A 57,671-nucleotide genomic window follows, 5' to 3' on the forward strand; every position below is an offset into this window, starting at 1 on the left:
ACCATGCGGGCGACATCAAGCCGGACATGCTGGTTATCCTTAACGATAACGAAATGTCCATCTCCGAGAACGTCGGCGCGCTGAACAACCATCTGGCGCAGCTGCTCTCCGGCAAGCTTTACTCCTCGCTGCGTGAAGGCGGCAAGAAAGTCTTCTCCGGCGTCCCGCCGATTAAAGAGCTGCTCAAGCGTACCGAAGAACACATCAAAGGCATGGTCGTGCCGGGTACCCTGTTCGAAGAGCTGGGCTTTAACTATATTGGCCCGGTTGACGGCCATGACGTGCTGGGCCTGGTGACCACGCTCAAGAACATGCGCGACCTGAAGGGCCCGCAGTTCCTGCACATCATGACCAAAAAAGGACGTGGCTACGAACCGGCGGAAAAAGATCCGATCACCTTCCACGCGGTGCCGAAATTTGACCCGTCCAGCGGCTGTCTGCCAAAAAGCAGCGGCGGCATGCCGAGCTATTCTAAAATCTTCGGCGACTGGCTGTGCGAAACCGCCGCCAAAGACAACAAGCTGATGGCGATCACCCCGGCCATGCGTGAAGGCTCCGGCATGGTGGAGTTCTCCAGAAAATACCCTGACCAGTATTTCGACGTGGCCATTGCCGAGCAGCACGCGGTAACGTTTGCAGCGGGCCTGGCCATTGGCGGCTACAAGCCGGTTGTCGCGATCTATTCCACCTTCCTGCAGCGCGCCTACGATCAGGTGATCCACGACGTGGCGATCCAGAAGCTGCCGGTACTGTTTGCTATCGATCGTGCGGGCATCGTCGGTGCCGACGGCCAGACGCACCAGGGCGCATTTGACCTGTCGTTCCTGCGCTGCATTCCGGATATGGTTGTCATGACGCCAAGCGACGAGAACGAATGTCGTCAGATGCTGTTTACCGGCTACCACTATCAGAACGGCCCAAGCGCGGTTCGCTACCCGCGCGGCAATGCGGTTGGCGTTGAGCTGAAGCCGCTGGAAAAGCTGGCGATCGGTAAAGGTCTGGTGAAGCGTCGCGGCGAAAAAGTGGCGATTCTGAACTTCGGCACCCTGATGCCAGAGGCGGCCAAAGTGGCTGAAACGCTGAACGCCACCCTGGTGGATATGCGCTTTGTGAAGCCGCTCGACGATGCTCTGATCCTGAGCATGGCTGAGACGCATGACGTGCTGGTCACGCTGGAAGAAAACGCCATTATGGGCGGCGCGGGCAGCGGCGTGAACGAAGTGCTGATGGCAAATCGTAAAGCCGTGCCGGTGCTAAACCTCGGCCTGCCGGACCATTTCATTCCGCAAGGTACTCAGGACGAAGCCCGCGCGGCGATTGGCCTGGACGCCGCCGGGATCGAAGCCAAAATCCGCAGCTGGCTGGACTGACCCCCTCCCCCTGTTCTGCTCCTGCTATGCTTAAACGTATTGTTTAAACTGCAGGAGCGGAACCGTGCAATACACAACATTAGGAAAAACGGACCTTAAGGTTTCCCGACTTTGTCTGGGATGCATGACCTTTGGCGAACCCGATCGCGGAAATCACGCCTGGACGCTGCCGGAAGAGAGCAGCCGTCCGATTATCAAACGCGCCATCGAGGGCGGCATTAACTTCTTTGACACCGCCAACAGCTACTCCGACGGCAGCAGCGAGGAGATTGTCGGCCGCGCCCTGCGCGATTTTGCCCGTCGCGATGACATCGTCGTCGCCACCAAGGTGTACTACCCGTCAGGCGACCTGGATCAGGGGCTTTCTCGCGCGCAGATCCTGCGATCCATTGATGACAGCCTCAGACGCCTGAACATGGATTACGTCGATCTGCTGCAAATTCACCGCTGGGATTACAACACCCCGATCGAGGAGACGCTCGAAGCGCTGAACGACGTGGTCAAAGCCGGGAAAGCACGCTACATCGGCGCGTCGTCTATGCACGCGTCGCAGTTTGCCCAGGCGCTTGATCTCCAGGCGCAACACGGCTGGGCGCGCTTTGTCACCATGCAGGATCACTACAACTTGATCTACCGTGAAGAAGAACGTGAGATGTTGCCCCTGTGCCATCAGGAAGGCATCGCGGTCATCCCGTGGAGCCCGCTGGCGCGCGGTCGCCTGACCCGTCCGTGGGGAGAAACCACGGCTCGCCTGGTATCGGATGAAGTGGGGAAAAATCTCTACGAAGGAACCGAAGGCAGCGATGCACTGATTGCCGAACGCTTAGCCGGGATCGCCGACGATACCGGCGCAACCCGCGCCCAGGTGGCGCTAGCGTGGCTGCTGGGCAAGCGCGGCGTCGCGGCACCGATTATCGGCACATCCCGGGCGGAGCAGCTTGACGAACTGCTGAATGCGGTGGATATCACGCTGACGCCGGAGCAGGTTGCCGAGCTGGAAACACCATATCAGCCGCATCCGGTGGTAGGGTTTAAATAAGCCCATCTTTTGTAGGCCGGGTAAGGCGAAGCCGCCACCCGGCAGTACAGTGCGCACAAACTCACGCGAAGTGATCGTACCCTTTCCAGTCGAGCGTCACCGGCGCACCGTCCTTCACAAACTTCAGCCCTTCGCTCTCCGGCATGATCTGACCGATGCAGGTAAACTTCGCGCCAAGATGCGCTAATGCCACGTCCAGCGTTCCACGGTTGAGTTCAGGCACCGTGAAGCACAGTTCGTAGTCTTCACCACCGGAAAGCGCCCAGCGCAGCGCCTGGTCAGGTTCCACATGGCGAAGCAGCTGTTCTGACAGCGGGAACAGATCCAGGTCAACGCGCGCGCCCACGCCGCTGGCCTTCAGGATATGCCCGAGATCCGAGATCAGCCCGTCAGAGAGATCGATAGCCGAGCTTGCCCGTTCGCGCAGCGCCTGACCGTGCAGAATGCGCGGCGTCGGGCGCAGATGGCGTTTCACCAGATACGCCGCATCGTCAGCGTTTTCAACCGCTAAACGGTGCTGAAGGATAGCCAGCCCTGCCGCGCTGTCGCCCGGCGTACCGGTGACGTATATCCAGTCGCCCGGTTTTGCGCCCGATCGCTTCAGCGCGCGGCCAAGCGGCACGTAGCCGTGGATCGCCAGCGTCATCGACAGCGGCCCGGCAGTGGTATCACCGCCAATCAGCTGCATATCGTAATAATTCAGCTGTTCAAACAGCGCGTCGCTAAAGGCTTCCAGCCAGGCTTCATCCACCTCTGGCAGCGTCAGGGCCAGCGTCAGCCAGGCGGGATCGGCGCCCATTGCGGCCAGATCGCTGACGTTAACCGCGAGAGCTTTATACGCCAGATCGGCAGGATCGATATCCGGTAAGAAATGACGCCCGCACACTAAGGTGTCGGTGCTGATTGCCAGCGTCTGTTTTTCGGGAATATTGAGAAGTGCACAGTCATCGCCAATGCCGGTTTCAACATCAAGACGAGAGGTTCTGACACGGTCGAAATAACGGGCAATCAGGGAGAATTCGCCGCATGCCATACGTTATGCCTCAGCAAATAAAAGAAAAAACCGGAGCCGCACTGCCCGTCGGGCAATGCAGGACTCCGGTTTGCGGATCACTTTTTGTGGGGACGGATCGCAGGTGCTGCTTTATCAAGTACGCCGTTTACGAACTTGTGGCTGTCTTCAGCGCCGAAGGTTTTTGCCAGCTCGATCGCTTCATTGATGGCCACTTTGTACGGCACATCATCACGTTTAGACAGCTCAAACAGCGCGATACGCAACACTGCTTTTTCCACCTGGCCCAGCTCTTCGAGCAGGCGGGACAGGTAAGGTTTCATCAGACCATCGAGATACGCGCTATTAGTCGCCACTCCCGACAGCAGTTCACGGAAGTACAGAACGTCAACGTCTTTCACGTCCTGTTCTGACAGGAACTGGTATTCAACATCAGCGATGTCGTTCTGGGACAACTGCCAGGAGTAAAGTGCCTGGACGGCACATTCACGGGCGCGGCGACGAGCAGCAGGTTTCACGGAATTCCCCTTACAAAAAAATCAGGCCTTGATGGCTTTCAATACATTGATCATTTCAAGCGCGGTCAGTGCAGCTTCTGCACCTTTGTTACCGGCTTTGGTGCCAGCACGTTCGATGGCTTGTTCAATACTTTCGGTAGTCAGCACGCCGAACGCGACAGGAATTTCAGCATCCTGCGCAACGTGTGCCAGACCGTTGCTTGCACCGCCCGCAACGTATTCGAAGTGCGCAGTGCCGCCACGAATAACGGTACCCAGTGCAATCACCGCGTCGTATTTACCGGTTTTCGCCAGCGCGCCCGCAGCCAGTGGCAGTTCGTAAGCGCCTGGAACCCAAACAACGGTAATGTTGTCATCTTTAACCTGGCCGATGCGTTTCAGGGCGTCAATCGCGCCTTCCAGCAGGCTGTCGTTGATGAAGTTGTTGAAACGCGCAATGGTGATGGCGACGCGAGCGTCCGGGGTAGCTACAGCAGCTTCAATAATGTTCATACTCTTCCTTTACGGGTTCATGTGGCCCCGCAGGGGGGCGGATTTTATCATAATACTTTGCGTACTGCTTCCCTATTTCGGGAGCAATTACGCTGTCGTTAAGTGGAGGCAGACATCCGGACCCACCGGACGAATCTCGCTGAATGTGAGTTGCGGTGCGTCGGCCAGCTTTTCAAGTCCGGGCAGCACAAACAGCCCGCGCGCGTCGTGACCTAACAGTTTAGGCGCAACGTATACCAGCAGTTCATCCACCAGCCCGGCCTGCAACAGCGCACCGGCGAGCGTTGGACCCGCTTCCACCCAGATACTGTTTACCTGCTGCTTGCCGAGCAGCATCATCAGCACCACGAGATCCAGATGCCCGTTATGCTCCGGCACCATGATGCTCCGCACGCCTTCCGGCCATTCGCGGGTATCTTCTGCGGTGCGGGCAATCCAGGTTTCCCCCGGCTGCTGGACGATGCGGTGCGCTGGCGTCACGCGGTTCTGGCTGTCAATGACAATACGCAGCGGCTGACGCAGGTTCTCCTGCGGGTAAAGCGCCTGGGTCTCGGCATTCAGCTCGTCCCAGCGCACGGTCATGGCCGGATCGTCAGCCAAAACAGTTTCACTGCTGGTGAGAATAGCATGGCTTTGCGCGCGCAGACGTTGCACATCGCGCCTTGCCTGCGGCGACGTGATCCACTGGCTTTCGCCGTTTGCCATCGCCGTGCGGCCGTCCAGCGAGGCGCCCAGCTTGAGCTGGATATACGGGAACCCCGTGCGCATGCGCTTCAGGAAGCCTTTGTTGATTGCTTCGGCATCCTGCATCATCAGCCCGTGGCTGACGTCAATGCCTTCCTGCTGCAGGCGATACAGGCCGCGTCCGGCCACCTGCGGATTTGGATCCTGCATGGATGCGACCACGCGTGAAACTCCTGCCGCGATCAGCGCCTCACAGCACGGCGGCGTACGCCCGTGGTGGCTGCAGGGCTCCAGCGTGACGTAGGCGGTAGCGCCGCGCGCCTTCTCACCGGCCATGCGCAAGGCATGAACCTCAGCATGCGGCTCGCCAGCACGGTAGTGGAAACCCTCCCCCACGATTTCGCCATCTTTGACGATAACGCATCCCACGTTCGGGTTGGGATGGGTGGTAAAACGCCCGCGCTGCGCCAGCTTCATGGCTCGCGCCATGTAAATCTCATCCTGCATGAGCTTAATCCTGTAAGCGGGCGATCTCTTCGCCAAACTCTTTGATGTCTTCGAAGCTGCGGTAGACGGAGGCGAAGCGGATATAGGCAACCTTATCGAGCTTTTTCAGCTGCTCCATCACCAGGTTGCCGATCATTTTGCTTGGCACTTCACGTTCACCCAAACCACGAAGGTAAGATTTTATGTGGTTTAACGCCATTTCAACGTCATCCGCGCTAACGGGACGTTTTTCGAGAGCCTTCAGCATCCCGCTGCGCAGTTTCTCTTCGTTAAACGGCTCGCGCACATCGTTACTTTTTACCACGCGCGGCATTACCAGCTCTGCAACCTCAAAGGTCGTGAAACGCTCGTTGCACACCAGACACTGTCGACGACGGCGTACGGAAGACCCTTCGCCCACGAGACGAGAGTCGATGACTTTGGTATCCACAGCGGAGCAGAATGGGCAATGCATACGGTATCCCTGTTATCCGGTTAACTGATTTTCATTTTACCCTGATCTGGCCTGACAACAAAGGAAGAGCTTTTTGAGACAAAGGATCTATGTCTGACGCGCTGATACTGGCTACCATAAATGCGATCCGTTATTTCAAGGAATTAAACGCAATGACAAGACGTTACCTTAAAATTTTGCTGGTGGGGAGCCTCTTCACCCTTAGCGCCTGTGCACAGCAAACCGAAGTCCGCCAGATGAAACAGAGCGTCAATACGCTCAATACGGCGCTGGACAAGCTGAACAAAGAAACGGTGAAGATCACCCAGCAAAACGCGCTAAACGCCAAATCCAGCAGCGGGGTTTACCTGCTGCCGGGCGCGAATACGCCTGCGCGCCTCAACAGCCAGATTGGCACGCTAAAAATGTCTCTGGTGAATGTTGCGGCGAATGCAGATGGTACTCGCGCAACATTACGCATTCAGGGTGAATCCAACGATCCGCTCCCGGCCTTCAGCGGCACCGTCGAGTGGGGCCAGATCCAGGGCACCACTGAGAATTACCAGGAGGTGAACGTGAAGAATCAACTCTTCACCGCCCCGGCCAGTGTTTTAGCACCAAGCGATGTGGATATTCCTCTTCAGTTAAGCGGCCTTACGCCGGAACAGTTAGGCTTTATCCGCATTCACGACATTCAACCTGCCGCGCACTAATCCCCTCCTTTTTAGCGGAGTGAAATGTCACTCCGCTAACATTTACATTTCGTATGGATTGGCAACATAAATGATTGCCGCTACAATCCCGGCCGTTTAAAGTACGCAAACGTGAACGCAATCGATTACGCGTATGAGAGATATGTGAAACAACACATATTTTTGTGAGCAGGGATTCCTATAATAGGCACCGCAGAAACACGAAATATTTAGAAACGCAATTCGCGCATTTTTCACTCCCGGAAGGGAATTTCAATCAGTGGCATGATTATGAAAAAAACATTACTCGCAGCTGGCGCCGTGCTGGCACTGTCTTCCTCATTCACTGTTAACGCAGCGGAAAACGACAAACCACAATACCTCTCCGACTGGTGGCACCAGAGCGTTAACGTGGTCGGCAGCTACCACACGCGCTTCGGACCGCAGATCCGCAACGATACCTACCTGGAATACGAAGCGTTCGCCAAGAAAGACTGGTTTGATTTCTACGGCTATATGGATGCGCCGGTCTTCTTCGGCGGTAACACAGATGCGAAAGGTATCTGGAACCACGGTTCCCCGCTGTTCATGGAAATTGAACCGCGCTTCTCTATTGATAAACTGACCGGTACCAGCCTGGCGTTTGGTCCGTTCAAAGAGTGGTACTTCGCGAACAACTACATCTACGACATGGGCCGCAACAAGTCCGGTCGTCAGAGCACCTGGTATATGGGTCTGGGTACGGACATCGACACTGGCCTGCCAATGAGCCTGTCTATGAACGTCTACGCGAAATATCAGTGGCAGAACTACGGTGCCGCGAACGAAAACGAGTGGGATGGCTACCGTTTCAAGGTGAAATACTTTGTGCCAATTACCCAGCTGTGGGGTGGTAACCTAAGCTATATCGGCTTCACCAACTTTGACTGGGGTTCAGACCTGGGCGACAACGACTTCCGTGACCTGAACGGTAGAAAAGCGCGTACCAACAACTCCATCGCCTCCAGCCATATTCTGGCGCTGAACTACGATCACTGGCACTACTCTGTTGTGGCGCGTTACTGGCACAACGGCGGCCAGTGGAACGACGACGCCAGCCTGAACTTCGGCAACGGCGACTTCAGCGTCCGTTCTACCGGCTGGGGTGGTTACCTGGTCGTGGGTTATAACTTCTAACCTTGTGGTTGGTGCCGGGTGGCGGCTACGCCTTACCCGGCCTACAAAATACGATCCGAATGTAGGCCGGGTAAGGCGTAGCCGCCACCCGGCTTTTTACTGCCTCACCTTACGCAAAAAATCGGCCAGTGACCTGTCCGCACTCTCGCTGAACCTTCTCTCCGTCTGCACAATATTGAGGCACCGGTCGAGCCGGAAACAGCGATAGTCATCGCGCCGCTCACACCACGCCGCCAGCAGCCAGCGCTCTCCCCAGAAGAACAGCCCCAGCGGCTGAACCTCACGTTTAGAAAGCTGTCCGGCTTCGTCACGGTAATGTAGCGCCAGCACGCGCTGGGCAGAGATCGCCTGATGGATCCTGTCAAAATCGCAGCGGGAGTGGCTTTGCATGCCAAAATCCGGGGCGTAGATCCGCGTCTGCTCCGCCTTTCGACGACTCTCGTCGGGAAGAATAGCCAGCACCTTCTCCTGGGCCGATTCAAGCTCGCGCGACAGCGATTCCCCACCCCAGGTTTTAAGCAGGCGGATCGCGACGATCAGCGCCTCTGACTCCTTATTTGTCAGCATCAGCGGCGGCAGGTCAAAGCCCGACATCAGCCGGTATCCGCTTCCCGCCTCACCTTCCACCGGCACGCCGGAAAGCGACAGGTCGCGGATATCGCGGTAGACCGTGCGCTCGGACACGCCAAGCCGCTCCGCCAGATGCGCTGCCGTTGTCAGACGCCTGCCCCGCAGGATCTGCACAATCTGAAACAAACGGTCAGCGCGTCGGGTCATCTCTTATTCCGCTCTCAGGCAGGTTGATGGAGGCCGACGCGGTTGCCCTCGCTGTCGGTAAACAATGCGATAGTGCCAATGCCATGCGGCAGTTCCAGCGGGCCAAACACGCACTCGCCGCCCGCAGAGGCAATGCGATCGAGCGTGGCCGCCAGATTGTCAGTATGCAGGTAAATAATAGCGCCCTGCAAAGACGGTGTAACGCCGTCAAATTTTGCCAGTGCGCCGCCGGTGGCGGGATCCTCATGCGGGAAAACCGCCAGCTCCGCGCAGTCCATTTTCTCGCGACGCAGCGCGAGCTGCATCACCGGTTCATAAAATTTAACGGCGCGATCCATATCCGATACCGGGATTTCAAACCAGTTAATGACGCTTTTCATACATCCTCCTGCCTGTTGTTTGGGTTCAGAAGGAGTCTACGCCAGGGCTCCTGACAGCATACTGTCAGGAGTGTTTGTCAGGAGCAGATAAAAAAAATCCCGGTCAACCGACCGGGATTTCGATAACGCTAAACATCGCCTTACGGCAGAATGGACGGCTGATCCGCCCCTTCTTTCTCGACTTTCTGCTGGAGCAGGTGCTCGCGCTTCATGCCGAGTTTCAGCGCCAGCGCGGACGCAACGTAGATAGACGACGCCGTACCGATGGTGACACCAATCAACATGGTCAGCGAGAAGCCTTCCAGTACCGGACCACCGAAGAGGAACAGCATCAGGATCACCATCAGGGTAGTCCCGGATGTGATCAAGGTACGGTGCAGCGTCTGGGTCAACGACACGTTAAAGATTTCGTACGGCGTACCGCGACGGATCTTACGGAAGTTTTCACGAATACGGTCAGATACCACGATGCTGTCGTTCAGTGAGTAACCGATAACGGACATCAGGGATGCCACAATCGTCAGGTCAATCTCAATGTGGAACAGCGACAGTATGCCCATGGTGATGACCACGTCGTGCGCCAGGGCGATAACCACACCGGCCGCCAGTCGCCACTCAAAGCGGAAACCGACGTACACCAGGATGGAAATCAGCGCCACCAGCAGCGCCATCGCGCCGGTCTGCGCCAGGTCAGCACCCACGCTCGGGCCGACGAACTCGATACGCTTAACCGCCGCGTTCTGGCTGGTTGTTTCGTTAATCACGCTCACAACCTTGCTGCCCAGCTCCTGGCTGCCGTTGGCATCGTGCACCGGCGGCATACGCACCATGATGTCGCGGCTGCTGCCGAAATTCTGCAGCAGCGGCTCTTCAAAGCCCGCTTTCTGCAGAGACAGACGCATCTGGTCCATATCGACCGGTTTTTCCAGGGAGATCTCGATGACCGTACCACCGGTGAAATCGAGACCCCAGTTAAAGCCCTTCACGCCCATAATGACGATGGACAGAATCAGCAGAAAACCTGAAATGCCGAAGGCCCAGTAGTCCCAGCGCATAAAGTCCCAGACTTTACGGCCGTGGTTCAATTGTTCAACAGTATATTCCTGTGCCACAACGCACTCCTCAGATAGACAGCTTTTTGACGCGCTTGCCGCCGTACAGCAGGTTCACGATGGCACGGGTGCCGACAATAGCGGTAAACATTGACGTTGCGACACCGATACCGGTTGTAATCGCAAAGCCTTTGATCGCGCCAGTACCCACTGCATACAGGATAAGAACCTTAATCAGTGTTGTTACGTTCGCATCGAAGATAGAGCTGAACGCGCCTTTATAGCCTTCGTCAATCGCCTGCTGAACAGAGCGACCGTTGCTCAACTCTTCTTTAATACGTTCGTTAATCAGTACGTTGGCGTCGACCGCCACCGCAAGGGTCAGAACGATACCCGCAATACCCGGCATGGTCAGCGTCGCCCCCGGCAGCAGGGACATGATGCCGATAATCAGCACCAGGTTGGCGATCAGCGCGGAGGTCGCAATCAGACCAAACTTCTTATAGAAGAAGATCATGAAGAGGATAGAGACCACCAGACCGGCCAGACACGCTTCCAGACCCTGCTGGATGTTCTGCATACCCAGCGTTGGACCAATGGTGCGTTCTTCAACAATCTGAATCGGCGCAATCAGCGCACCGGCACGCAGCAGCAGAGAGAGCTGGCGCGCTTCGTTCGGGTTGCTAATACCGGTAATACGGAAGCTGTTACCCAGACGAGACTGGATGTTGGCGATGTTAATCACCTCTTCCTCTTTCACCAGCACCGCACGACCGTTTGCATCTTTCTTACCGCTGTCTTTGTACTCCACGAACAGGGTCGCCATCGGCTTGCCGATGTTGTCCTTGGTGAAGTTAGACATGATGTTACCACCCGCGCTATCGAGCGAGATGTTAACCTGCGGCTGGTTGTATTCGTCCTGGCTCGACGTGGAGTCGGTGATGTGGTCACCGGTCAGAATCACGCGTTTGTACAGCACCACTGGCTGACCTTCGCGGGTCTGTTTCACTTCGGAGTCACCCGGAATACGACCTGCTGCGGCAGCGGACTGATCGACGTTGGAATTGACCAGACGGAATTCCAGCGTGGCGGTGGCACCCAGAATCTCTTTCGCACGCGCGGTATCCTGGATACCCGGCAGTTCAACCACGATACGGTCAGCACCCTGACGCTGTACCAGTGGCTCAGCCACACCCAGCTGGTTTACACGGTTACGCAGAATGTTGATGTTCTGCTGAACGGCATATTCACGCGCTTCTTTCAGGCGCGCATCGGTCATCACCGCGCGCAGCTGGTTGCTGCCCTGCGAAGTGATCACCAGGTCACGGTGACGTTGGGTCAGGTAATCTACAGCCTGATCGCGCGCCGCGCTGTCGCGGAACGTGATGCTCATGCCGTAGTTATCTTCTTTACGCACGGTGGTGTAAGCGATGCCTTTTTCACGCAGATCGCTGCGCAGGCTGTCGATATTCTGTTCCTGCAGCTTGCCGAGCGCGGTATCCATATCCACTTCCATCAGGAAGTGAACGCCACCACGCAGGTCAAGACCGAGCTTCATTGGCTCTGCGTTCATCGCAGCCAGCCAGCGCGGGGTTGCAGGGGCAAGGTTAAGCGCCACGACGTATTTATCACCCAGCACGCCCATCAGCGCTTCACGTGCGCGAAGCTGCGTGTCGGTGGTGTCGAAGCGAGCAAGAATTGCACCCTCTTCCAGAGCCACAGACTTAGCGGTAATTTTTTCTTCTTGTAACGTTTTCTGGACCTGGATCAGCGTTTGCTCACTGGCGGCGACACCGCGCGCGCCAGTGATTTGAACGGCCGGATCCTCACCATACAGGTTGGGAAGTGCGTACAGCAGGCCGACGAGAATCACGACGACCAGCATGATGTACTTCCACAAAGGATAACGGTTTAACACGGCAGTTCCCTTTGGGAAAAGTTGGGATTACAGCGCCTTCATGGTGCCTTTCGGCAGAACGGCAGCTACGAAGTCACGTTTGATAACCACTTCAGTGGTGTCGTTCAGGGCGATCGCAATGTAGCCGTTTTCAGCCACTTTGGTTACGCGACCCACCAGACCACCGTTAGTCAGCACTTCATCGCCTTTCGCAATGGAGTTCATCAGGTTTTTGTGCTCTTTGGTGCGCTTCTGCTGTGGACGCAGGATCATGAAGTAGAAGATCAGACCGAACACAACCAGCATCAGAATCAGAGACATCGGGCTGCCCTGCGCTGGAGCACCTGTTGCCGCTACCGCATCAGAAATAAAAAAGCTCATTCAAATTCCCTCATTATTAAAATTAATCAACGTTCAACGGTGGGACTTCCCGCCCCTGACGTTGGTAGAAATCGGTCACGAAGCTCTCTAATTTACCCTCTTCGATAGCCTTACGTAAACCAGCCATTAAGCGCTGATAATAACGAAGATTATGAATGGTATTGAGACGCGCGCCCAAAATCTCGTTGCAACGATCGAGATGATGCAGATACGCGCGAGAATAATTGCGACAGGTATAGCAATCGCACTCGGAATCGAGCGGGCTGGTGTCACTCTTATGCTTCGCGTTACGGATTTTCACCACGCCATCGGTAACGAACAAATGGCCGTTACGCGCGTTGCGGGTTGGCATGACGCAGTCGAACATATCAATGCCGCGGCGTACGCCTTCAACCAGATCTTCTGGTTTACCCACGCCCATCAGGTATCGTGGTTTATCCGCCGGGATTTGCGGGCAGACGTGCTCCAGAATGCGGTGCATGTCTTCCTTCGGCTCACCCACAGCCAAACCGCCGACAGCGTAGCCATCAAAACCTATCTCTACCAGACCTTTAACGGAGATATCGCGTAAATCTTCGTAAACGCTGCCCTGGATAATGCCGAAGAGCGCATTTTTGTTCTGCAGGGAGTCAAAACGGTCGCGGCTACGCTTCGCCCAGCGCAGAGACATCTCCATGGAGCGTTTTGCGTAATCCCAGTCGGCCGGATACGGCGTACATTCGTCGAAGATCATCACGATGTCAGAGCCGAGATCGTACTGAATCTCCATCGATTTTTCAGGATCGAGGAAAATCGGATCGCCGTTGATCGGGTTACGGAAGTGTACGCCCTGCTCGGTGATCTTACGGATATCGCCCAGGCTGAAGACCTGGAAGCCGCCGGAGTCGGTCAGGATCGGGCCTTTCCATTGCATGAAGTCATGCAGGTCGCCGTGGAGCTTCATGATCTCCTGGCCCGGACGCAGCCACAGGTGGAAGGTGTTGCCGAGGATAATCTGTGCGCCCGTGGCTTCCACTTCTTCCGGCGTCATCCCTTTTACGGTGCCGTAGGTGCCCACAGGCATAAACGCGGGGGTTTCCACCACGCCGCGATCAAACACCAGGCGACCGCGACGCGCGCGACCGTCGGTGGTATCGAGTTCAAATTTCATTTTTTCTCCGACGTCAGAAAAACAGTCCAACGTTGTAACACGGTGCCGCGGACTTATTCCCCGACACGCTCATTCAAAGCCAGCGGATTGTACGTGATAAACATCGCGTCCCCGTAGCTAAAAAAGCGATATTTTTGTTCTACCGCAGACTTGTAGGCCGCCATGGTGTGCTGATAACCGGCAAATGCCGAGACCAGCATAATCAGCGTCGATTCAGGCAGATGGAAGTTGGTCACCAGCGCGTCAATGACTTTGTACTGATAGCCTGGGTAGATAAAGATCTGCGTATCGCCAAAGAACGGCTCGATAAGCCCGTTCTTCGCCGCCTGCGCGGCGCTCTCGAGTGAACGCACCGAGGTCGTACCGACCGCCACCACGCGGCTTCCGCGCGCTTTCGCCGCCAGCACCGCGTCCACGACGTCCTGAGGCACTTCCGCATACTCGGAGTGCATGATGTGATCTTCAATGCTGTCGACGCGCACAGGCTGGAAGGTGCCCGCACCGACGTGCAGCGTCACGAACGCCATCTCCACGCCCTTCGCGCGCAGTTTTTCCAGCAGCGGCTCATCAAAGTGCAGGCCCGCCGTTGGGGCCGCGACCGCGCCAGGCTTCTGGCTGTAGACGGTCTGGTACAGCTCGCGGTCGGCCTCTTCGTCCGGACGCTCAATATACGGCGGCAGCGGCATGTGGCCGATGGCGTTCAGGATATCGAGCACCGTGCGTTCGTCGTTGAATTCCACTTCGAACAGCGCGTCGTGGCGCGCGGTCATGGTCGCCTTAATGCTCTCATCATCGCCCAGCAGCAGCTCAGCGCCCGGCTTCGGTGCCTTAGACGCGCGAATATGTGCCAGAATACGCTTATCATCGAGCATACGTTCGACCAGCACTTCAATCTTGCCGCCGCTGGCCTTGCGGCCAAACAGGCGCGCCGGGATAACGCGGGTATTGTTAAAGACCAGCAGATCGCCGGGGTTGAGCTTGTCGAGCAAATCGGTGAAAGTACCGTGCGTCAGCTCGCCCGTCGGCCCATCCAGTGACAGTAAGCGACAGCTGCTGCGCTCAGGCATGGGATAGTGAGCAATCAGGGATTCAGGTAGTTCAAAGGAGAAATCGGCGACGCGCATGACGTATACTCGTGACTTAAAAACAGGCGGCATAGTCTAGTGCTCACACCCTTTTGCTGCAACAACTAGCCGCCCCCGGACAAATAAAACGCATGAATTTTCTCGCTCACCTGCATCTCGCTCACCTCGCGGACAGCTCACTCTCCGGCAATTTGCTGGCCGATTTCGTTCGCGGCAATCCCGCTGAAGAGTACGCCCCTGAGGTCGTCGACGGGATTTTTATGCACCGCCGCATCGACGTGCTGACGGATAAGCTGCCGGAAGTGACGGAAGCCAAAGCGTGGTTTCGCCCGGAAACGCGCCGCGTTGCGCCGATCACGCTCGACGTAATGTGGGATCACTTTCTGTCGCGCCACTGGGAACAGCTGTCGCCGGAGCTATCCCTGCCCGAATTTGTGCGCTATGCCCACCAGCAGGTGTCGATCATTCTGCCCGACTCGCCGCCGCGCTTTGTGAATCTGAATAACTATCTGTGGTCGGAACGCTGGCTGGAGCGCTATCGCGAGATGGACTTCATCCAGAACGTGCTGAACGGGATGGCAAGCCGTCGACCACGGCTTGAGGCGCTGCGCGACTCCTGGTATGACCTGGACGAACATTACGATGCGCTGGAAACCCGCTTCTGGCAGTTCTATCCCCGCATGATGGCGCAGGCGAAAAACAAACAGCTCTGACTGAATGCACCTTGATAGGCGAAAGCTTGTTGAACGATTGTCAGCGCCTCTTTGTCTTCTCAACGAACACTCTCTATACTGGGCGGCGTTGCGTTCCAAATAACCTTAGTATCTACAGGAGAATCATATGGTTCTGGTAACTCGTCCGGCTCCGGATTTTACGGCTGCAGCAGTTCTGGGCAACGGTGAAATCGTTGAAAACTTCAACTTCAAACAGCACACCAACGGTAAAGCGACCGTTCTGTTCTTCTGGCCAATGGACTTCACTTTCGTTTGCCCGTCTGAGCTGATCGCGTTCGACAAACGTTATGAAGAATTCCAGAAGCGTGGCGTGGAAGTGGTTGGCGTCTCCTTCGACTCTGAGTTTGTACACAACGCATGGCGTAACACCCCTGTCGACAAAGGCGGCATCGGTGCGGTGAAATACGCAATGGTTGCGGACATCAAACGCGAAATCCAGCAGGCTTACGGTATCGAACATCCGGACGCTGGCGTTGCGCTGCGCGGTTCCTTCCTGATCGACGCAAACGGCATCGTTCGTCACCAGGTTGTGAACGATCTGCCGCTGGGTCGTAACATCGACGAAATGCTGCGCATGGTTGACGCGCTGCAGTTCCACGAAGAGCACGGCGAAGTGTGCCCGGCTCAGTGGGAAAAAGGTAAAGAAGGTATGGCCGCTTCCCCAGACGGCGTGGCTAAATACCTGTCTGAGAACGTATCCAGCCTGTAATCGGCACGGTTTACGAAGAAGGCCCGCACGTGCGGGCCTTTTTTTATGCCTAACGCTGCGTCTCACGCCAGATGCGCCAGGCCATGCCCGCCAGCAGAATTACGCCCGCAATCAGCACGCCCCACACCAGCAGGGCGTTCATCCAGCTCGCCCGATCGGCCGCAGAGGTGGCGGTCAGACGCGCCTCGCCGCCTAGCGCGACATCATCCACAACGTCGGCCTGCGGCAGATTCGCCATATCATAGGTTTTGCGCAGGTCGGCGGGGATCAGCATGTCAGGCTCCACCTTTGCAGGTTTTGCCGCCCCGTTTCCCCACGCCAGCACGTAGGGCGCTTTCCCCTGCGCGTTGAACACCAGGTCGTAGCGGTCGCGATATCCCGTAACGCTCGGCAGGTATTCTGGCAGCCGCGCGTTCAGCGTCGTGATTTTCACGGCCTGCACCAGGCCCCCGCTCAGCGAAACCGGTGGCGACGTTTTTCCGTCAAGACGGTAAAGAACCTCTTTTTTCAGGGGGTGCCACGCGTCCTTTTCCGAGGCCCGCCACGCGATCTCAACCGGAAGAACGCCCTCGCCGTTCAGCGAGATACTGACCGCATGCAGCGGCTGCGGACGCGCCCAGCGCCACTGCGCTTCGCTTGCCGACAGCGGCTCCCCTTCCCCCTCGAGGTTGATCTCTTCCGGGTCCGCCTGCGCAGCTGCGCTGATGGCGTTCACGCCGGTCAGGGTTATCCCCTGGCTCTGCGCATTCAGCACCACCATGAGATAGCGATTCGCGTCGGGAGATAAAACCGTCTCGGTGTCGATCCGATCGAGCTTAAGGCGATCCTGACCGCTGGCGACGTCCAGGAGCGGCATCTCCTCGCCCAGGGTATACCAGCGCTTAAGATCTTCGCTGTAATAGACCGACGCCGTTCCCTGCCATGACGACTGAGGGGTATTCCAGAGCAGCTGCAGCTGGGATATGGTCAGCTCACCCGACGCCTGCTCCGGCAAGGTCAGCAGATAATGTTGCCCGGCTGCCGCGGCTTTTTGCCCCTCCAGCACGATCTCCACGCCGTTTCGGGAACGAAGCAGGATCTTATCGCTATCTCCGGCGTCGGAGTCAGGCGCAAGCGGCGAGGCGTCCAGCGGAAAGAGGCGCAGCGCCGTGGATTGCACTGACGCCTGCGGGCGCGTCGCGGCGATCAGGCTAAAGGGGACCGGCTCGCCCGACTGGTTAAAGACGCGAACGTCATGCAGATCCGGTGACGTGCTTTGCGCATAGACGGCGAGCGGCAGCATCACCCGATACCACTGGGAAGGAGCAGACGTATCCAGTGAACGCCCAAAGGCATAGTCCCGGGGCGAATCCGCGGGTGCCTCGTCACAGAGCGCCGGGCCGGAAAGCGCCAGCAGCGCGGTACACGCTACCGCTTTCATCCATTTCATTTTTCATCTCCTGTTTTGGGCGGCAGCGGTGAGAAATAGCCCACGATCAGAACCAGTATCGCCACACCGATAAACGCCACCGCGCGCGCCAGACCGCCTCCGCCCGCGCTGTCCACCAGCATCAGTTTAACCATCACCACGCCGAGCAGCGCGGCACCGCAGAGCCACTCCTGCCGGGAGGCCCGCCGGGTGGCATGGATCATCACCACCAGCGCACTCAGCATCCAGAACAGGGCAAAGCTGGTCTGCACGAGACGCGAATCCCACAGCGATGCCATATTCCAGGCCACGTCGCCGTACCAGGCCAGGGCGCGCATCAGCGCACCGTTCAGCCACCAGAAGCCAAACGCCATAAGCGCGACGGCTGGCCACGGGCGCGCCTGCGCAAGCCACGTCGGGTAGTAGCGATCCACCGCCCGATAAAAGACCACCAGCCCCAGCAGCGCGAACGCGGCGCCTTCCTCCAGCGGGTTCACCAGCGGCAGCCAGGTCTGGCGATAGATCACGCCGTCCTGGAAATTGGTCACCACCAGCAATACCAGCAGCGCCACGACCACGGGAATCGGTGCCAGGCAGGCGTAGAGCGCAGGCCACTCCCGGAACGGCCATCCGCGACGGCGTACCGCAGCAGAAAGCGCCGTAATTATCCCGCCGCCTGCGGCCATTGCTAATCCGCTGCCCCACGCCTCCATGCCCCACGGCAGCGACCGGGCAAACCAGTAAAGCTCGGCGGCCAGCGCCAGTAAAATCATCCAGAACAGCGACAGATGCAGCCCCATCGCGATGCGCGGCAGGAGTCTTTCACCGTCGCGCCGCAGCAGCATCAGCGCGGCGGGAAGCGCAACGCACCAGGCCAGGTTTGACCAGCCGGCGGCAACGATCTGCTGATGCCAGATCTGATACCCCACCATCAGCAGCATAACCGGCCACAGCAGCCATTTGCTGGCATCCAGCTCTCGCCACGCCAGACGCGCGGCCACCTGCCGCCAGCCCCAAACCGACGCCGCCGTCAGCGCCAGCACGCCCGCCAGAATCGGTAATTGTTTCGTCAGTGCCAGCTGCGACGCGCCGAGCAGTGCCACGAGCCAGAACAGCAGACCGCCCGCCAGCAGCACCCGGCTGACCGGCAGGAAGAGAGCCCGCCACAGCCAGGCCGCGGCCAGCCAGCAAAGGCTGAGGATGGCGAAGATCAGCAGCAGGCTCAGCGACGTCACGCCGCTCGTTTGCGCCCACAGCGCGCTGCCGAGCGCCAGCACCAGCAGCGCCGTCCCGCTATAGCTCATGCGGCGCTGGTGCTGCTGCACGCTGAGCCAGAGGATACCCAGCCCTTCCAGCGCCCACGCCATCGCCGTCCAGCGCGCCGACAGCGCCAGCGGAATGGCGAGGGTCGCGAACCCGCCGCCGATGGCCAGCGCCGCCAGGACCAGCGGTCGCCCGATGGAGGGGTAGCGCCGCAGCGCAAGGAACGCGAGGGTGAGATAAAATGCCCCATATCCCAGCGCGCTCAGCGCGGGGCCATATTCCCAGTGCCGGGTCATGCCGTACTGCATCCCGAAGCCGATCAGCGGCGGGGCAAACAGCAGCACGCCGTCAATAATCTGCTTCCCTTTCTCCTGCGCCCGCAGCGACAGCGCCACGCTCAGGACGCCGAATATCAGCGTATTGGCAATCAGGAACAGCTGGCAGACCCAATAGTCTTCCGGCTGGTAGTCATTCAGCCCCCACAGGCCGCCCACGCCGAACGTAAACAGCAGCCCGAGGAGATTCAGCTCGCGCCAGTGCTGCCAGATGCTAATAGCGAGAATGCCGATGGACAGCAGGAGATAGAAAGAGAACAGCGCCACAAAGCTGCCGCTCCCGGTAGACAAGAGCAGCGGCGCAAGATACCCGCCGAGGCTCGCCAGCATGGCAAGGCTTAGCGCCTTCTGCAGCACCGCCAGCCCGACGCTCGCCGCGCAAATGACCACCAGCAGCGCAAAGGCCAGCGTCATCGGCAGCATCTGCCAGAGCCGGAAGGCGCCAAACACCGTCAGGTAGAGCACGCCGGTCGCCCCGCCCTGGAGGATCAGGGCATAGACGCGCTGCCTGTCCCGCAGCCGCCACCCGACAGCCAGTAGAACGATGGCAAACAGCGCCGCTGCCACGAGGCGCAGCTCAAGCGGGAACAGGGAATGTTCAACGGTATAGCGCAGCAGGAAAGAGAGGCCGAGGAAGAGCAGCAGGATCCCCAGCTTCGCCAGCGGGTTACCCTGCATGAACCAGCGCGACAGCGACGTCAGGATGCCGCCAAAGGCAGAAGGCTGTTTTGCCGCAGGCACCGGGGCCGGGGCCGGTTCTGCCACGGCAGCGGGAGTATCGGGACGCCAGGGGTCGACAGGCGCGGGCGCATCCTCGACCACCGGCGCGGTCACGCTATCCGGCGCGGCGGTCTGCACCGGTTCCGGCGGATTATCAGCCACGCCGCGCTGCTCAAGCGCCTCAATGCGCTGGCGCAGCCGGGCAATCTCCTGCCGCGCTGCCGTGCTTCGGTTAAAGCCGATAACCGCCAGCACGGGCGCAACCCCCAGCGCAAAAACCAGGAATAAACAGCCAAGGATGTAAAGCTCGTCCATGTTTCCACCTTCACCGTAAACGATCCGTTAAGATTGACACAAATCGTTGCATTTGCGCCATCTTAAAAGGTGGAAACATTCGCGGGCGCGTTAGCTACCGAGCCAGATCGTCGCGGATATCGCCGGCAGCGCCAGCACGCCGTCCTGTATCGTCGCCTTGCCCTCTTTATTCTTCCACATGGCCACCTTCAGCAGCGGAGAATCATCCAGCACCACTTCGCAGGCTTCGCCCCGGTTGATCGCCACCAGCACGCGCTGCTGGTTATAGACGCGGGCAAACACCACCACGTTATCGTGGGCGTACACCACCTGACAGCCGCCATAGCGCAGGGCGAGACTCTGCTTACGCAGCTTCGCCAGCCGCTGATACAGGCTGAACAGCACCTTGTCCTGTTTCTCGGGCTCCCACGGGAAGGTTTTGCGGCAGAACGGATCGTTGTTGCCGTCCAGCCCCACTTCGTCGCCGTAATAGATGCACGGCACGCCCGGCCAGGTGAAAAGCCAGGTCACTGCGAGCGGCAGACGCGCCACGTCCTTGCCGAGCAGGGACTTAAAGCGCGCGGTATCGTGGCTATCGAGCTGGTTAAACATCCGCAGCTGCTGCTGATGCGACAGGCCGGCGCGGTAGTTCTCCATCCACGCCATGCAGGTTTCCGCGTCGATATGATTCGGATCGTAGGAGATATCGGTGTTGGCGAGGAATCCCCACAGCGGGAAGGTAAAGCCGCGATAGTTCATCGCAGCATCTTCCGCATCATTCTGCAGCCACTGGCGCGCGTCGCCAAAGTGCTCGCCAAAGACGAACGCCTCCGGCCGGGCCGCCTTCGCCGAGCGCGTAATCCCGGCGACGTGCTGAAGATTATTGCGCGCCCCGCCCGCCTCGCCGAGCATATGCACCACGTCCAGACGCCAGCCGTCCATATTCCACGGTGCCTTCAGCCAGTGGCGGACGATGCTGTCCTCGCCGCCGTAGATTTCATTCACAAGCGTTGATGACTGGAAATCCAGCTTCGGCAGGCTCGCGTAGCCCAGCCAGTCCAGCGCGCGCCCCTCCTCGTTAAATCTGTACCAGTCGCGCTGCGGCGAGTCCGGGTTATGGCACGCCCCGCCCATCGACTGGTTATGCCGGTCAAACCAGGCGTGCGAATCGCCGCTGTGGTTGAACACGCCGTCCAGAATCAGGCGCATGCCTTCATTTTGGGTGTTCTTACGCAGGCGCAGCAGCGCCTCGTCGCCGCCAAACTGCGCGTCAACGTGGCGATAATCTTCGGTATCGTATTTGTGTACGCTGGGGGCTTTAAACACCGGGTTGAGATACAGGGCCGTCACGCCCAGTTTTTTCAGGTACGACAGCTTTTCGCTGATGCCGTCGAGGTCGCCGCCGTAGAAGGTCGATCCCCCTGCCTGGGCGGTCAGCGGCTCATCCCACGCTTTCAGAATGATGTCATGACCCGCCGCGTGGTGGTAATAGACCTTATCCTGATCCGCCGTACGCTTTTCGCTGCGCGCAAAACGGTCCGGGAAAATCTGGTAAAAGACCTGATCGTTAACCCAGTGCGGGCCGTTATCCGGGTAATCTACCGCGAACTGCTCCAGCCGGGCGGGCGGGAAACGGCTAAACCCCTGGGGGGTAAACCACAGCTGGCGGTTATTCCACAGCAGCTTAAAGCTATAGCGGCGGCGAGGCTGTCCGCTGTTCAGGTCGATATTCGCCCGCCACGCCGTAATCCCCGGCTGCGGCTGGCTGCGCTGCTTGTGCATTTTCAGCGACGTTTCTTCGTTATCCACTTCGGCGCGGAGCGTCACGCGTTCAGGCTGATTTTCTCCCGCCAGCCAGAGCGTAATCACAAGGTTGTCTTTGTTTTGCTTAACAAATGGGGCAACCGGAAGGTGCCAGGCGTTTAACATCACGAATCCCCTTTGATGAAATTGACGTCACCTTGCCACAGGGTGGTTAAGGATAGCTCATCGTGTTCGGGATTATTGGGGGAGGAGAACGGAGGAGGAGATTTTTTTCGGGGCAAAAGGGAGTGTAGGCCGGGTAAGCGCAGCGCCACCCGGCATTTTTACCTTACTGCACTTCCGCCAGCTGGCGGTCGCGGCGGCATTTAAACACCCATCCCACCAGCAGCAGCACGATCCACGCGCAGCCCACGTACAGCGAAATGCGGGTGTCCGGATGGTAGCCAATCAGGCCAATGATAAACACCAGGAAGATCAGCCCGACGACGGTGGTTGCCACCCCGCCCGGGACTTTGAACTTCAGCGCTTTCGCCTCATCCGGCGACAGGCGACGGCGGAAGGCAATCTGCGACAGCAGGATCATGATCCACACCCACACCGTCGCGAAGGTCGCCAGCGACGCAATCACCAGGAAGACGTTCTCCGGCATGATGTAGTTCAGGTAAACCGAGAACAGCAGCGCCACGGTCATCACCACGACGGTCACCCACGGCGTGCCGCGGCGTGAGGTTTTGGCGAACACCTTCGGCGCGCTGCCCTGCTCCGCCATGCCGTGCAGCATACGGCCCACGCCGAATACGTCGCTGTTGATCGCGGAGAGCGACGCGGTCAGCACCACAAAGTTCAGAATGCTGGCCGCAAAGGCGATGCCCATATGCTGGAAGGTCAGAACAAACGGGCTACCGTTGGTGCCGACCTGATTCCACGGGTAGATGGACATGATCACGAACAGCGTACCCACGTAGAACACCAGAATACGCATCGGCACCGAGTTGATGGCGCGCGGAATGGATTTCTCCGGGTCTTTCGCTTCTCCGGCGGTGATGCCGATAATCTCAATACCGCCGTAGGCGAACATTACCATTTGCAGCGACATGACCATCCCGAGCCAGCCGTTGCTGAAGAAGCCCCCGTTGCTCCAGAGGTTGTGAATACCGGTCGGCTGCCCGCCGTTGCCGATCCCCCAGATGATGATGCCAAAACCGGCCACAATCATGATGATGATGGTGGCGACCTTGAAGAAGGAGAACCAGAATTCCAGCTCGCCGAACACCTTCACGCTCATCAGGTTGACGGCACAGATAATCAGCACCACGCTCAGCACCCATATCCAGTGCGGCACCGCCGGGAACCAGACGCCCATATAGATGCCGAACGCCGTCACGTCGGCAATGGCGACAATCAGGATTTCGAAGCAGTAGGTCCAGCCGGTGATAAATCCGGCCAGCGGGCCAAGGTTTTCCTGCGCATAGCGGGAGAATGAGCTGGCGGACGGGTTGTGAACCGACATTTCGCCGAGCGCGCGCATGATGATATATGCCGCCACGCCGCCGATGATGTACGCCAGCAGCACGCTGGGACCGGCCATTTTGATGGCATCTGCCGAGCCATAAAAAAGACCGGTGCCGATAGCAGAGCCCAGCGCCATAAAGCGGATGTGGCGGGTGCTCAATCCACGCTTAAGTTTGTTAGTGCTTTCCATTTAAGTCTTGCCATTCAACACGAAAAAAACAAAAAACCACGGGGCCTTAAGCCCCGTGGTTAAACAGTTTGTTGCCGTTGATTAATGCGCGTTCGATGCAACCTGACGCCCTGCAGCACGGTCCCAGATAATCGCCAGAACCAGCGCAACAACGGTAGGCATCAGCCAAGCCAGGCCCTGCTCGGACAGCGGCAGACGCTGTGTCCAGGCTGGCAGAATGTCAGCGAAAGCTGATGCTTTAATCCCGTCAAGGATACCAAAAATCAGGCTGATAAACATGGCTGGCGCAATAATTCGTGAGGAGTTGTTCCACCACGGGCGGGTGAAGCTCAGCACCACCAGCACGATGCACGGCGGATAAATCGCCGTCAGTACCGGAATAGAGACCTGAATCAGGTGGCTCAGACCGAGGTTGGACACCGCCATAGAGAAGATGCCGAGGATAAACACCAGGGTGCGGTAGGAGAGCGGCAGATACTGTGCAAAGAACTCTGCACAGGCGCAGGTCAGGCCAACCGCGGTCACCAGACAGGCCAGGAAGATCAGCGCCGCCAGCAGCATACTGCCCGCACCGCCGAAGGTGTGCTGGACGTAGGCGTGCAGGATAGCCGCACCGTTGGCGTTCTGATCGACCAGCATGGCGCTATCGGAACCCAGACGGAACAGCGCCAGATACAGCAGCGTCAGGCCCACACCGGCCATCAGGCCAGCCCAAATGGTATAGCGGGTCAGCAGGCGCGCTTCGGTCACACCGCGGGAACGCGCGGCGTTAACGATAACGATACCAAACACCATGGCGCCCAGCGTATCCATCGTCAGGTAGCCGTTCACAAAGCCGTTAGAGAACGCGGCGTTTTTATAGGCGTCCATCGCATCGCTAATCGGGCCCGCTGGCCAGACAATAGCCGCTACCGCCAGAACAATCAGCGCCACAATTTTCAGCGGAGCCAGGAAGTTACCCACGGTATCAAGCAGTTTGCCCGGATAGAGGGAAACCAGAATCACGATCGCGAAGTAGATCAGGCTGTAGATAAACAGCGGCATCGCGCCGTCACCGGTCAGGGGAGCAATACCCACTTCGAAGGAGACGGTCGCCGTGCGCGGGGTGGCAAACAGCGGGCCAACGGCCAGATAGCAGACGGTAGCCAGCAGTACGCCAGCCACTTTGCCAATCGGGGTGCTGAGGCTATCCACGCCGCCGCCGACCTTCGCCAGCGCGATGACGGTCAGTACCGGCAGACCCACGGCAGTAATCAGGAAGCCAAACGCGGCGGTCCAGACGTGTTCACCCGCCTGTAAGCCAACCATTGGAGGGAAAATGATGTTGCCTGCGCCAACGAACAGCGCAAATGTCATAAAGCCCAGCGCGATGATGTCACGCGATTTTAAGTGATGGGTCATAAAACCTTACTGCCTGTGGATGTGGTGTTGAAAACATTGAGATTTTCGCTATCCCTGACGGGACGATACAGCCGAAAATTTGCTCAATTTCAGCGGGATATGCTCCCGTCCAGGCGTGGAGAAGAATAGTTTTTCGATTTACCACGCAAATACAGTCGGTCCGACAGTATCTGGGGCGCAATTTAAACGCTTATAACGTTTAAAGGCAAGGTGGGATCGTAAAACCAGAACAATATGCCAGCATGAAAATACGCACCAGAACAATACGCTATTTATAAGAAAAACCCATGGCTAATCATGCGAACAAAAAACAGTCAGCCGTATAAAATTCATCCGCGTTTCGTTTGACTGCAAAGCAAACGGGCCAGCGATGGCTGACCCGTGGAAAGGTAAAATGACACGCCTGCCGTCAGGCGCTCTTTTTGGCAATTAAACGTTCCGGGATAACGAAGCTGAAGCGAGTTCCTTTCCCCACCATACTCTGAATATCGAGACGGCTTTCGTGGTGATTCACCGCGTGTTTCACAATAGCCAGCCCCAGGCCGCTTCCGCCCGTCTGTCGCGATCGCGCTTTATCCACACGGTAGAAGCGCTCGGTCAGACGCGGAATATGCTCAGGGGCAATCCCCGGCCCGTTGTCCTCCACGCTAAACTCGGCTCCCGTTGAGGTATGGCGCCAGCGCACCACGATCTCCGTCCCCTCCGGCGTATGATTCACGGCGTTATACACCAGGTTGGAAATGGCGCTGCGCAGTTCATCTTCGCTGCCCAGCACCTTTAGCGTGCTGTCGACCTCAAAGGTCAGGTGATGCTTTTTGTGGCTCAACGTCTGCGCTTCGCGCTCCACGACCCGCAGCATCATCGGCACATCAATGGTGTCATTCAGCGCGAGCGTGGGCGCCGCTTCAATCTTCGAGAGTGTCAGCAGCTGCTTCACCAGCCCTTCCATGCGGTGCGTTTGCTCACGCATGGTGTGCAGCGCTTTTTCCCGCGGCGCGCCTTCCAGCGTTTGCTCCTGCATCATCTCCAGGTAGCCCTGAAGCACGGTCAGCGGGGTACGCAGCTCGTGGCTGACGTTGGCGAAGAAGTTGCGACGCGCCCCTTCCAGCTGGTGCATCTGGGTGACATCGCGCGCCACCATCAGCCACTGCTTATCGCTGTAGGGCATCACGCGGATTTCCAGATGACGACCGTTATTGAGCTTGAGGTTATGCGGGCGGCTAAAATCACGCTTTTTCAGATACAGCGTGAACTCGGGATAGCGCAGAAGGTTGAGGATGTTCTGACCATTGTCGTCCGGCCAGCGCAGGCCGAGCAGCTGCTGCGCCAGGCCGTTACACCAGAAGATCGTCCCCTCTTCGGTGGTCAGGATCACCGCATCCGGCAGCGACTCCGCGCCGCTGCGAAAGCGTTTAATCAGGCTTCCCAGCTCGCGGCGGCGCTTTTTATTACGCATCTGCATCTGATGCAGACCGTACAACAGCGGCTCCCAGCTGCCGCTTCCCGGCGGCGGCGTCATGCTTCGGTCAACCCACAGCCACCACGAGAGGCGCAGCAGGTTCCAGAAATGCCAGATCAGCAGCCCGGTGACCGACGCCAGCAGAAACCACGGCAGGTGTCCAAGAAAGGCCCCCAGAATGAGGGCGGGAATACAGCATAAGATCAGTTCAAAGACGAGCCTTTTCCATGACAGACGTTCCAGCACGCGTCACACTCCTGTCATTGTTCAGAAACGGGTCGAAAAACGATAACCCGTGCCGCGGACCGTCTGCACCATGCGATCGTGGCCGCTCAGTTCCAGCGCTTTTCGCAGGCGGCGGATATGGACGTCAACCGTCCGGTCTTCGACATACACGTTAGTTCCCCAGACGTTATTCAGCAACTGCTCGCGGCTGTAAACGCGCTCCGGGTGGGTCATAAAGAAGTGCAGGAGCTTAAATTCGGTAGGCCCCATGTCGAGGGGATTTTCGCCGGTCATCACCCGGTGTGACGTGGGGTCAAGGCTCAGTCCCTGCATCTCAATCACCTCTTCCACCGCCATCGGTGAAATACGGCGCATCACGGCTTTAATGCGGGCCACCAGCTCTTTTGGGGAGAACGGTTTGGTAATGTAATCGTCCGCGCCGGTCTCCAGACCGCGCACGCGATCCTCTTCTTCTCCGCGCGCCGTAAGCATCACAACCGGAATGTCGCGGGTCAGCGCTTCACGCTTGAGGTGTTTGATAAACTGCAGTCCGGAGCCGCCGGGCAGCATCCAGTCCAGCAGAATCAGATCGGGCCAGGGTTCATTCAGCTGGTTCACAGCGCTGTCATAATCTTCCGCTTCAACCGGCTGGAAGCCGTTTTGCTCGAGCACGAAGCACACCATTTCACGAATTGGAGCTTCATCTTCTACGACCAGAATACGTCTCGCCATACTTTGCCCTGTCTTATCTTATTTACGTTACAAGTTTGTAATTCGGCGCCATTATGCGTCAGATTTATGACAGATTTATGAAAAACAGTACCACGTTAGCGGGCAAACCGTTGTTTTATTACAGCGGTTATTTTCCCCTCTCTGAACGTTTATAATCCTGCTTTCTCTTTTTTGCCACGGAACCGCTATGCGCATACTTCACACCTCGGACTGGCATCTGGGTCAAAATTTTTACAGCAAAAGCCGTGCGGCTGAACATGAAGCGTTCCTGAACTGGCTGCTGGAAACGGCCCGGACGCACGAGGTGGACGCGATTATCGTGGCGGGTGACATCTTTGATACCGGTTCGCCGCCGAGCTATGCGCGCGAGCTGTACAACCGCTTCGTGGTGAATCTGCAGCAAACCGGCTGTCATCTGGTGATTGTCGCTGGCAACCATGATTCCGTCGCCACGCTCAACGAGTCCCGCGATATCCTGGCGTTTCTCAATACCACCGTCGTCGCCAGTGCCGGGCACGCCCCGCAGATCCTGAAAAAGCGCGACGGGTCGCCGGGGGCGGTGCTGTGCCCGATACCGTTTTTACGTCCGCGCGACATCGTGCAAAGCCAGGCGGGGCTATCGGGCGCGGAAAAGCAGCAGCATTTATTAGAGGCCATCACCGACTATTATCGCCAGCAGCACGCCGATGCCTGCGCCCTGCGGGGCGACCAGCCGATTCCGGTGATTGCGACCGGGCATCTCACCACCGTCGGGGCCAGTAAAAGTGACGCCGTGCGTGACATCTATATCGGCACGCTGGATGCTTTCCCGGCGCAAAATTTCCCGCCAGCCGACTACATTGCGCTCGGGCACATTCACCGGGCGCAGATGGTCGGCGGCAGCGAGCACATTCGCTACTGCGGCTCGCCTCTTTCGCTCAGCTTTGACGAGACGGGCAAAGCCAAATCCGTCCATCTGGTGAGCTTCAGCGAGGGTAAACTCGCCGCCGTCGAGACGCTGGAAGTGCCGGTCACCCAGCCGCTGGCGGTGCTGAAAGGCGATCTCGACGCCATTACCGCCCAGCTTGAGCAGTGGCGCGGCGTCGAACAGGATCCCCCCATCTGGCTGGATATCGAAATCACCACCGACGACTACCTGCATGACATGCAGCGTAAAATCCAGGCGCTGACCGAAGACCTGCCGGTAGAGGTGTTACTGGTACGCCGCAGCCGCGAGCAGCGCGAGAAAATTCTGTTAGGCGCCCAGCGGGAAACGCTCAGCGAACTGCGGGTGGAAGAGGTGTTTGAACGCAGGCTCTCGCAGGAAGAAATCGACGACGCGAAGCGCGCAAGGCTTAGCGACCTGTTCAGCCATACCCTGCATGCGCTCAATGATGAGGAAGAAAACGCGTGAAAATTCTGAGCCTGCGCCTGAAAAATCTTAATTCCCTCAAGGGCGAGTGGAAAATTGACTTCACCGCCGAGCCCTTTGCCAGCAACGGTCTGTTTGCCATCACCGGCGCGACCGGGGCAGGCAAAACCACCCTGCTCGACGCCATCTGCCTGGCGCTTTATCACGAAACGCCGCGCCTGCAGAAGGTCTCTCAGGCGCAAAACGACCTGATGACGCGCGACACCGCCGAGTGCCTGGCGGAGGTGGAGTTCGAGGTAAAAGGCACCGCCTACCGCGCCTTCTGGAGCCAGAACCGGGCGCGCAACCAGCCGGACGGGAACCTGCAGGCGCCGCGCGTGGAGCTGGCGCGCTGCGCAGATGGCAAAATTCTGGCCGATAAGGTGACGGACAAACTGGAGCAAACCGCCGCGCTCACCGGGCTGGACTACGGCCGCTTTACCCGCTCGATGCTGCTCTCCCAGGGGCAGTTTGCCGCCTTCCTCAATGCCAAGCCGAGCGATCGTGCCGAGCTGCTGGAAGAGCTGACCGGCACCGAAATCTACGGCCAGATTTCCGCCATGGTGTTTGAGAAACATAAGGCCGCCCGCAGCGTGCTGGAAAAATGCGAGGCGCAGGCGGCGGGCGTTGTGCTGCTGAGCGAAGACCAGCAGCAGCAGTTACAGCAAAGTTTGCAGGCACTTACTGACGAAGAGAAAAGTCTGTTGGTTCAGCAGCAAAGCCAGCAGACACATTTTCAGTGGCTTACGCGTTATGATGAGCTCGTACTGGAGCAGCAGCGCGTCACCGCAATGCAGCAGCAGGCGCAGCAGGCGCTGACGAACGCGGCGCCAGAGCTGGCAACGCTCCAGCTTGCCCTGCCCGCCGCCCAGCTTCGCCCCCTTTGGGAGCACCAGCAGGAGCAAACCGCGCGCCTGGCGCAAACCCAGCAGCGAATTGTTGAAGTAAATACTCGCTTACAGGCCAAAACCGCACTGCGTTCGCGCATCCGCAATACCGCCGTGCGTGACCACGAGCAGCTTCAGGCCGAACTGACGGCGATCGTGCAGTGGCTGGCGGATCACGAGCGCTATCGCCTGCTGGGCCAGGAGATCGCCGGCTGGCGCGCCCAGTTCTCGCAGCTTAACCGCGATAACGCGCAGCTGGCCTCGCTTGCTGCACGGATGAATGAATTACGTCACAAGCTGGCAGAGATGCCGGAAAATACGCTGATCCTGACGGCGGACGAGGTCAGCGCAGCCATGGAGCAGCAGTCCCGTTCACGCCCGCTGCGCCAGCGGCTGACGTTGCTGCATGCCCGCTATCAGCCGCTGCAAAAGCGCCTGCGCCAGAGCGGTGAAAGCGTGCAGAAAGCTCAGGCAGAGCAAAGCAAGCTTAATGAAACGCTGGCGCTGCGCCGCCAGCAGTACAAAGAGAAACACCAGCATTATCTCGATCTAAAAGCCCTGTGCGAAACCGAAGCAACAATTAAGAAGCTGGAGCATTACCGTTCCCAGCTTGAGGCGGGCAAACCCTGTCCGCTGTGCGGTTCCTGCGAACATCCGGCCGTTGAGCAATATCAGTCGCTTGAGCTGACGGATAACCAGCGCCGCCGTGATGCCCTGGAAAAAGAGGTCGCCGCCCTTAAAGAGGAAGGCCTGCTGGTGCTGGGACAGGTCAATGCCCTGACTCAACAGATCCAGCGCGAGACAGACGACGCGCAGACGCTTTCTCAGGAAGAGCAAGCGCTCACTAAAGAGTGGGTGGCAGCCTGCACATCACTGAACATTACCTTGAATATTCAGGACGATATCGCGCCATGGTTGAACGAACAGGAACATTACGAGCGCCAGCTTTATCAGCTCAGTCAGCGTCTCACCCTGCAGAACCAGCTGAGCGAACAGGAAACGCAGGAGCGGCAGTATCAGCAGCAGCTGGCGGCCACGCGGCAGGCGCTGGAACATGCCCTGCTCGCGCTCTCACTTAACGCACCTGAAGAGAGTCAGGAAGCCGCCTGGCTTCAGGCCCGTGAAGCTGAATTCGCGCAGTGGCAGGAGAAACAAACGCAGCACGGCGTGCTTCAGGAACGTATAAACGCTCTGAAGCCATTGCTCGACGCGCTTCCGGCAACGAACAGCGAAGACACCGAACAGGTTATCCCTGATAACTGGCGCGCCATCCACGACGAATGCGTGTCGCTGCAAAGCCAGCTCGCCGCGCAGCAGCAGCAGGAAAAGCTGGAGCAAGAGCGCCTGCAGCAGTCACAGACGCAGTTCACCGCGGCGCTCGCGGCGAGCTGTTTTGCCGATCGGGACGCGTTTCTTGCCGCCCTGCTGGATGACGGCGCTATTCGCCACCTTGAACAGCTAAAGCAGTCGCTGGAAAACCAGATCCAGCAGGCCGCGGCGCTGTGCGGCCAGGCTAACCAGCAGCTGGACGCGCATCTGGCCCTGCGGCCGGAGGGGCTCGACGCCGATGCCCCGACGCTGCAAAGCCAGCTGCAGCAGCTGGCGCAGCGGCTACGCGAGAACACCACGCATCAGGGTGAGATCCGCCAGCAGCTTAAGCAGGACAACGATAACCGGCAGCACCAGCTGGCGCTGCTGCAGCAAATTGAAGAGGCCTCGCGCCAGGCCGACGACTGGGGATACCTGAATGCGCTTATCGGCTCCAGCACCGGCGACAAGTTCCGTAAGTTCGCCCAGGGGCTGACGCTGGACAATCTTGTCTGGCTTGCTAATCAGCAGCTTAACCGTCTGCACGGGCGTTATTTGTTGCAGCGTAAGGCCAGCGACGCGCTGGAGCTGGAAGTGGTCGATACGTGGCAGGCGGATGCGGTTCGCGATACCCGCACGCTCTCGGGCGGCGAGAGCTTCCTCGTCAGCCTGGCGCTGGCGCTGGCCCTTTCCGACCTGGTGAGCCATAAGACGCGGATCGATTCCCTGTTCCTGGACGAAGGGTTCGGCACGCTCGACAGTGAAACGCTGGATACCGCGCTGGATGCGCTGGATGCGCTGAACGCCACCGGAAAAACCATCGGCGTGATCAGCCACGTAGAGGCGATGAAAGAGCGCATTCCGGTGCAGATCAAAGTGAAGAAGATTAACGGGCTGGGGTATAGCAGGCTGGATAAAGAGTTTGCCGTGCAGTAAAGGCCCACTCCATCATGTAGGCCGGGTAAGGCGTAGCCGTCACCCGGCTTTTTTATTGTGGCTGCCTGAATTCGCCCGGTGGCGCTTCGCTTACCGGGCCTACAGAACCGTTTATTCCGGCCACAGCCATGCCGCGCCGCGCACGCCGCTGGAGTCACCGTGGACGGCTTTGCGGATCGGGGTTTCACACTCGCCGCCGAAGACCCACTGCTTCACCAGGTTCGGTACCGTGGCGTACAGCCGGTCGACATTGCTCATGCCGCCGCCGAGCACAATTACGTCCGGATCGAGAATATTCACCACGTGCGCCAGAGATTTCGCCAGCCGCATTTCGTAGCGGCTAAGCGCCAGTTCGGCGACCGGATCCTGCTCTTCGACCAGACGCATGATTTCGTTGCCCTTAAGCGGCTGGCCGCTCAGACGGTGGTAGTCGCTCGCAAAACCGGTGCCGGAGATAAACGTCTCAATACAGCCTTGTTTACCGCAGTAGCACGGCACTTCAGCCCGGTATTTAAGCTCATCTTCATCCATCCACGGCAGCGGGTTGTGCCCCCACTCGCCCGCGGTACCGTTACCGCCGATATGGGCGCGCCCGCCGAACGCCACGCCCGCGCCGCAGCCGGTACCGATGATGACGGCAAACACGGTCTGGGCACCGGCCGCCGCGCCGTCGATGGCCTCAGAGACCGCCAGACAGTTGGCGTCGTTGGCCAGACGCACTTCCCGCTTCAGGCGCGCGCTTAAATCTTTATCAAACGGCTGACCGTTGAGCCAGGTGGAGTTGGCGTTTTTAACCACCCCGGTATACGGCGAGATCGACCCCGGGATCCCCATCCCGACGCTGCCGGTTTGCCCCGTCGCCTGCTCGGTCATGTCGACCAGTTGCGCAATCGTCTCGATAGTCTGGTGATAATCATCGCGCGGCGTCGGCAGACGATGGCGGAACAGCTGCTCCCCCTGCTCGCTCAGCGCGATGACTTCTGTTTTGGTGCCGCCCAAATCGATCCCAATACGCACAGGACTCTCCTCATTATTTTGATTATCAACAGAGTAGAAGCACGCTTCCCGATTAGCAATGCAAGCGATGCGACAATTCGTTATCATGCCCGCTGATTTAACGACAAGGCCGTGGAAATTATCATGCTGTGGTTCAAAAATTTGATGGTTTACCGTCTCAGCCGCGACGTTTCGCTGCGTGCAGAAGAGATGGAAAAACAGTTAGCCGCTTATACCTTTTCCCCTTGCGGTAGCCAGGACATGGCGAAGACCGGTTGGGTTCCGCCAATGGGATCACAAAGCGATGCATTGACCCACGCCAGCAGCACGGGTCAAATCATCGTCTGCGCCCGTAAAGAAGAGAAAATCCTGCCGACGCCGGTGGTGAAGCAGGCGCTCGAGGCGAAAATTTTCAAGCTGGAAGCCGAACAGGGCCGCAAGCTGAAAAAGACCGAAAAAGACTCGCTGAAAGATGAAGTTCTGCATTCACTGCTGCCGCGCGCCTTTAGCCGCTTCAGTCAGACCATGATGTGGATCGACACCGTTAACGGGCTGATCATGGTCGACTGCGCCAGCGCCAAGAAAGCAGAAGATACGCTAGCCCTGCTGCGCAAGAGCCTCGGATCTTTACCGGTCGTTCCGCTGGCGCTGGAAACGCCGATCGAGCTGACGCTGACCGAATGGGTACGCAGCGGTGCGGCGGCACAGGGTTTCCAGATCCTTGATGAAGCCGAGCTGAAGGCCCTGCTGGAAGATGGCGGCGTGATCCGCGCGAAGAAGCAGGATCTGGTGAGCGACGAGATCGCCGTCCACATCGAAGCGGGAAAAGTGGTCACCAAGCTGGCGCTCGACTGGCAGCAGCGTATTCAGTTCGTGATGTGCGACGACGGCTCCGTGAAGCGCCTGAAGTTCTGCGACGAGCTGCGCGATCAGAACGAAGATATCGACAGGGAAGATTACGCCCAGCGTTTTGACGCGGACTTCATCCTGATGACCGGCGAGCTGGCCGCGTTGATTCAGAGCCTGGTGGAAGGTCTCGGCGGCGAAGCGCAGAGATAACGAGCAAAACATAGGCCGGGTATGCGTTAGCGCCACCCGGCTAATTTTTTATTTCAGGTAGCGGCACAGATAAGAGGTCGGTTCAGCCACCTGCAAATGAAATTCGCTGTGACCAGGCACGTTGAAAACCTCTCCGGCAGCATACACTTTCCATTCGGTTTCACCCGGCAGTAAGACGTTCAGCGCACCGCTGACGACCGTCATCTCTTCCGCTTCCGCTGTGCCAAAGGTATATTCCCCTTCCGCCATAACGCCGACACTGGCGCGGCCAGTGCTGCTGCTGGTAAAACCAATGGATTTCACTTTACCGGAAAAGTATTCGTTACTTTGAAGCATGAACTGGCCCTTATATTTTTAGATAAAAATTCAATATAGGGGCCATGCTCATCGCCTGTCACGCAAAATCATTACGTGAGAAGCTCCGAGGCCAGGCGGGCCATCAGAACGTTGGATAACAGCACGGGCACATCGAGCGCTTTTTGCAGCAGATCGCGGTGATGCTGATGGAAACCCAGGCAGTCCAGGATCAGAACATCGGCGCCTCTCTCCAGCAGTTCCTTCCCGGCAGCAATCAGCTTTGCCTCACTGTCCCAGAACGGATTTGCCAGCGCATACAGGGGCACTTTTTCCAGCACGTGCCATTTTGCCTCCTGGTTATCCATGAGCTCCTCGATGGGAACAATCACCCCCACCTGATGACCATCAACGATAGAGGCCACCAGCGGCGGAATGATGCGCATCGGCTCCAGCAAAATCGCATTGCGCGCCGTGAGGCCCTTAATGGGGGCGGTGCTCATCAGCAAAATAACGTCATAACCTTGATTATCGAGCACTTCTATCACGCCCTGCAGCGCGCGCTCGATCTTCTGGCGGGAAACGTGCGCCAGTTTACCGTCACTTAATAACGTCGCCAGGGGATCCTCCCCCGCCTCGACAGCGTAGTCTTCCATGACCTCTTCCCGACTCATCTTCCCCAGCAGGCTCAGATGCGTTATCTGTTGTTCAGATACATGCTCGGTTAAGAGCGGTAACACTTCGCTTACAGGGACCACACCAATGGTGAGGATCGCCAACGTTGCCTTCATCTTAATCGCCTTCCATTACTCCAACATCGTGCACACAGGTACAGGCTCACTACGCTGCACAGTTCATTTTTTCAACAAAACAGCACCAAGCGTAGCAGGCGATCGCGACATCGAAATGTAAAGATCGCCTGCCGATACCGGAGTGACTTGTAATAACTAAATATTAACTCCTGCTTAACTTTCCCGATGAGTTAAAAGTGTGATTCAGGCACGATATTGGAACGTTTAGGAAAACATTCAGGTTTTATCAGGATCTTCGTAGCGCCGCTTCGCATCCAGCGCTTCCTGTTCACTCTCATGTTCGCTGATCAGCGAGTCCGGCTTAGGGTGGTCGGCACGCAGTTGATACCAGGTCACGGTATGACCCGTCTGGCCTTTTTCAACGGTAACAATGCGCGCTTCACGCGGATAGGGAGGTCTGGTTGGCATAGCTCATCCTTTTTTTTATGTCTGAGCTATCAGTATAGACGCCGGTTAGCTGGCACAAGCCAAACGCAGGGCGGTAATAATCTGAATCACAACGTCTTCGGGAGAGGCGGACGCATCCACCACGTGGTGAGCCGCCTCGCGGTATAACGCATCGCGTTCCGCCAGCACTTCGCTCACCTCTTCGCTGAGCGGTCTGGAGGTTAGCGCAGGGCGTTGCCCCTCTTCCGGAAAGGCTTCCAGACGCCCCACCAGAGCCGACACCGGCGCGCTGAGATAAATCACAATCCCCTTTTCGCGCATAAAATGACGGTTACACTCGGCGAGAACAATGCCCCCGCCGGTCGCAATCACGGCAGCAGGCGTGGTGACCGCTTTCAGCGCGGCGGTTTCGCGTGCGCGAAAGCTTTCCCATCCCTCTTGCTCAACAATCTCAGCGATGGTTTTTCCGGCCTCGGTTTGCAGCCAGTGGTCGGTATCCACAAACTGGCGATGACACACGCGTGCCAGCTCCAGGCCAACGGTGGTTTTCCCACAGCCGCGGGGGCCAACTAAAAAGATGGGTTGGGTCATAGCCAGGTGTTCCCCTTGATGCCGGATGGCGAAGAGTGTAAAGAAATCATTGCAGAAGATGTGTCGATTACTTTACTGCAAAGCGGTACGGGATGACAACCCTGTGGAGGCCACACTGTACCACAAATTGACAATAATTATCATTACGCTGTGCGGCGCTTCACTTCCAGCAGCCATTTATCCAGCTCGGCCGCAAACTGCTGGCGATCGCGCTGGGACAGGCTGTCCGGCCCGCCGGTCTGCACGCCGCTGGCCCGCATCGTATCCATAAAGTCGCGCATAGTGAGTTTTTCGCGAATGGTAGAAGGCGAATATCGCTCACCGCGCGGATTGAGTGCCGCCGCTCCTTTTTCCAGCACCTCTGCCGCCAGCGGAATATCCGCCGTGATCACCAGATCCTCCGCGCTGCACAGGCGAACAATTTCGTTATCCGCCACGTCGAACCCGGCCGGGACGCGTAAAGAACGAATGAAGCGCGAAGGCGGTACGCGTATATTCTGGTTCGCCACCAGCGTCAGCGGCATCTGAACGCGCTCGGCGGCGCGAAATAAAATCTCTTTAATCACATTCGGACACGCGTCCGCATCAACCCAAATCGCCATGTTGTCTCCCCATAATGACTCTGCCGACTATTGTCGCCTGCATTTCGTTGTTAAGCTATCCATCAGAGAAAACAACGCATAATGACGGAGAATCGTGATGGACAAGAAAATCGGGTTTATCGGCTGCGGTAACATGGGCAAAGCCATCCTGGGCGGCCTGATCGCCAGCGGGCAGGTGCTGCCGGGTCAGATTTGGGTCTATACCCCGTCACCGGACAAGGTCGCCGCGCTGCGCGATGAATACGGGATCAACGCCGCCGAAAGCGCGCAGGAAGTGGCCCAGGTTGCCGATATCGTCTTTGGCGCCGTCAAGCCGAACATCATGATCAAAGTGCTGAGCGATATCACCTCCAGCCTGAATAAAGAGACGCTGGTGGTGTCGATTGCCGCCGGCGTCACGCTCGATCAGCTGGCGCGCGCGCTGGGTCACGACCGTAAAATCGTCCGCGCGATGCCCAACACCCCTTCACTGGTCAACGCCGGTATGACCTCCGTCACGCCTAACGCGCTGGTGACGACTGAAGAAGTGGCTGATGTACTGAACATTTTCCGCTGCTTCGGTGAAGCTGAAGTGATTGCCGAAGCGATGATCCATCCGGTGGTCGGCGTCAGCGGTTCTGCCCCTGCGTATGTCTTCATGTTTTTAGAAGCGATGGCCGATGCCGCCGTGCTTGGCGGAATGCCGCGTGCGCAGGCGTACAAGTTCGCCGCGCAGGCCGTGATGGGCTCCGCCAAAATGGTGCTGGAAACCGGCAAACATCCGGGTGAACTGAAAGATATGGTCTGCTCCCCGGGCGGTACCACCATTGAAGCGGTGCGGGTGCTGGAAGAACGCGGGTTCCGCTCGGCCGTCATTGAAGCGATGGCAAAATGCATGGAAAAATCAGAGAAGCTGAGTAAATCCTGATGGTGAGCCGGGCGTCAGGCGGCCACCTCGGTGCGGCTGCGCCCGGCATTTTTCGCCCTGTACAAGGCCACGTCAGCCGCCTTTAGCCATTCACGATAATGTCCAAACTGCGGTCCCCAGGGGGCAACGCCCACGCTGATGCGCAGCGCCTCTTTTGGCGCGCCGGGTAACGAGAGGTTTTCCAGCCGCTCATGCACCCGGGACATCACGGCAATGGCGCTTTCCGCCGCGGTCTGCGACATAATCACCGCAAACTCGTCCCCACCAAACCGGCCAATCGCATCGCCTGAGCGCACCGAAAGCTGGAGCTGGCGCGTAATGGCGACGATCGCCTCGTCGCCCACATCGTGCCCCCAGGTATCGTTGATATTTTTAAAGTGGTCGATATCAATCAGCAAAATCGTGGCGGTGCAGCCGTCGCGACGGCAATGCTCAAATTCATTGCGCAGCAGCATTTCCCAGTGGCGGCGATTAAAGACCCCGGTCATGCCGTCGCGGGTACTCATCATTTCCAGCCGCTGCTTATGCTCGGCAAGCCTGACGGCGGTACGGTGGCTGAGCCAGGCAAACAGCATAGGATAGAGCACGAGCACGGGAAGGGTTAAGCCCCACTCCAGGAGGTCGGGGTTGAAGACAGCCATGCGGCCAAAAAAAGGCAGCACCGCCAGCGCGGACAGCAGGGTCAGCGCGATCCCGGGGATAAACAGTCGGCAGCCGCCGGAACCCATCATATTCATCCCTACCATCATCACCAGCGCTGCCGTGGGTAACGCGCTCATCCCCATCACGCCGATCCAGAGCCCGGCGATAATGGCATCGATTTTAAGATTGAAAATTTCCTGCTGATGCGGTGACGCGGCCCGACAGGATAGCTGCCAGGCAAAATGGGGCCAGACGAACGCCCACCCCACCAGTAAAAGCCACCAGCCTCCGGCTACAAAATGGGTGACCAGCATCCCTGCGACGGGGAAAAACATCGCTGCCAGCCCCACGGCGCGCGCCAGCCGAACCCGTCGGGCAAACTGAATGCCGGCGCGGTGAGGGTCATCCTGAGAAAGGGTTAAATTCCACTCTTCACGAATGCGCTTTTTGTTGTAATACGTTTCATCACTCATCATTTTTGGGAATATTCTGAAACATTTTCCCAAATTATAGAGAGGGGATCTGCGGGGAAAGTATGAAATTTCGGGTGAGCTGCCGAAGCCGCTCACCCGTTAGAACTACACTTTTTTCTTCAGGCAGGCACTCATGAACTTGCTGCGGTCGTCCCCTTTCAGGGACTGCTCGGTCGCCTTGGCATTACACTCACGCATCTTTTGCTGCTGAGGCGTCAGGCTTTTTTCAGCTGGCTTTGCGGCGCCGTTTTTGAGGCAGTCGCTCATGTAGGTCTTGCGGGCATCGCCCTTCAGGCTCTGAGAGGTCGCCTGTTGATTACAGGTGGTCATACGCTGCTGTTGCGGGGTTAACGTTTTCTCTGCCGCGTTTGCCGATGCGGCCAGGAACAGACCGGAGAGTAGGGTAACCAGTAATGTTGTTTTCATTGCACCATCCTTTTGTGAACATTCCCTGTAAGTCTGGCTCGTGACAGGAAAAAAACCACCCGGCAGATGTGATTTCCGCCGGGGTTTTTATCATTTAAGACCCAGCGCCGCCTTCATGGTGTAGAACAGATCCGTTTGATCGGTCAGGCCCACCACGTTTGCCGCATGCGGCCCGTAGGCGGCAATGCGCAGCTGGGTGCCGGTGTGCTCCATGGACTCTTCTTCAGAGTTGCCGTAGCTCAGCACCATGACGGCTCCATCTTTGGTGTTCAGCGCCTGCGTCAGGCCCGGCGCTTTGGTATCTGGCGGAACGATCTGGCTGGCGTGCGCATGGTCGGCGGTGACGATCACCAGAGTGTTACCGTCTTTTTTCGCGAATTCCAGCGCCTTCTGCACCGCTTCGTCCAGATCGACGGTTTCACCAATCTGGCCGCACGGATTAGCCGCATGATCCTGTTTGTCGATCGACGCGCCTTCCACCTGCAGGAAGAACCCTTTTTCGTTCTTGCTGAGCAGAGAGATGGCTTTATCGGTCATCGCCGCCAGCGTCGGCACGCTGTCCGTGCGTTTCGGGTTTGGCGTACAGGTCACGGCAGGCTTATCAATATTGCCGTGATACGAGGCTTTTGGACCTTCCCAGCGCACGGGCATGTTGCCGTCAGAGAAGAGCCCCAGCAGCGGCTTGTCCTGGTTCGCGTCGGTGATGGCGGCAAGAGAACGGGCATCACTCACCAGCTGGTAGCCGCGCGCCTGCGCCTGCTCGCGCAGCGTTTTGCCCTGCCACTCGCCCGCCGTTGCGGTTTCCGCGAAGGTTTTCGCCCCGCCGCCCAGGGTCACGTCAGGGCGCGCGTTGAGCAGCTGTTCCGTAATCGACCCTTTGCCGCCTTTTTCCAGCGCGTTGGTTGGACATTTTTCGCTGGTCACTGACGGACCGTAGCATTTACGCGAGGTGACGTGCGCCACCAGCGCAGCGGGCGTCGCATCCTGAAGCTCAGCGGTGGAGACGTTGCCGGTCGCCAGGCCCGCCGCTTTTGCCATCTCAAGAAGAGTTTGACGATCTTTTTCGTGAATATCCACGCCCAGCGCGCCATTGTAGGTTTTCACGCCGGTGGACCACGCCGTGGCAGAGGCCGCGGAGTCCGTTACGTAATCCGGTTTACCGGTTTTTTTATCCAGCGCGTAATGGGTATATTGTCCGGTCAGCGGTAACGCGTCGATACCCTTAAAAAAGCCGCCTGCTCCCTCAGCATAATTTCGCGCCGCCGTGATTTCGGAATCGCCCATTCCATCGCCAATCAGCAGAATAATATTTTTCGCGGGCTTATCATTAAGCGAAGCGCGAATAGCGGCAGTTTGATCTTCTGATAAACGGCGCGCGCCGCCGGGTTGGGTGATATCCCCTTTTGCCGCGCGATTATCCAGCACGCTGGTTTGCGTGGTATCGGCATAAATGGCGGGGGTAATTAACAGGGGAAGTAATGCGATGAAAAGTGCGCTCTGTTTCAATTTATTTTCTCCATGTACAAATACATAAAAATAAAAACAGAGCGACTATAGGCATCCTGCATGACAATTCTATGACACGTCGTTACGTCCTGTGACGGTTTAGCTGCGCGGATGCCTTAACAGCTTCTTTACGTATTGCTGAAGCAGTTCGGCATCCTCGGGTGGCACCTGGGTATCGGGCCGCGCTTTATCGAGGGCGCCTTCGATGCTGTCAATTAACGCCTGCTGATCGGAGGTTTCCATCCGACGCAACAGCGCGGTGACAACAATTTCCAGCGCTTCGACCTGGGCGACCAGCTCTTTTGACTCTTCTTCCTTTTGTGCAAGCTTAACCAGCAACTCAGCAATGAGATTCTTCATCGTGCTATTTCCTTATGGGGTTTTCCCTGAAATTAACACCAGGAATGCAATATGCAAAGCGGAGAAAATTATTATCTTATGCAAAAGTGACGTCGTCGCCAAATTAGTGCGCTGGCATTTTCAGCGAAACGTTTTTCTATATAAAAACGCCGCATTTTGTTATATAAAAATGCGGCTATCATAAGAATATATAATACATCAAAGGAACAATTATCTTGCCGATCTGGCCTCCGCCATTTGTCTGCGGCGACGCAGCGCAATCGCCAGCTGGATAATATTGATTAACACCACGATGGCCGTGGCCGCAAATACCCAGCGAAAACCGGCCATTGCGGAAACGGATGCGCCAATAAGCGGACCGGCAACATTCCCCAGATACATAAAGGACTGGTTATATCCAAAAATACGCCCCGTCACCTGGTCGCTGGAATATTTAACCAGCAGGGTCTGAACCGCAGGCAACATGGCGCCGTCAGCAAAGCCGAGCAGGAATCGCAGTACGCCAAGCTGAAGCGGAGAGGTGACGAACGACATGGCGAAGAAGAGGACGACCGCAAAGATCAGCGTCGCCATCAGGATGCGCGCCGTGCCGATCCTGTCCCCCAGCTTCCCCAGACGCGGCGCGGAAATCAGGGCGGATACGCCCGGCACCGCGGCAATCATGCCGCTCAGAAAGGCGATATTCGTGCTCTCCGGCTCCATCGACTTAATGAACAGCGCCAGAATCGGACCGACCGACCCGTTACAGAGCTGGATCACCATGGTGGTCACAAACAGGCTAATCATCAGCCCCGGATAAGGCAGCGAGGCGAAGACGGCCCTGCCGCTCAGGCGTTCAGCTTTACTGATAACCGGGCGGCCTCCCTCTTTGATCAGAAAGAGCGTCACCAGAAAGCTGACCACCAGCAGGATCGCGGTGATGATAAATACCGCGCGCAGCCCGACGTGGTCCGCCAGAAAGCCCCCCAACAGCGGACCGCCGATGACGCCGCTGATCTGCGCCGTAGAGAGCGTACTCAGCGCCCAGCCGCTGCGCTCGCGCGGCACCTGAGAGGCAACCAGCGCCATGGCATTCGGAATGTACCCGGACGTCAGCCCCATCACCGCACGCAGGAAAAACAGCTGCCAGACGTTGGTGGCGAAGGCCTGTAGCAGAATGGCGATCGCCATCCCGAGCGAGGCGCGCAGCAGCATCAGCTTACGGCCCTTCCGATCCGCCAGGCTACCCCACATCGGGGACACAATGGCGGAGACCAAAAACGTGACGCTAAACGTCAGACCGGACCACATGGAGAGCGCTTCGTGCGAGGTGACCCCCAGCTGCGAGACGTACAGCGGCAGGAACGGCAGGATCTGGCTAATGGCCAGCCCGGTAAAGAAGCAGCCGAACCAGACCGAGATGAGATTAACTTTCCAGGATTCCATAAAGAAATAGTCTTCATTTTTAGGCGAATTCGCCGACAGATTAGCAAGTTACGCGTTTTGACGTCGCACCAGAGATGCGGCCTGACTGACTTTGGTGTTTTATCTTCCCAGTCATCATATTTGTGAAACAAGTCACAATTTATCCATTCTCTGGCGGAATATTATGCTTCAACGGCAAAGCCCAAAGCCGCGCATGCCGAGATGAAAATGGTTGGCATGCGCCGCGTTGTACTCCGGCCCCAGGCCGTTCCCGTAGTAGCCACAGCTTGCCGCCAGCATGGCCTTCAGCCATGGCTGGGTGTTTGCCGCCTTCCAGCCGTTCAGCACCGTGACGCGTTCGCCGTTCGCAAGACGAAAAGCGTCGATATCCAGCGCCTCGGCCGTGGCATGTTCGCTGCGGCGCGCGTCAGGGCGGTGGTAAATATTGCGGCAGGCAAAGCTGCCGAGGTGGTCGATACGCACGAGGTCGCTGCCGGTATAGCGTTTTGTCAGCGGTCGGGCCTGCTGGCTGATAAAGAGGGCTGAGCTGAGCGCCAGCGGACAGCTGGCAAGAAAACTGCCGTTCAGGCCAACCGGGCCGAAGTCGCGCACGCGCACCACGTTGCTCAGCGGGCATTCACCGGCGCTGTCAGCGACCGGCTGGGTGCGGATAAGATCGCGTTGATTAGCCTGCGCAAGCAGGTTTGCGCACGCCTCGGGCGTTAAGCGCCGAAGCTTATACTGGGTGATGCGGCCTGGCGGATCGTCCAGGGTCAGCGGTTTGAACGGGTTGTAGTAGGACGGCAACCAGCGGTAGCCCGCCGCTGCAGCGGCCACAATGATAAATACGGTCAGCAGCGTTTTTCCTTTCACTCTCCCCCCTCAGCATTCCCCAAAATAGTATGGCAGAAGGCCGCGAAACCCGCCGGGCATCGTGGTATGTTATTGGCTTTTCGTCAGACTGGAAGAGAGTGAGATGGCTAAGCAGCGCGTAGGTATTGTCTTTGGGGGAAAATCAGCGGAGCACGAAGTGTCATTGCAATCGGCCAAAAATATCGTTGATGCGATCGATAAAAGCCGTTTCGACGTGGTGCTGTTGGGCATTGATAAACAGGGCCAGTGGCACGTCAACGATGCCAGCCAGTATCTGCTTAACGCGCACGACCCGGCACACATCGCCCTGAATCCTTCAGAAGTGAGCGTCGCCACCGTTCCCGGCGTCGTGAAGGGGCAACTCATCGACGCCGGCAACGCGCAGGCTCTCGCTCAGATCGACGTCGTCTTCCCCATCGTTCACGGCACGCTGGGGGAAGATGGTTCCCTGCAGGGGATGCTGCGCATGGCCAACCTGCCGTTCGTCGGCTCGGACGTCCTCGGCTCCGCCGCGTGCATGGACAAAGACGTCACCAAACGCCTGCTGCGCGATGCCGGGCTGAATATTGCCCCGTTCGTGACGCTCACCCGCGCCAACCGCGATAAGCACAGCTTCGCGCACATTAGCGAACAGCTGGGTCTGCCGCTGTTTGTGAAGCCTGCAAACCAGGGCTCCTCCGTGGGCGTCAGCAAAGTGACCAGCGAAGCCGAGTTCACCCAGGCCGTCCGCCTGGCGTTCGAATTCGACCATAAGGTGGTGGTTGAGCAGGGGATCAAGGGCCGTGAAATTGAGTGCGCCGTGCTGGGCAACGATTTCCCACAGGCGAGCACCTGCGGCGAAGTGGTGTTAAACAGCGACTTCTACTCCTACGACACCAAATACATTGATGACCAAGGCGCGCAGGTTGTGGTTCCTGCGGATCTCGATCCGGCGGTTAACGATAAGATCCGCGCGATCGCCATTCAGGCCTATCAGACGCTCGGCTGCTGCGGCATGGCGCGCGTGGACGTGTTCCTGACGCCGGAAAACGAGGTGGTGATCAACGAAATCAACACGCTGCCGGGCTTCACCAACATCAGCATGTATCCGAAGCTGTGGCAGGCAAGCGGCCTGAGCTATCCGGAGCTGATCACCCGCCTGATCGAACTGGCGCTGGAGCGTCACGCCGCCGACGGCGCGCTTAAAAGTTCCGTAACCGGTTAATCGGCGCGATTCGCCGACTCCGCCTCATCCGCTGTCGTTTCTTCAGGACGACGGCGGATAATCAACCCCGCCAGCCAGAAGCTGATTACCCAGGTCACCAGCCCGACGGCATACGTTTGCCACCCTTTTGCTTCGAACCCCAGCAGCCCGACGACACCGTTAAGAATAAAGATCAGCCCGATTGCAAAGGCATAGTAGTGCCAGTCACGGCGTAGTTTGGACGTGAGCTTCATAACAACTCCGGCAGGAAAAAAAAGACATCCTCTCACAGTTTTACGGCCAGGTCTGTGGCAGATACGGAAATTCTGAAACGCGACGCAATTTCACTTAAGTGACGAAATTGTGATGTGCTGCAGAAATCGACAATCCAGGAGGATTCCGGCGGGTAAATTACCACGATTCTGATATTGACAAATGCGATGACCTGTCAAACTCACCCCGTAAGACGCGTATTGAAACAGAGTGATATTTCGGGAGGTCATATGGCTGACTTTACATTGTCGAAACCGATTTTTGGCGGCAAACCAAAAACCTCCACGGCGGGTAATATCGCTTATGCCCTGTTTGTCCTGTTCTGCTTCTGGGCCGGCTCACAGCTGCTGAATATGCTGGTCCACGCCCCGGGCGTTTATGAACACCTGATGCAGGTGCAGGATAACGGACGCCCGCGAGTGGAGATTGGATTTGGCGTCAGTACCCTCTTCGGCCTGATTCCCTTTCTCGCGGGATGCATGGTTCTGGGCGTGGTGGCCTTAGTGCTGCGCTTACGCCGTCGCCGCTAAAGCCCCATACAGCGCGCCCGGCGATCGTCCACGCGCTTTGCGAACCATGCGGTGGTCAGGTTACGCGTGATCTTCGGGCTTTCCAGCTGTATGCCCGGCAGGATAGCCCTTGGTAACGCTTTTCCGCTTTTTTGCTCCGCCAGCGCAAACACCTTCTTGTACAGTTCCGTTTTCTCAAAGGCCAGGCTGTCGCCTTTCTCAAGCTGGCGGCGAATGTCGCTGTTGCTCATATCAAGCGTGGTCGATAATTTCCGTACGGCCAGCTCGGTGCTTCCCGCCTCGCTGCTGCCGTAAGCGATAAGATCGCCGTCGAGCGCGAGCTTAACGCCGCTTGCGCGGCTAACCGCACTCTGAAATGCCGCATTACGGCTGGCATACCAGCCGGCGTTAAAGTCAGCAAAGCGGTACAGCGGCTCACTGTAGTTCACCGGATAGTTCAGCAGGTGATACGTGCCGAACCACAGCCCGCCGCGCAGGGAGAAGACTTCCTGACGCACCGTACCGTCGATTTTCCACGGATAGCCGTCGGTGTGCTTCTCGGCGAACGCAATGCTCACCTGCATCGGGCCACCGGTGTGGACCGGGTTCAGGGAGCCAAACAGCTTCTGCCCCATGGGGACCACGCTGATGAAATCATCAAAAATGGCGCTGAGCTGTTTTTCGGTTTTCACCGTGTCCAGCCGGTCGCTGTAGCTTTTGCCGTTCGGCGAGGTGATTTTAAGCGCGGTGTGTACCAGGAACGCCGGGATATGCATGGATTCCGCGCGGCGGTCGATCTCTTTCCACGCGATTTTGTTCAGACCCGGCACGACCGGGTCCGACTGGTACATCGACTCCTGCTGCGCCACCGCCAGCACCGAGCAGATATTCTCCTCGGTCGGGGCAATCTTCTGGCTTTCAAAGGTTTTTGCCAGCGCATCTGCCCACGCGTTGCGATCCTTCACGCTGGCGGGCATTTTCTGCCGCACAACGCTCGCCACGTCGACGGGCTTCTCCCCCTTTTTGAGCGGAGCAGCCCCTTTTTCGGCACAGCCTGCCAGCACAAAAGCGGCCAGAATGGTCAACGGTAACGCACGCGGTACGGCAAAAGGCATAGCAACTTCCTGTATTAGCTGAATGTGTTGGTGACTTCCTGCAGGTCACGATCGTCCAGCTCGCGTTCAAAGCTGCGCAGACGTTTGTAAATGGACATCAGCTCCACCAGCGTGGTCCAGGAGCTGATCAGATACTGGAACGACCCGCGAACCTGACCGAAAACGTTGGTGATCTGCGTCATCAGACCGAGCGTAATCGTACCTGCAACAATCGACGGAAACAGCAGGAACAAACCGAAAACGTTATCCACCTGCAGATACAAAATACGCGCAATGTTGAAATACATATAGTGGAAGTAGAGTCGGAAGTAGTTACGACGCACGGCGCCAAACAGCTCGCGGACGGTCGGCGGCGAGGCGCGGCTGGCATCATCCTCACCGTAAACCAGCTCCTTACGATAGGCGGCTTCGACGCGCTGGTTTTTGAACTCCAGACCCGGCAGTTTGATCCCCACTACCGCCAGCAGGCCCGTCCCCATCAGCGACCAGACGATCGCGGCAATCACCAGACCATAGGGCAGATGACCAACAATCGGCAGATCCGGCACGTGCGCCGAGAGTGTGACCAGCACGGGCAGGAACGCAATCAATGTCATGATGGCGTTAATAAAGCTGACGCCCATGTCCTCAAGCGTGGAGGCAAAACGCATGGTGTCTTCCTGCACACGCTGTGCGGCGCCTTCAATATGGCGCAGGTGCTGCCAGTGCGCCATATAATGTTCGTTCATCGCGGTACGCCAGCGGAAAACGTAGTGGCTAACGAAGAAGTTGTTCATCACGCCGATGACTACAGCAATCAGGGCGATACCGAGAAAAATCCCGACTTCATGGTAAAACTGGTTGATGGTCACCTTATGCGGCGAGCTTAGCGCGGTCTGGATCAGATCGTAGAACGGCGCATACCAGGCGTTAACCGCCACGCCCACCTCCACGAGGAACCAGGTGACAAAGACGATCAGCGACGTGCCGAGGATCGACCAGTACTGCCAGCGGTGCGGAGAATAGGCAAACCAGAACAGCGCAAACAGCCCCACGCACACCGTGTAGTAGGCGTAAAACAGCAGGTAGCTCAGCGACCAGAAGCGCGCTGCGCTAATCGGCACCTCCCCTGTCGCCCCCGTGATGCGCGTCAGCCAGGCCCCGCCGCCCGCCTGCCAGAAAATGACGGCGATCAGTGCCCAAATAAATGCCGACAGGAAAAAAGGCCCCGGCTTTGGGAAAAAAGACTTAAACATAATGCTTCCTTCTTGTTGTTATGGCTGTTGCTGTGTACAACACGTCACCACACGAAAAACCTGCCCGAGCCAGCCTCCCGGCTCAGGCAAAAAAGTCAGACCCGATCGTTAATTATTAGTTCGCTTTCCAGTTTTCAAGAATTGTTTCGGTGCGTTTCACGGCGAGAGGATTCGCCGGCGCAATGAAGTTACGCCAGACGTCGTTGTGGTGGTTAATCAGGATCTGCGCATCTGCCGCCGGGCGATTGGCGGTGGTGTGGGCATCTTCCGCCACGGTGATGTGATAACCCCGGCTGACGCCGTTCTTGATCGTCGCATCAACACAATAATCGGTGGCGCAGCCGCAGATGACAAACGCGCGAATGTCCTGCTCACGCAGCAGCGCCTCAAGCCCGGTGTTGTAAAATGCATCACAGGCGGTTTTGGTAACGTATCGCGCGTCGGCAGGCTGATGGAGTTCAGGCAGTAGCGCAAATCCTTCACTTCCCTCTTCCAGGCCCCCGGCCTCGGTATGCTGAATAAAAATCACCCTGTCGGCTGCCTGCGTGAGCTGGTTGATCAAAGCGACACACTTTTCGCGCTGATGACGAGGGGTTTCAAATACCCCGTTCTGCATATCGACAACCATAACCACACGCTTCTCAGACATACCGTTCTCCGTAAGATTGAGTGACACTGGTGTCTATCATAAGCCCGATGTCACAAAATGGGAGATGGCTCGCAGGTAAATTGTTTATATTTACCCATGGTTACGTTTTTCTCGCTATCGTTATGCAATTCGGGGCATTGCACGGTACCGATTAGTAGTATAAATACCCATTAATTTCTTCATTCACTTCATGGATGCTTTTCGTTGAAACGTTGTCTGCTCTCTTTTGCCGCGCTGTGTGCGGTGAGCTTTTCTACCGCCCAGGCAGCCCAACCGCTGACGGCGCCCGTTTTAGCTTCAGACATTGCCGATCGTTACGCGAACCTTATCTATTACGGCAGCGGCGCGACCGGGATGGCGATGGTCGTCATCGACGGCAACCAGCGCGTGTTCCGCAGCTTTGGCGAAACGCGCCCGGGAAATAACATTCACCCGCAGCTGGATTCCGTTATCCGCATCGCGTCCTTAACCAAGCTGATGACCAGCGAAATGCTGGTGAAACTGCTCGACCAGGGCGTAGTAAAGCTTGACGACCCGCTCAGTAAATACGCGCCCCCGGGCGCCCGGGTGCCAACCTATCAGGGAACGCCGATCCGGCTTGTGAACCTTGCCACCCACACCAGCGCCCTGCCGCGTGAGCAGCCAGGCGGGGCGGCGCATCGTGACGTGTTTGTCTGGCCAACGCGCGACCAGCGCTGGAACTACCTGAGTACCGCCACGCTGAAGGCGGCTCCGGGTTCGCAGGCCTCTTATTCAAACCTGGCGTTTGACCTGCTGGCGGACGCCCTTTCAACGGCGGCTGGCAAACCCTATACGCAACTGTTTGAAGAGCAGATCACCCGTCCGCTGGGCATGAAAGACACCACCTTCACCCCGTCCCCGGACCAGTGCCGTCGCCTGATGGTGGCGGAGAAAGGCGCCAGCCCCTGTAATAACACGCTGGCGGCCGTGGGCAGCGGCGGGGTCTATTCCACCCCCGGCGACATGATGCGCTGGATGCAGCAGTTCCTGTCCTCAGATTTCTACGCTCGCAGCAGCCAGGCAGATCGTATGCAGACCCTGATTTATCAGCGTACTCAGCTGCACAGGGTCATTGGGATGGACGTGCCGGGTAAAGCCGACGCGCTCGGCATGGGCTGGGTCTATATGGCACCGAAGAATGGCCGGCCGGGTATTATTCAGAAAACCGGCGGCGGGGGCGGTTTCATCACCTATATGGCCATGATCCCGCAGTCAAACGTGGGCGCATTCGTGGTGGTCACCCGCTCCCCGCATACGCGTTTTGTTAATATGAGTGACGGCATTAATAACCTGGTGGCTGAACTGAGCGCCAATAAAGCCCAGGTTCTCACCGCCTCAAACTGATCTCAATATTCCGTGGGCAAGCGGTTGACGCTGACCAGCTTGCCCCGGCTCATATTAATGTAGTTACCTTGTCGCAAAGCCGCGAGAACCTCAGCCACAACTGAGCGTGAAATACGCGTACTTTGTTGAATATGATTCATCACACCAATTTTTGAGCGCAGCGTTTCATCCCACTCCGCCATATTCATCAGCATGGCGCGGATCTGGTGATAGGAATTATTTCCCACCAGCTGCATATCACGTTTCTCGAGAATGTAATTTATCCAGGATAACCAGCAGAAGGCCTCTTTCCACAGTGAAAACTGCTGGATTTGCTGACGGGTGGTTTCCGTGGGTAAATAAAAACCGGTACAGGCCGTTTTAGCCACCACTCTGTATTCCTGAGAGTGATTAATCACCACCGTAGACAGACCGAAAATAAAAGGTGCCGACGCTATCCCTACCAGCAGCTCATCAGAGGGACGATAAACATCAACAATGCCGGTTTGTAATACGATCGTACGAGGCTCATCCCAATCGTCTGAGGTAATCAACTGCTGGGGCGCACAGGTAAAAGGGGTACTGGCCGAGATTAAACACTGTTCGAGCCGGCGTAATTCAGAAAGCGGTTTCGCATTAACGTTCATGCAGACCTCAAGGCATCCGTATTTGTCGGTTCAATATTATTTTTACTGCTTTTGTAAAAGCGGGGGAAATAACTCCCCCGCTTTTATTTATTACCAGGTATATTTCACACCCAGGTTTGCGCCCCAGTTCTGGTCAACGTCGCCGCCGCCCAGATAAGTGGCATCAGTGTAAGCACTGAAGTTCTTCGTGAAGCTGAACTGGGTGCCCAGCCCTACCCGCACAGCGGAGCCTTTCACGCCGTTATCAATGCTGTCACCGTTAATATCGGCATTGTTATCAGCGTCGTCATAGACGTAGGCCAGTTTGAAGTAAGGCGTCAGAGCCTGATCGTCGCCGTAGTTGAAGGTATAACCCGCATCCACACCGAGTTCATAACGTAGGCTATCGTAAGACTGCCCATCCATGCGCATGTCGTTGCTGAGGCGATAATCATCGCCAGACTGGAACAGACCTGACACGGCAGCATAAGGCGTGACATAGCCAGAGAGGTTTGGTTTCCAGTCATAGCCCAGCTTCAGGCCAAAACCAACGGCGTCGGTGGTCGTGTTGCCGTCAACATACTGACCGTTGCTCATGTTAGCAGAGAGATCGTTGTTGAAGCGGGTATAGCTCAGGGAGCTGTCGAGGAACATGTCGTTCATGAACTTCGCTGACGCGTAGATCATCGCCGTCTGGCTATCCTGATCGACCTGACCGGTACGATCGCTGATATCGCCCTTCGCGAAACCTGCCGCACCACCGACGATCCACTTCGCGTTATTACCGTCAATCTGGGTATCCAGACCCACCATAATGCCGCTCACGTCCTGATCGTAGCTGATAACACCATTGTCGCCGTCGAAGTTGCCACCGAAGTAGCTCACCCACGCCCCGCCGTTATCCGCAAGGCCATGGCGGCTGTTGGTCAGACGCGCGCCGACGGTATCCTGCTGCAGATTCCAGATATTGGTGTTGGCAGAAGGAATGCTCAGCGCCATATTGGCGTAATCGGTCAGCGCTTTCTGCTGGAGGACAACGGTGTCACCCTGCTGCTGCGCCTGGTAGGTGTAAGCACCTAAATCGGCTCTGTTTGCGGCAGTAAAGCTGGCTGAGGTATCCGCGTTATTGTCATAAATGCGGACGATATCTTTATTTTTGTAATCAGCAACGGAACCGGCACCGGTCGCATCATCGATACGCACCTTATAGTTGCCTGTCACATCACCGTTTACCGCCAGATGGCCGTCAGAGTTAATGGCCACAACGCCGTAGTCGTAGTCGGCATTGTACTTATCGTTGGTGATATAGCGTGCGTTGTTCAGATCGCTGTTCAGCACGTAATCACGGCTGGCAACGTTCAACACGCCGCCATCGGTCAGCACCATATTGTGCGTATCAACCTGACCCAAGCCCAGCGCCAGCTCCGCACCGTTATCCACGGTGATGGTGTTGGCATAAAGCTCTGCCGTTTCTTCCGTCAGTGCCGCACGGCTATAGCTGTCCAGATACAGATGGTCGGTCGCCACGCCGCCGCTGTCACCGATATTCATTGATGAAGCGTTGGTCAGAGTGATGCTATCCGCCAGCAGGCCGGAGTTTTCAACATTGACCTGAGACTGGTTGTTTACCGTCAGGGTATCGATGTTAGACACCTTGCGGGTATCCCACTCGGAACCGTTGTCCAGGGCGATGTTAAACAGACCGCTCTGATAGACGGCTTCACCCGCAACGTGTCCGTTGCTGTCATAGGTGGAGTCCGGCCAAATGCTGTTAGGGGACAGGCTGCTCCAGTCGACATTACTGTAGCCCTGGCCATACATCTGCGCCGTGCCGATGGCATCGACGCTGGACTGCGCTGCACCGACCCATTTGCTGCCGTTGGTGAGTGTGACGTCCAGCTTATCGGTGCCGTCCCAGCCGTTGGTGGTTGGGTTATAGACGCCGTCGTCGGTGGTATCGGTTGCCGGATCGCCGTTCGGGTAGAAGTTGTTGTCGAAGGTGCTGGAGAACAGAATATCGCCAGTAACGGTGGAGTGATCGAACGTAGCCGTCGTCTGCATCGCGTTGTCAGATGCACCGGCCACAACAATCAGGGCCGCATCATCCGCTGCTGTCGCGTTGGTTTCACCATAGTCGCTCGGCTTCGCGGTTTGACCGTAGAAACCGTTGGTCCCTAAATCGCTGTACGCACCGGAAGTCAGTACAGAATCTTTTACCAGAAGCGTGTCGGTAAAGACTTTGCTGCTGTTAGCTACGCCTTCAACGCCGTCGTACGGGGTATTGTCCAGTTCCTGATACCCCTGAGTCAGGGTAATACCCGCAACGTGGGAGTTATTCTGGATAACAATATCCGATTCAACATCAAGGGTAATCGCATTACCCAGATCATAGGTGTCGAGATAATGCGTGGCTGTGTTTTGACCATTCACAACATCATAAGCGTAATGCTCATAGGTATCGTTGATCGTAGAGTTATCCACGGTCAGGCTAAAACGATCGTACTGAGAGTGGATTGTGCCGTCGGTATCAATACCATCAGCACAGGAGGTGGTCATACATTCAGAGGTGATCATGCCATTAATGGTGCTGTTGGATATGCTCAACGCATTCGCCCGACCATTTATACCATCATCAAGATAGTATGTTGAAATAACACCATTCACGGTGCTTTTATTAATCACCGGGTAAATATCACCATCATGGATGGCATCCGAGTAATCCCAGTCGGCATAACCATAATACCAGGGCGTGGACGCGGTATTATCGTATCCGAAGGTATTATATGTCGTACCGGAAATATCCTTCGCATTAGCCTGAGAAGCGATAGCCAGGGTGCAGGCTAATGCAAGTTGAGATACAACCAGTTTCTTTTTCCATGTTTGCATTGGGTCATCCCTCCTCAGGGACGTAAGCAAGTTTGTCCATCAATCAATTTGCAACGTTTAATTGCGGAGGGAATTATGCAGTTTCATTTCGAAAAGGTTCAATGAATGTTTCCATTAAGTCCGTATCCAGACTAATAAAACCCAAAAACAACGAACACAGGGGTCACTCAAGATAAATATTATAAAAACAAAACGTTGAAATACAGGCGAGACAATTAAAAATACATAACAACAAATAATAGATCATTCTTAATTATACATCCCTCTCAATATAGAAATAACACGAATACCTCATTCGCCTCTCAGTCATGCACTGGCGAACATTATATATAGCTGACAGGAAAACCGATCTGCTGCATTTCGCAAAAAACAAAATGCCCACTTTAGTAAAACACCTGCCTTCACTTTGAGGTACACTAGCCCTCTTTGTTCCACAAACATCAGGCATACCATGACCGATTTAATTGCACGTCCCCGCCGCCTGCGCAAGTCACCTGCACTGCGCGCTATGTTTGAAGAGACAACCCTGACCTTAAACGATCTGGTGTTGCCGATTTTTGTTGAAGAAGAGATCGATGACTACAAAGCCATCGAAGCCATGCCGGGCGTCATGCGCATCCCGGAGAAATATCTGGCGCGTGAGATTGAACGCATCGCCAACGCGGGGATCCGCTCGGTGATGACCTTCGGCATCTCTCACCATACCGACGCCACCGGCAGCGACGCGTGGAAAGAAGATGGCCTCGTCGCCCGCATGTCCCGCATCTGCAAAGAGACCGTGCCGGAAATGGTCGTCATGTCAGACACCTGCTTCTGCGAGTATACCTCTCACGGCCACTGCGGCGTGCTGTGCGATCACGGCGTGGATAACGATGCCACTCTGCTGAACCTTGGCAAGCAGGCCGTTGTCGCGGCCGCTGCGGGCGCAGATTTCATTGCTCCTTCTGCGGCGATGGACGGACAGGTTCAGGCGATTCGCCAGGCGCTGGATGCGGCAGGCTTTACCGACACCGCCATCATGTCCTACTCCACCAAATTTGCCTCCTCCTTCTACGGCCCGTTCCGTGAGGCGGCCGGTACGGCGCTGAAAGGCGACCGCAAAACCTATCAGATGAACCCGCTGAACCGCCGCGAAGCGATTCGTGAATCCCTGCTTGATGAAGCTCAGGGCGCGGACTGCCTGATGGTGAAGCCGGCTGGGGCATATCTCGATATCCTGCGCGACATCCGCGAGCGCACCGAGCTGCCGCTGGGCGCCTACCAGGTGAGCGGCGAGTACGCGATGATCAAATTCGCCGCGCTGGCGGGTGCCATTGACGAAGAGAAAGTGATCCTGGAAAGCCTTGGGGCGATCAAACGCGCGGGCGCGGATCTGATCTTCAGCTACTTCGCACTGGATCTGGCCGAGAAGAAAATTCTGCGTTAATCCACTTTAGCGCCGGGCGGCGGCTTCGCCTTACCCGGCCTGCTCTCTGCGCTAATCTTCACCAAACTGCAATACAACCGACATCTGCTCCTTCTACTGTCTTCGCAAGACGGCAGGAGGAGTAACCATGTTTAGCCTCGATAGCGTTCTCGACGATCTTTGGCCTCAGGCGAGGCCTGCCCCCTGGCAAAAAAGTCTGTTAAAAAGACTGTTCTACGAAGACGAGTTTCAGCAATTTGCCGCAGCACACCGCCACCTGAAAGGCCTGGATATGGTGGAGCAAGTTCTGGAACACCTTGATATTCTCTGCACCGTTTCCGCCCGCGATCTCGAACAAATCCCCGAACATGGCCCGCTGGTCATTATTGCCAACCATCCGACAGGTACCCTGGACGGGCTGGCGCTGATGTACGCCGTCTCCCGCGTGCGTCGTGACGTGAAGGTCGTGACCAACCGGATGCTGACCCACCTTGAGCCCCTCAGTTCGCTATTTATTCCGGTGGACAATATGGGCGGCAGGACCGCAAAGTCCTCCCTGGTACAGATGGAACAGCACCTGCAAAACGCGGGGGTGCTGATCTTCTTCCCGGCAGGAGAAGTGTCTCGCCCTACGCGCAAAGGCATTCGCGATAAAAAATGGCACTCCGGCTTTATCAAGCTCGCCGGCAAGCTGCGCGTTCCGCTGCTGCCGGTGCATATTCAGGCGCACAACAGCCTGCTCTTTTATGCCAGCACGCTGGTGTCGCCGACGCTGTCGATGCTGCTGCTCATGCAGCAGATGTTCCGCCGCCGCCACAGCCAGCTGCCGATAAAAATCGGCCAGCAGATCGCCTGGCATCACTGGCACAGCGCCACCCTTTCGTCGCGCGAGATGGCCGAGCAGTGCCGTCAGCACGTGATGCGTCTTGGCAAGGGAATGCCCGGCATCTTTAAAACCCAGTGCGCCATCGCGCGCCCGGAAGACCGGGCCACCCTGAAACGCGCGCTGGCGCAGGCCGAATGTCTGGGCAAAACCAGCGACGGTAAAACTATCTATCTGTGGCAGCGCAACGGTCAGGAAGAGGCTCCGCTGCTGCGAGAGCTGGGCCGCCTGCGCGAAGTTGCGTTTCGTGCGGTGGAGGAAGGGAGCGGCAAGCGCCGGGACACCGACCGTTACGATGACGATTATCTGCACCTGATCCTGTGGGATGATGAGGATCTGGAGATCGTCGGGGCGTATCGCTTTATGCCCACCGCAAAGCAGATTGAGCGTCGCGGGCTGGACGGGTTGTACAGCTACAGCCTGTTCCACTACGACGATAAAATGCAGGACGTGCTGGAGCACGGCATTGAGCTGGGACGCAGCTTTATACAGCCGCGCTACTGGGGGCGTCGGGGTCTGGATTATCTCTGGTCAGGCATTGGAGCCTATCTGGCGCGTTATCCACACTATCGCTACCTGTTTGGCCCGGTTTCCATTTCCGGCGGACTGCCGCCTGCGGCGCGGGATCTGCTGGTCGCCTTTTACCGCCTGTGGTTCCCGGCGACCCACCCGCTCGCCGCGTCACGTCAGCCCTATCCCGCCTCGCTGCCGGACGTGCTCGCGCAGTTTGGCGGCGTGGATTACGTGGACGATCTGACGAAGCTCAAATCCCTGCTCGGCAATCTAGGCTGCGGCATTCCGCCGCTCTACAAGCAGTATTCCGAGCTGTGCGAACCCGGCGGCGTGCAGTTTATTGATTTTGGCAGCGACCCGGCGTTCAACAACTGCGTTGACGGGCTGGTGCTGGTGGATTTGTGTTACCTGAAGGCGAACCGCTATCAGCGGTACATAGGGGTACACTCTTTGTAGGCCGGGTAAGCGCAGCGCCACTCGGCAAGAACGGTGCACAATTGCCGGGTGGCGCTACGCCTTACCCGGCCTACGGGAGCAATGGGTCATGGACGGTAAAACGGCTTATCGCCCAAAATCGTCGCCCGCTGCATAATCCGGCGCTGCGGCAGATAGTCCGCGTTGGCATAATGCTGCGTCACGCGGTTATCCCAGATCGCGAGGTCGTTCTCCTGCCAGCGCCAGCGCACCTGGAACTCAGGTTTGGTGATGTGTGCGAACAGGAATCCCAGCAGCGCCTCACTCTCTTTCTCGGACACGTCCACGATGCGCGTGGTGAACCCTTCGTTGACAAACAGCGCCTGCTTGCCCGTCACCGGATGGGTCCTCACGACCGGGTGCAGCAGCGGAGGATGTTTCGCAACCGCCTCCTGCCAGCGCTGATGTTCCTCTTCACTCTTACGGTACTTGTATTCCGGGAACGATTTTTTGAAGTCATGCTCCGCCCGCAGCCCGCTCAGCAGCGTCCGGAACGGCGCGGAGAGCGCCTCATATGCCGCAATCCCGCTGGCCCACAGCGTATCGCCGCCGGTTTCCGGCAGCAGCTTCGCCGCCAGAATCGCCCCGGCGGGCGGAGTCTCGATAAAGGTCACGTCGGTATGCCAGTTATCGTTATCCGGCGGGTTATCGTTGTGGGTGTCGAGGACGATAATCTCCTCTACCCCTTCCGCATGTGGATAGACCGGGTGGATATGCAGATCGCCAAAGCGCAGGGCCAATGCGCGCTGCTGCTGCGGGGTGATCGCCTGCTCGCGCAGGAACACCACCTGATGGCGCAGCACCGCGTGGTACAGCTGCTCGAACTGGTTATCGCTCAGCGGACGGGTCACATCCAGGCCCGACACCTGCGCGCCAATGTACGGCCCCAGCGGGGTAATGGTCAGACGTTCACTCATTGTATTTCTCCATGCCAGGGGGTCAGGCGGCGCTGTAACGCGCGCAGCCCCAGTTCTAATCCAAAGGCGATCGCGGCGATCACCGCGATCCCTGCCAGCACCACGTCAGTCGCCAGGAACTCTCCGGCCGACTGCACCATAAACCCAAGTCCGCGCGTGGCGGCAATCAGCTCTGCCGCCACCAGCGTGGACCAGCCCACGCCGAGGCCGATGCGCAGCCCGGTTAAAATCTCCGGCAGCGCGCCCGGCAAAATCACGAACAGCAGCACCTGCGTGCGGCTGGCACCCAGCGACTGCGCCGCGCGGATCCGCACCTGCTGGGCGCTCTTCACGCCCGCCAGCGCCGACATGGCAACCGGGGCAAAAATCGCCAGATAGATCAGCAGGATTTTTGACGTTTCACCGATGCCGAACC

54 protein-coding genes (2 of these 54 only partly in view) are annotated in these 57,671 nt (G+C 57.5%); 15 read left to right on the forward strand and 39 right to left on the reverse strand.

The features are described from left to right. Together dxs and ACJBF3_RS09020 are read left to right on the forward strand one after the other, a co-directional pair. On the forward strand, positions 1–1,370 hold the 3' portion of the coding sequence (gene dxs / locus ACJBF3_RS09015) for a 1-deoxy-D-xylulose-5-phosphate synthase (protein ID WP_045328333.1). 493 nt of this gene lie to the left of the window's left edge; the window shows 1,370 of its 1,863 coding nt (coding positions 494–1,863); its start codon lies off the left edge, out of view; it ends in the stop codon at positions 1,368–1,370. A 64-nt stretch (positions 1,371–1,434) separates the two neighbouring features. After that, the gene (locus ACJBF3_RS09020; protein ID WP_045328331.1) at positions 1,435–2,409 is read left to right on the forward strand and encodes an aldo/keto reductase; all 975 of its coding nucleotides are present in this window, start codon (positions 1,435–1,437) and stop codon (positions 2,407–2,409) included. Positions 2,410–2,470: 61 nt separating this feature from the next. On the opposite strand, the gene thiL is transcribed toward ACJBF3_RS09020, so the two are convergent. The 5 genes from thiL to nrdR form a co-directional block, all read right to left on the reverse strand. Continuing rightward, positions 2,471–3,442 carry a thiamine-phosphate kinase gene (gene thiL / locus ACJBF3_RS09025; RefSeq protein WP_045328330.1) on the reverse strand — a complete coding sequence of 324 codons (972 nt, stop codon included), beginning with the start codon at positions 3,440–3,442 and terminating at the stop codon, positions 2,471–2,473. 77 nt (positions 3,443–3,519) lie between these two features. Then, on the reverse strand, positions 3,520–3,939 hold the full coding sequence (gene nusB / locus ACJBF3_RS09030) for a transcription antitermination factor NusB (protein WP_006809908.1): 420 nt from the start codon (positions 3,937–3,939) through the stop codon (positions 3,520–3,522). Positions 3,940–3,960: 21 nt separating this feature from the next. After that, entirely contained in the window at positions 3,961–4,431 is a 471-nt protein-coding gene (gene ribE / locus ACJBF3_RS09035) for a 6,7-dimethyl-8-ribityllumazine synthase (RefSeq protein WP_006176874.1), read from the reverse strand. Between the two features lie 87 nt (positions 4,432–4,518). Further along, entirely contained in the window at positions 4,519–5,622 is a 1,104-nt protein-coding gene (gene ribD / locus ACJBF3_RS09040) for a bifunctional diaminohydroxyphosphoribosylaminopyrimidine deaminase/5-amino-6-(5-phosphoribosylamino)uracil reductase RibD (protein ID WP_045328328.1), read from the reverse strand. 4 nt (positions 5,623–5,626) lie between these two features. After that, the gene (nrdR, locus tag ACJBF3_RS09045) at positions 5,627–6,076 is read right to left on the reverse strand and encodes a transcriptional regulator NrdR (RefSeq protein ID WP_008503337.1); all 450 of its coding nucleotides are present in this window, start codon (positions 6,074–6,076) and stop codon (positions 5,627–5,629) included. Between the two features lie 152 nt (positions 6,077–6,228). On the opposite strand from nrdR, the gene ACJBF3_RS09050 reads away from it, so the two are divergent. After that, positions 6,229–6,768, forward strand: coding sequence for a DUF3251 domain-containing protein (locus ACJBF3_RS09050; protein ID WP_045328466.1), 540 nt, complete (start codon positions 6,229–6,231; stop codon positions 6,766–6,768). A 270-nt stretch (positions 6,769–7,038) separates the two neighbouring features. Then, the gene (locus tag ACJBF3_RS09055; protein WP_045328464.1) at positions 7,039–7,923 is read left to right on the forward strand and encodes a nucleoside-specific channel-forming protein Tsx; all 885 of its coding nucleotides are present in this window, start codon (positions 7,039–7,041) and stop codon (positions 7,921–7,923) included. 96 nt (positions 7,924–8,019) lie between these two features. Here the strand turns inward: ACJBF3_RS09055 and ACJBF3_RS09060 are convergent, their stop codons facing one another. From ACJBF3_RS09060 to queA, 7 genes are all read right to left on the reverse strand, one after another. Beyond that, complete coding sequence (locus ACJBF3_RS09060; RefSeq protein ID WP_045328327.1) at positions 8,020–8,700, reverse strand: YafY family protein; 681 nt, start codon at positions 8,698–8,700, stop codon at positions 8,020–8,022. A 14-nt stretch (positions 8,701–8,714) separates the two neighbouring features. Then, positions 8,715–9,080, reverse strand: a complete 366-nt coding sequence (locus ACJBF3_RS09065; protein ID WP_045328325.1) for a VOC family protein — start codon at positions 9,078–9,080, stop codon at positions 8,715–8,717. A 140-nt stretch (positions 9,081–9,220) separates the two neighbouring features. Next, a complete protein-coding gene (gene secF / locus ACJBF3_RS09070) occupies positions 9,221–10,192 on the reverse strand; it encodes a protein translocase subunit SecF (RefSeq protein ID WP_024906803.1) in 972 nt (323 codons plus the stop codon). A gap of 10 nt (positions 10,193–10,202) precedes the next feature. Continuing rightward, positions 10,203–12,050, reverse strand: a complete 1,848-nt coding sequence (secD, locus tag ACJBF3_RS09075; protein WP_072001190.1) for a protein translocase subunit SecD — start codon at positions 12,048–12,050, stop codon at positions 10,203–10,205. Between the two features lie 27 nt (positions 12,051–12,077). Next, a complete protein-coding gene (yajC, locus tag ACJBF3_RS09080; RefSeq protein WP_003859109.1) occupies positions 12,078–12,410 on the reverse strand; it encodes a preprotein translocase subunit YajC in 333 nt (110 codons plus the stop codon). Positions 12,411–12,432: 22 nt separating this feature from the next. Then, a complete protein-coding gene (tgt, locus tag ACJBF3_RS09085) occupies positions 12,433–13,560 on the reverse strand; it encodes a tRNA guanosine(34) transglycosylase Tgt (RefSeq protein WP_045328323.1) in 1,128 nt (375 codons plus the stop codon). Positions 13,561–13,613: 53 nt separating this feature from the next. Next, positions 13,614–14,684 (reverse strand): tRNA preQ1(34) S-adenosylmethionine ribosyltransferase-isomerase QueA, encoded by a 1,071-nt coding sequence (gene queA, locus ACJBF3_RS09090; protein ID WP_045328322.1) that lies wholly within the window; start codon positions 14,682–14,684, stop codon positions 13,614–13,616. 92 nt (positions 14,685–14,776) lie between these two features. On the opposite strand from queA, the gene acpH reads away from it, so the two are divergent. Together acpH and ACJBF3_RS09100 are read left to right on the forward strand one after the other, a co-directional pair. Beyond that, positions 14,777–15,358 (forward strand): ACP phosphodiesterase, encoded by a 582-nt coding sequence (gene acpH / locus ACJBF3_RS09095; RefSeq protein WP_045328320.1) that lies wholly within the window; start codon positions 14,777–14,779, stop codon positions 15,356–15,358. 127 nt (positions 15,359–15,485) lie between these two features. Continuing rightward, on the forward strand, positions 15,486–16,088 hold the full coding sequence (locus ACJBF3_RS09100; protein WP_008503347.1) for a peroxiredoxin: 603 nt from the start codon (positions 15,486–15,488) through the stop codon (positions 16,086–16,088). Positions 16,089–16,137: 49 nt separating this feature from the next. Here the strand turns inward: ACJBF3_RS09100 and ACJBF3_RS09105 are convergent, their stop codons facing one another. The 7 genes from ACJBF3_RS09105 to phoB all read right to left on the reverse strand — a co-directional run bounded on the left by ACJBF3_RS09105 (position 16,138) and on the right by phoB (position 27,391). After that, positions 16,138–17,517 carry a DUF3999 domain-containing protein gene (locus ACJBF3_RS09105; RefSeq protein ID WP_045328319.1) on the reverse strand — a complete coding sequence of 460 codons (1,380 nt, stop codon included), beginning with the start codon at positions 17,515–17,517 and terminating at the stop codon, positions 16,138–16,140. Beyond that, the gene (locus ACJBF3_RS09110; RefSeq protein ID WP_045328317.1) at positions 17,514–20,129 is read right to left on the reverse strand and encodes a DUF2339 domain-containing protein; all 2,616 of its coding nucleotides are present in this window, start codon (positions 20,127–20,129) and stop codon (positions 17,514–17,516) included. The genes ACJBF3_RS09105 and ACJBF3_RS09110 overlap by 4 nt, the downstream gene beginning before the upstream one ends. 90 nt (positions 20,130–20,219) lie before the next feature. Continuing rightward, complete coding sequence (malZ, locus tag ACJBF3_RS09115) at positions 20,220–22,037, reverse strand: maltodextrin glucosidase (protein WP_045328315.1); 1,818 nt, start codon at positions 22,035–22,037, stop codon at positions 20,220–20,222. A gap of 163 nt (positions 22,038–22,200) precedes the next feature. Then, on the reverse strand, positions 22,201–23,574 hold the full coding sequence (gene proY / locus ACJBF3_RS09120) for a proline-specific permease ProY (RefSeq protein ID WP_045328313.1): 1,374 nt from the start codon (positions 23,572–23,574) through the stop codon (positions 22,201–22,203). 81 nt (positions 23,575–23,655) lie between these two features. Beyond that, positions 23,656–24,975 carry a branched-chain amino acid transporter carrier protein BrnQ gene (gene brnQ / locus ACJBF3_RS09125; protein WP_047716261.1) on the reverse strand — a complete coding sequence of 440 codons (1,320 nt, stop codon included), beginning with the start codon at positions 24,973–24,975 and terminating at the stop codon, positions 23,656–23,658. A gap of 409 nt (positions 24,976–25,384) precedes the next feature. After that, positions 25,385–26,680, reverse strand: coding sequence for a phosphate regulon sensor histidine kinase PhoR (gene phoR / locus ACJBF3_RS09130; RefSeq protein WP_045328308.1), 1,296 nt, complete (start codon positions 26,678–26,680; stop codon positions 25,385–25,387). Between the two features lie 21 nt (positions 26,681–26,701). Beyond that, on the reverse strand, positions 26,702–27,391 hold the full coding sequence (phoB, locus tag ACJBF3_RS09135; RefSeq protein WP_008503265.1) for a phosphate response regulator transcription factor PhoB: 690 nt from the start codon (positions 27,389–27,391) through the stop codon (positions 26,702–26,704). 187 nt (positions 27,392–27,578) lie between these two features. On the opposite strand from phoB, the gene sbcD reads away from it, so the two are divergent. Next, positions 27,579–28,784 (forward strand): exonuclease subunit SbcD, encoded by a 1,206-nt coding sequence (gene sbcD / locus ACJBF3_RS09140; RefSeq protein WP_045328306.1) that lies wholly within the window; start codon positions 27,579–27,581, stop codon positions 28,782–28,784. Beyond that, positions 28,781–31,912, forward strand: a complete 3,132-nt coding sequence (sbcC, locus tag ACJBF3_RS09145; RefSeq protein ID WP_047716259.1) for an exonuclease subunit SbcC — start codon at positions 28,781–28,783, stop codon at positions 31,910–31,912. Before sbcD ends, sbcC begins: the two co-directional genes overlap by 4 nt. A 111-nt stretch (positions 31,913–32,023) precedes the next feature. Here the strand turns inward: sbcC and mak are convergent, their stop codons facing one another. Then, complete coding sequence (mak, locus tag ACJBF3_RS09150; protein WP_045328303.1) at positions 32,024–32,929, reverse strand: fructokinase; 906 nt, start codon at positions 32,927–32,929, stop codon at positions 32,024–32,026. Positions 32,930–33,052: 123 nt separating this feature from the next. Between mak and rdgC the strand changes: the two genes are divergently transcribed. Continuing rightward, positions 33,053–33,967, forward strand: coding sequence for a recombination-associated protein RdgC (gene rdgC, locus ACJBF3_RS09155; protein WP_045328301.1), 915 nt, complete (start codon positions 33,053–33,055; stop codon positions 33,965–33,967). A gap of 48 nt (positions 33,968–34,015) precedes the next feature. On the opposite strand, the gene ppnP is transcribed toward rdgC, so the two are convergent. From ppnP to ACJBF3_RS09180, 5 genes are all read right to left on the reverse strand, one after another. Continuing rightward, positions 34,016–34,303, reverse strand: a complete 288-nt coding sequence (gene ppnP / locus ACJBF3_RS09160) for a pyrimidine/purine nucleoside phosphorylase (RefSeq protein WP_045328300.1) — start codon at positions 34,301–34,303, stop codon at positions 34,016–34,018. Positions 34,304–34,374: 71 nt separating this feature from the next. Further along, positions 34,375–35,052, reverse strand: coding sequence for an AroM family protein (locus ACJBF3_RS09165; protein ID WP_032638427.1), 678 nt, complete (start codon positions 35,050–35,052; stop codon positions 34,375–34,377). A gap of 237 nt (positions 35,053–35,289) precedes the next feature. Continuing rightward, positions 35,290–35,481, reverse strand: coding sequence for a protein YaiA (yaiA, locus tag ACJBF3_RS09170; RefSeq protein WP_045328298.1), 192 nt, complete (start codon positions 35,479–35,481; stop codon positions 35,290–35,292). A 45-nt stretch (positions 35,482–35,526) separates the two neighbouring features. Then, the gene (gene aroL, locus ACJBF3_RS09175; RefSeq protein ID WP_045328297.1) at positions 35,527–36,051 is read right to left on the reverse strand and encodes a shikimate kinase AroL; all 525 of its coding nucleotides are present in this window, start codon (positions 36,049–36,051) and stop codon (positions 35,527–35,529) included. Positions 36,052–36,194: 143 nt separating this feature from the next. Further along, entirely contained in the window at positions 36,195–36,653 is a 459-nt protein-coding gene (locus tag ACJBF3_RS09180) for a YaiI/YqxD family protein (RefSeq protein WP_010428006.1), read from the reverse strand. Between the two features lie 97 nt (positions 36,654–36,750). Here ACJBF3_RS09180 and proC point away from each other — a divergent pair, with 97 nt between their 5' ends. Next, positions 36,751–37,560 (forward strand): pyrroline-5-carboxylate reductase, encoded by an 810-nt coding sequence (gene proC / locus ACJBF3_RS09185; RefSeq protein ID WP_032638420.1) that lies wholly within the window; start codon positions 36,751–36,753, stop codon positions 37,558–37,560. A 14-nt stretch (positions 37,561–37,574) separates the two neighbouring features. On the opposite strand, the gene adrA is transcribed toward proC, so the two are convergent. From adrA to ACJBF3_RS09215, 6 genes are all read right to left on the reverse strand, one after another. Continuing rightward, entirely contained in the window at positions 37,575–38,678 is a 1,104-nt protein-coding gene (gene adrA, locus ACJBF3_RS09190) for a diguanylate cyclase AdrA (RefSeq protein ID WP_045328296.1), read from the reverse strand. A gap of 102 nt (positions 38,679–38,780) precedes the next feature. Beyond that, complete coding sequence (gene psiF / locus ACJBF3_RS09195; protein ID WP_045328295.1) at positions 38,781–39,101, reverse strand: phosphate starvation-inducible protein PsiF; 321 nt, start codon at positions 39,099–39,101, stop codon at positions 38,781–38,783. 90 nt (positions 39,102–39,191) lie between these two features. Continuing rightward, positions 39,192–40,607: an alkaline phosphatase gene (gene phoA, locus ACJBF3_RS09200; RefSeq protein ID WP_045328294.1), complete on the reverse strand. Its 1,416-nt coding sequence runs from the start codon at positions 40,605–40,607 to the stop codon at positions 39,192–39,194. Positions 40,608–40,706: 99 nt separating this feature from the next. Then, positions 40,707–40,967, reverse strand: coding sequence for an anti-adapter protein IraP (gene iraP / locus ACJBF3_RS09205; protein WP_045328293.1), 261 nt, complete (start codon positions 40,965–40,967; stop codon positions 40,707–40,709). A gap of 210 nt (positions 40,968–41,177) precedes the next feature. Beyond that, on the reverse strand, positions 41,178–42,392 hold the full coding sequence (locus ACJBF3_RS09210; protein WP_045328292.1) for a multidrug efflux MFS transporter: 1,215 nt from the start codon (positions 42,390–42,392) through the stop codon (positions 41,178–41,180). A 168-nt stretch (positions 42,393–42,560) separates the two neighbouring features. Next, positions 42,561–43,244 carry an extensin family protein gene (locus ACJBF3_RS09215; protein WP_045328290.1) on the reverse strand — a complete coding sequence of 228 codons (684 nt, stop codon included), beginning with the start codon at positions 43,242–43,244 and terminating at the stop codon, positions 42,561–42,563. Between the two features lie 103 nt (positions 43,245–43,347). On the opposite strand from ACJBF3_RS09215, the gene ddlA reads away from it, so the two are divergent. Continuing rightward, complete coding sequence (gene ddlA / locus ACJBF3_RS09220) at positions 43,348–44,448, forward strand: D-alanine--D-alanine ligase (protein WP_045328288.1); 1,101 nt, start codon at positions 43,348–43,350, stop codon at positions 44,446–44,448. Here the strand turns inward: ddlA and ACJBF3_RS09225 are convergent. Beyond that, entirely contained in the window at positions 44,445–44,681 is a 237-nt protein-coding gene (locus ACJBF3_RS09225) for a DUF2754 domain-containing protein (protein WP_032638404.1), read from the reverse strand. The genes ddlA and ACJBF3_RS09225 overlap by 4 nt on opposite strands. 249 nt (positions 44,682–44,930) lie before the next feature. On the opposite strand from ACJBF3_RS09225, the gene ACJBF3_RS09230 reads away from it, so the two are divergent. Beyond that, positions 44,931–45,230 carry a DUF2755 family protein gene (locus ACJBF3_RS09230; protein WP_032638402.1) on the forward strand — a complete coding sequence of 100 codons (300 nt, stop codon included), beginning with the start codon at positions 44,931–44,933 and terminating at the stop codon, positions 45,228–45,230. Here ACJBF3_RS09230 and ACJBF3_RS09235 read toward each other — a convergent pair. The 3 genes from ACJBF3_RS09235 to ACJBF3_RS09245 all read right to left on the reverse strand — a co-directional run bounded on the left by ACJBF3_RS09235 (position 45,227) and on the right by ACJBF3_RS09245 (position 48,208). Next, positions 45,227–46,324 (reverse strand): DUF1615 domain-containing protein, encoded by a 1,098-nt coding sequence (locus ACJBF3_RS09235; RefSeq protein WP_045328285.1) that lies wholly within the window; start codon positions 46,322–46,324, stop codon positions 45,227–45,229. The two genes, ACJBF3_RS09230 and ACJBF3_RS09235, sit on opposite strands and share 4 nt — an antisense overlap. Positions 46,325–46,338: 14 nt before the next feature. Next, a complete protein-coding gene (gene sbmA, locus ACJBF3_RS09240; protein WP_045328283.1) occupies positions 46,339–47,559 on the reverse strand; it encodes a peptide antibiotic transporter SbmA in 1,221 nt (406 codons plus the stop codon). 115 nt (positions 47,560–47,674) lie between these two features. Continuing rightward, positions 47,675–48,208, reverse strand: coding sequence for an isochorismatase family protein (locus ACJBF3_RS09245; RefSeq protein ID WP_045328281.1), 534 nt, complete (start codon positions 48,206–48,208; stop codon positions 47,675–47,677). A gap of 204 nt (positions 48,209–48,412) precedes the next feature. On the opposite strand from ACJBF3_RS09245, the gene ampH reads away from it, so the two are divergent. Continuing rightward, a complete protein-coding gene (ampH, locus tag ACJBF3_RS09250) occupies positions 48,413–49,573 on the forward strand; it encodes a D-alanyl-D-alanine-carboxypeptidase/endopeptidase AmpH (protein WP_045328279.1) in 1,161 nt (386 codons plus the stop codon). A 2-nt stretch (positions 49,574–49,575) separates the two neighbouring features. Here the strand turns inward: ampH and ACJBF3_RS09255 are convergent, their stop codons facing one another. Beyond that, positions 49,576–50,199 (reverse strand): helix-turn-helix domain-containing protein, encoded by a 624-nt coding sequence (locus tag ACJBF3_RS09255; protein WP_045328278.1) that lies wholly within the window; start codon positions 50,197–50,199, stop codon positions 49,576–49,578. 90 nt (positions 50,200–50,289) lie between these two features. Beyond that, positions 50,290–53,064, reverse strand: a complete 2,775-nt coding sequence (locus tag ACJBF3_RS09260) for an autotransporter outer membrane beta-barrel domain-containing protein (RefSeq protein ID WP_045328277.1) — start codon at positions 53,062–53,064, stop codon at positions 50,290–50,292. A gap of 451 nt (positions 53,065–53,515) precedes the next feature. Here ACJBF3_RS09260 and hemB point away from each other — a divergent pair, with 451 nt between their 5' ends. Further along, entirely contained in the window at positions 53,516–54,490 is a 975-nt protein-coding gene (gene hemB / locus ACJBF3_RS09265; protein WP_021241687.1) for a porphobilinogen synthase, read from the forward strand. A 127-nt stretch (positions 54,491–54,617) separates the two neighbouring features. Further along, positions 54,618–56,321 (forward strand): lysophospholipid acyltransferase family protein, encoded by a 1,704-nt coding sequence (locus ACJBF3_RS09270; protein WP_045328276.1) that lies wholly within the window; start codon positions 54,618–54,620, stop codon positions 56,319–56,321. An 86-nt stretch (positions 56,322–56,407) separates the two neighbouring features. Here the strand turns inward: ACJBF3_RS09270 and tauD are convergent, their stop codons facing one another. Together tauD and tauC are read right to left on the reverse strand one after the other, a co-directional pair. After that, positions 56,408–57,256, reverse strand: a complete 849-nt coding sequence (tauD, locus tag ACJBF3_RS09275; RefSeq protein WP_045328275.1) for a taurine dioxygenase — start codon at positions 57,254–57,256, stop codon at positions 56,408–56,410. Beyond that, a protein-coding gene (gene tauC / locus ACJBF3_RS09280) for a taurine ABC transporter permease TauC (protein WP_010427972.1) crosses the window boundary here: on the reverse strand, positions 57,253–57,671 show its 3' portion. Its footprint extends 409 nt past the window's final position; the window shows 419 of its 828 coding nt (coding positions 410–828); its start codon lies beyond the right edge, outside the window; it ends in the stop codon at positions 57,253–57,255. The genes tauD and tauC overlap by 4 nt, the downstream gene beginning before the upstream one ends.

It is taken from the genome of Enterobacter sp. PP-008-ECC_S150 (assembly GCF_045257065.1).
GTDB lineage: Bacteria > Pseudomonadota > Gammaproteobacteria > Enterobacterales > Enterobacteriaceae > Enterobacter > Enterobacter chengduensis.

Coding starts and splice junctions, on each gene's coding strand:
- ACJBF3_RS09230 (WP_032638402.1), top strand. CDS start 44,931: ATGGCTGACTTTACATTGTCGAAACCGATTTTTGGCGGCAAACCAAAA.
- proC (WP_032638420.1), top strand. CDS start 36,751: ATGGACAAGAAAATCGGGTTTATCGGCTGCGGTAACATGGGCAAAGCC.
- ACJBF3_RS09180 (WP_010428006.1), bottom strand. CDS start 36,653: ATGGCGATTTGGGTTGATGCGGACGCGTGTCCGAATGTGATTAAAGAG.
- ACJBF3_RS09100 (WP_008503347.1), top strand. CDS start 15,486: ATGGTTCTGGTAACTCGTCCGGCTCCGGATTTTACGGCTGCAGCAGTT.
- phoB (WP_008503265.1), bottom strand. CDS start 27,391: ATGGCGAGACGTATTCTGGTCGTAGAAGATGAAGCTCCAATTCGTGAA.
- ACJBF3_RS09235 (WP_045328285.1), bottom strand. CDS start 46,324: ATGCCTTTTGCCGTACCGCGTGCGTTACCGTTGACCATTCTGGCCGCT.
- hemB (WP_021241687.1), top strand. CDS start 53,516: ATGACCGATTTAATTGCACGTCCCCGCCGCCTGCGCAAGTCACCTGCA.
- iraP (WP_045328293.1), bottom strand. CDS start 40,967: ATGAAGAATCTCATTGCTGAGTTGCTGGTTAAGCTTGCACAAAAGGAA.
- ACJBF3_RS09110 (WP_045328317.1), bottom strand. CDS start 20,129: ATGGACGAGCTTTACATCCTTGGCTGTTTATTCCTGGTTTTTGCGCTG.
- adrA (WP_045328296.1), bottom strand. CDS start 38,678: ATGATGAGTGATGAAACGTATTACAACAAAAAGCGCATTCGTGAAGAG.
- proY (WP_045328313.1), bottom strand. CDS start 23,574: ATGGAAAGCACTAACAAACTTAAGCGTGGATTGAGCACCCGCCACATC.
- aroL (WP_045328297.1), bottom strand. CDS start 36,051: ATGACCCAACCCATCTTTTTAGTTGGCCCCCGCGGCTGTGGGAAAACC.
- ddlA (WP_045328288.1), top strand. CDS start 43,348: ATGGCTAAGCAGCGCGTAGGTATTGTCTTTGGGGGAAAATCAGCGGAG.
- yaiA (WP_045328298.1), bottom strand. CDS start 35,481: ATGCCAACCAGACCTCCCTATCCGCGTGAAGCGCGCATTGTTACCGTT.
- queA (WP_045328322.1), bottom strand. CDS start 14,684: ATGCGCGTCGCCGATTTCTCCTTTGAACTACCTGAATCCCTGATTGCT.
- ACJBF3_RS09050 (WP_045328466.1), top strand. CDS start 6,229: ATGACAAGACGTTACCTTAAAATTTTGCTGGTGGGGAGCCTCTTCACC.
- psiF (WP_045328295.1), bottom strand. CDS start 39,101: ATGAAAACAACATTACTGGTTACCCTACTCTCCGGTCTGTTCCTGGCC.
- tauD (WP_045328275.1), bottom strand. CDS start 57,256: ATGAGTGAACGTCTGACCATTACCCCGCTGGGGCCGTACATTGGCGCG.
- nrdR (WP_008503337.1), bottom strand. CDS start 6,076: ATGCATTGCCCATTCTGCTCCGCTGTGGATACCAAAGTCATCGACTCT.
- ACJBF3_RS09245 (WP_045328281.1), bottom strand. CDS start 48,208: ATGTCTGAGAAGCGTGTGGTTATGGTTGTCGATATGCAGAACGGGGTA.
- sbmA (WP_045328283.1), bottom strand. CDS start 47,559: ATGTTTAAGTCTTTTTTCCCAAAGCCGGGGCCTTTTTTCCTGTCGGCA.
- acpH (WP_045328320.1), top strand. CDS start 14,777: ATGAATTTTCTCGCTCACCTGCATCTCGCTCACCTCGCGGACAGCTCA.
- yajC (WP_003859109.1), bottom strand. CDS start 12,410: ATGAGCTTTTTTATTTCTGATGCGGTAGCGGCAACAGGTGCTCCAGCG.
- ACJBF3_RS09270 (WP_045328276.1), top strand. CDS start 54,618: ATGTTTAGCCTCGATAGCGTTCTCGACGATCTTTGGCCTCAGGCGAGG.
- ACJBF3_RS09225 (WP_032638404.1), bottom strand. CDS start 44,681: ATGAAGCTCACGTCCAAACTACGCCGTGACTGGCACTACTATGCCTTT.
- tgt (WP_045328323.1), bottom strand. CDS start 13,560: ATGAAATTTGAACTCGATACCACCGACGGTCGCGCGCGTCGCGGTCGC.
- brnQ (WP_047716261.1), bottom strand. CDS start 24,975: ATGACCCATCACTTAAAATCGCGTGACATCATCGCGCTGGGCTTTATG.
- ACJBF3_RS09255 (WP_045328278.1), bottom strand. CDS start 50,199: ATGAACGTTAATGCGAAACCGCTTTCTGAATTACGCCGGCTCGAACAG.
- ribE (WP_006176874.1), bottom strand. CDS start 4,431: ATGAACATTATTGAAGCTGCTGTAGCTACCCCGGACGCTCGCGTCGCC.
- ribD (WP_045328328.1), bottom strand. CDS start 5,622: ATGCAGGATGAGATTTACATGGCGCGAGCCATGAAGCTGGCGCAGCGC.
- rdgC (WP_045328301.1), top strand. CDS start 33,053: ATGCTGTGGTTCAAAAATTTGATGGTTTACCGTCTCAGCCGCGACGTT.
- ACJBF3_RS09165 (WP_032638427.1), bottom strand. CDS start 35,052: ATGAAGGCAACGTTGGCGATCCTCACCATTGGTGTGGTCCCTGTAAGC.
- thiL (WP_045328330.1), bottom strand. CDS start 3,442: ATGGCATGCGGCGAATTCTCCCTGATTGCCCGTTATTTCGACCGTGTC.
- ACJBF3_RS09105 (WP_045328319.1), bottom strand. CDS start 17,517: ATGAAATGGATGAAAGCGGTAGCGTGTACCGCGCTGCTGGCGCTTTCC.
- ACJBF3_RS09210 (WP_045328292.1), bottom strand. CDS start 42,392: ATGGAATCCTGGAAAGTTAATCTCATCTCGGTCTGGTTCGGCTGCTTC.
- ACJBF3_RS09055 (WP_045328464.1), top strand. CDS start 7,039: ATGAAAAAAACATTACTCGCAGCTGGCGCCGTGCTGGCACTGTCTTCC.
- ppnP (WP_045328300.1), bottom strand. CDS start 34,303: ATGCTTCAAAGTAACGAATACTTTTCCGGTAAAGTGAAATCCATTGGT.
- malZ (WP_045328315.1), bottom strand. CDS start 22,037: ATGTTAAACGCCTGGCACCTTCCGGTTGCCCCATTTGTTAAGCAAAAC.
- sbcD (WP_045328306.1), top strand. CDS start 27,579: ATGCGCATACTTCACACCTCGGACTGGCATCTGGGTCAAAATTTTTAC.
- ACJBF3_RS09060 (WP_045328327.1), bottom strand. CDS start 8,700: ATGACCCGACGCGCTGACCGTTTGTTTCAGATTGTGCAGATCCTGCGG.
- ACJBF3_RS09260 (WP_045328277.1), bottom strand. CDS start 53,064: ATGCAAACATGGAAAAAGAAACTGGTTGTATCTCAACTTGCATTAGCC.
- ACJBF3_RS09065 (WP_045328325.1), bottom strand. CDS start 9,080: ATGAAAAGCGTCATTAACTGGTTTGAAATCCCGGTATCGGATATGGAT.